The sequence below is a fragment of the Sphingobium anseongense genome, from assembly GCF_037725245.1.
In the GTDB taxonomy this organism is placed as follows: Bacteria; Pseudomonadota; Alphaproteobacteria; order Sphingomonadales; family Sphingomonadaceae; genus Sphingobium.
Genome location: NZ_JBBJUL010000013.1, coordinates 1 through 55551, shown reverse-complemented (window position 1 = coordinate 55551; position 55551 = coordinate 1). Strand labels below are relative to the sequence as shown.

Sequence of the window (55551 nt, the reverse complement as noted above, 5' to 3'; positions counted from 1 at the left end):
ATAACCGGTAATCTCACGATCGAAGCCGATGCGCTTTACAATAGCCGCACCGGCGCGTTCACCTATCCACTCAATGCGGCAGGCGATCTTGCGATCAGCCGAACGCGACAGACGTTCGATAGCTACACGCTGGCCCTGGCGAGCGCCGCGCGTCTGTCGCTCGGACCGTGGCAGCTCAGCCTGTCCGGCACCTTCGGCAAGGGTCGCACCTATTTCCAGGGTGACACGTTCAGGAACGACCAGTTCGCGAGCACGGCCTTCGGCCGCTATAACAACCAGACCGTCACGGGCGAAGTCGCCGGTGATGGTCCGCTGTTCCTGCTGCCGGGGGGCGAGGCGAAACTTGCGATCGGTGCCGGCATCCGGGCCAATGATTTCGAGATATTCCGTGGCGCGGGCAATATCAACAACGCCCGGCCATCGCAGGACAGCCGCTACGCTTTCGCCGAAATCAACCTCCCCGTCGTCGGTCCCGACCTCGACATTCCGCTCGTCCACAGGCTCAACCTGAGTGGGGCCCTGCGCTACGAACGCTATCGGCAGATCGGTGAGATCGTCACGCCCAAGCTGGGCCTGACCTATGCACCTGCCGACATCGTCGATATCAAGGCGAGCTGGGGACGGTCGTTCCGCGCGCCGAGCTTCATCCAGCTCCATTCGATCCAGCAGGCGCTGGTCTATCCGGTCACGACGTTCGGCGGCACTGGCTATCCCACGGGCGCGACGGCGCTGTACCTGACGGGTGGCAACAGCGATCTGAAGCCCGAGCGGGCGCGCAGCTGGTCGACCACCCTTGCGCTGCATCCGCCCGCCTGGCCGGGTGCGTCGCTGGAATTCAGCTATTTTTCGACGCGCTACGTCAACCGGATCGTAACGCCGATATCGATCGCGTCGCAGGCGCTGAGCGATCCGGCGAATGGCGGACAGATCACGCTTTCGCCCAATCTACGCAGCAGAATGTGTCACGCGCTGGCGATCAGATCACGTCCCGCAACCTGCAAATCCAACCGACCATCACGGTCCGACCCGGCGCAGCCGTTCGGCTGGTTGTGCACAAGGATATCATTCTTGCACCCTGGCGAGAGAAGGAGCGCTGAAATGACTGACCTCAAATTGCCCCAGCTTCCAGATCGTAATCCGGTCAAGCTCAGCATTGCTGTCATGCCGGACCTCCATCAGGCTTTGACGGATTATGCTGCGCTCTACGCAACGACCTATGGTCGTGACGAGCCGGTTGCCGAGCTGATTCCTGCCATGCTCACTGCCTTCCTCGAAAGTGACAGGAGCTTTGCGCGAAACAGGACGAAGCGGTGATCTATGATGCACAGTAGCAATCCCCAAGCAGGGGCCATCCTCATAGAGCCTTTAACGGTCCGCATCTCTACGGCGGTCCAGCTCACCGGTATCAGTCGCTCACGTCTTTACGAGCTGATCCAGTCTGGTGAGCTGGAAACCGTTAAGGTAGGGCGATCCACGCTGATCCCATATAAAAGCCTGAAAGCCCTGACCGGCGCCTAGCCTGGCGTGCCTCTGCCTTTACCAAAGTTCGGCCGCAGAATTCTGGCGCCGTCCCGCAGCTGGTCGAGATAGTCTGACCAGTGCTGCATCATGCGGACGCGTTCATCCCAATATTCACCACGAGTGTAAGCACGGCGCACCATCGAGGTGTCGAGGTGGGCGAGCTGCTTCTCAATGGCGTCCGGGTTCCAGATACCCATCTCGTTAAGAAGGGTCGCAGCCATCGCCCGAAAACCATGCGCCGTCATTTCTTCCTGGCTATAGCCCAGTCGACGCAATGCCGCGTTGATGGTGTTTTCCGACATGCACTGGCGTGGTGACCGGAACGACGGGAAAAGATACCTTCCCTCGCCCGTCAGCTGGCGGAGTTCTTCCAGTAGCGCCAGCGCCTGTTGCGACAGCGGTACACGGTGTGGACGGCGCATTTTCATCTTTTCCGCCGGGAGCGACCAGATGGCGTCGTGCATATCTATTTCCTCCCACTCTGCCTTGCGCAACTCGCCCGGCCGGACGAACAGGTGGGGTGACAGCCGCAAAGCGATCGCGGTGATTTCGTGACCTGTATAACCGTCGATTGCGCGCAGGAGCGCGCCGGCCTCCTTGGGCGTCGTGATCGCGGCGAGATGCCGGACCTTCGGAGTGATGAGTGCGCCGCGCAGATCGGCCGCGACATCGCGATCCGCCCGAGCGGTCGCGATCGCATAGCGAAAAACCCGACTGAGCACGCTGCGCATCCGGCGCGCACTTTCGTAGCGGCCGGTCGCCTCCACCTTGCGCAGGACGGCCAGGACTTCCTGCGGCGATATCTTTGAGACAGGGAAGCTGCCGATCATGGGATAGGCCATGCCGAGCAGCCAGCGAATCTTGTCGAGCGTGATCGGCGCGCGCCCCTCCAGCTCATTCTTCGCCACCCATTCTTCGGCGATCGTCTTGAACGTGTTGTCCGGGGCCACCTTGCGCGCAAGTGTGTCGCTCCTCTTCTCGGCGGCGGGGTCGAGCCCGGCGGCGATCTGCTCCCTTGCTGCGGCGCGCTGCTGGCGCGCCATAGCTATCCCTACCTCGGGCCAGGCGCCGAAATAGAGCGTCTTCTGTCGACCGAGATACCGGTAGTTCATGCGCCAGAGTTTCGTGCCGTTCGTCTGGACGGCGAGATACAGCCCATCGGCGTCGGCCAGTTTATAGGCCTTGTCCCGGGGTTTGGCGTTGGTGATCTGGATATGATTCAGTGCCATGATGGTGCCAGCTCCAAAGGGGCTCTCCGGCACCATCAAAAACACCATCATCCTGATGGTGCTGTCGATGGATTCGGGCGGATGAGCCCGGATTTCATTTGGCGATTTTCACTGAAAAAATGCTGTAAAACCAGCTGCTTGCTGGACCTTCCCGGACGTCGCCGGAAAGGTCTCTGGTGCCCAGAAGAGGACTCGAACCTCCACGACCTTGCGATCGCCAGCACCTGAAGCTGGTGCGTCTACCAATTCCGCCATCTGGGCACGGGGTAGGTCGGCGCGATTAGCCGGTGGGTGGCGGGCTGTCAATCAGGTGGAGGGCTTTAATTTGGGTTCACCGCCCAGATCTTCCACAACCCAGTCCAGTCCTCCCTTGCGCTTGGAGCCGGCACACCGTCTATAAGGCCGCAGCGACGCCAATTGCCCAGGACCTCATGACCCACACGCCTCCGCTCGAACATCATCCCCGCCCCGATGGTCTGCGCCTTGCTTACCGACATCGCCGGGGTAGCGGGCCTACGATGATTTTCCTGCCGGGCTACCGATCGGACATGGAGGGCGGCAAGGCGCTGGCGCTCGACGCCTGGGCCGCGCGTAGCGGGCGGGCGATGCTGCGGTTCGATTATGGCGGGCATGGCGCAAGCGATGGCCGGTTCGAGGATGGGACGCTGGCGAGTTGGCGCGACGATGCGTTGCTGATGATAGATGCGGTAACCCAGGGACCGATCCTGCTGGTCGGGTCGTCGATGGGGGGATGGCTGGCGCTGCTGATCGCGCTGGCCCGCCCCGACCGGGTGGTCGGCCTGGTCGGCATCGCCGCGGCGGCGGACTTTACCCAATGGGGTTTCACGCCTGCGGAAAAGACGCGGATCCTGGAGGAGGGCAGGCTGCTGCAACCATCCGATTACAGCGAAGAGCCCGATCTCACCACGCGCGCCTTCTGGCAGTCGGGGCAGTCGCTCCTGCTGCTGGAACAGGAAATCGCGATCGATTGCCCGGTTCGCCTGCTGCACGGGCAGGCCGACGTTGTCGTGCCATGGTCGGTGGCTTTGCGCATCGGCGAGCAACTGCGTTCATCCGACGTGCAGATGCTGTTGGTCAAGGATGGCGATCATCGCCTCTCGCGAGAGTCCGACCTTTCCCTGCTGGTCGCCACCCTCTCCACGCTTTTGGACAGCCTGTCATGACCTTCCTGCTGTTGCCTGCCCTGCTGCTCGCGCCGCAGGCCTATGACCCTGAAACCGAAGCGGTGATGAACCGCCGGGCGCGCCCGCAGAGCGTCGCCCCGGCACGGCCCGCCCTGCCCATTCCGCCACAGGTCGCCGCCCCGTTCCAGGCGTGTCTGGACGCGGCGGTGGAAGCGCCCGAAGCCGGGGTCGCCGCCGCCAACCGATGGCGGATGGAAGGTGGCGGCTATTATGCCCGTCAATGTCTGGGCTTTGCCTATGCGCGCGCCGAGCGATGGGGGCCAGCGACGATCAGTTTCGAACAGGCGGCCGAAGAAGCCGAACGCGCCGGCGCCTTCGTCCAGAGCGCCCGGCTGTGGGCGCAGGCGGGCAATGCCGCGCTGGCGGGCGGGGACCTGGCCAAGGCGCAGGCCCATTTCGACGCGGCGCTGGCGCGCGGCCTGCCCGACGGGCTGGAAAAGGGCGAGGTGCATCTCGATCGCGCGCGCGCCCTGGTGGCGCTGGGCGATGGCGTGGGTGCGCGCCAATCGCTCGACGTGGCCCTGGAGCAGGCGCCGCAGGACCCGCTCGCCTGGCTGCTGTCGGCAACGCTCGCGCGCCGGTCGGGTGAACTTTCGCTGGCGCAGGCGCATATCGCGCGAGCAGTGCAGATGTCTCCCGACGACGCATCGGTGGCGCTGGAAGAGGGCAATATCGCGATGCTGACCGATCATGCCGATGTCGCCGCCGCCGCATGGGCGCGCGCTATGCGGCTGGCCCCCGATGCACCGGCTGGCAAGGCGGCGGCGGACAATCTCACCCGGTTGTCGGCCAGGGCGAAGACGCCCTGATCAGTGCCGCTCCGCCTTAAAACATCGAGCGGAAAAGTGAGAACCGGCTTTCCGTCAAGAACGACACGAAAACAAAGCTATAGAGCGCGCGAATTGCGTCGGCTTAAACGAGTGCGCTCTAATCGAGGTAAAAATCGACCGTGGTGACGACGCGCACCTTTTTATAGGGGGTGTCGCTCGCACCATCTCCGCCTTCGCCATCGCGTGCGTCGATCGAGAAATAGCCCTGGGTCGCGCTCTTGATCCCGCCGACGCTGGTGCCGCTATCCTGGGCAAATTGTTCGGCGGCTGCGCGGGCATCCTTGGTGGCGGCCGCCACCATCGCCGGCTTGACGTCGTTCAGCTTGGTGAAGCTATAGCGCATGCCCGATCCTTCCTGCAGCGTAACCCCCCGCCGCACGAGATCGAACTGCTGCGCCACCGCACGCTGAGCCTTGGCGATGTCGGTGGTGCGCAACAGCATCCGCTGGGTGATGGTGATGTTGTTGACACCGTTATTATAATATTGGTTCACCCCCGCGCCGCTGGGAGTCAACTCGCCGTCCTTGAAACCCAGTCCGGCAAAATAGTTTTTGAGTTCGTGGGTATTGTTGTCGATTTCGGTCCGAACCGCGGGCAGGTCGAAACCGGTCGCCGAATAGCTGATCGACCAGGTGGCAAGGTCGGCGGTGACATCCTTTTCCGACAGGCCCCGCACCGTGACCGACCGGTCCGCCGCCTTGGCGCGCTTCAACCCGTCGCCGAGCAGATAGCCTCCGCTCACCAGGCCGACAGCAGCAATGGCCGCACAGCCCAGAAGCACCTTGTCATGCAATGCCAACGCCATATCCGCTATCCTCTTTCAAAGTCGTGATCATGTGCCTATCAGTAGACAGGTCCTTATCGCCCGCAAGATGAACCGTTGCTTGACTGCGACGAATGGAGCAGTCCTTGCCCAAATATCTCCATACCATGATCCGCGTGACCGATATCGACAAGACCGTTGCCTTTTTCAATCTGTTGGGGCTGGAGGAGCAGCAGCGGTTCGACAGCGAAAGCGGGCGGTTCACGCTGGTCTTCCTGGCTGCGCCGGGCGATGAAGAGGCGCAGGTCGAATTGACATATAACTGGCCGGCGAGCGACGGTAGCCCCGCCGAAATCTATGGGGGCGGGCGCAATTTCGGTCATCTGGCCTATCGGGTCGACAACATCTATGCGACCTGCCAGCGGTTGATGGATGCGGGCGTGACGATCAACCGTCCGCCCCGCGACGGTCACATGGCCTTCGTTCGCACGCCCGACAACATCTCGATCGAATTGTTGCAGGACGGTCGGCTGGAACCCGCCGAGCCCTGGGCATCGATGCCCAATGTCGGCGAATGGTAACTCACATGCTTGATGTCATCCGCATCCCCGCGCTCAGCGACAATTATATCTGGCTGATGCACGACGGCGCCAGCGGCGATACGGTCGTGATCGACCCGGCCGAGGCCGAACCTGTGCTGGCGGCGGCGGCGGCGCGCGGCTGGACCATCGGGCAGGTCTGGAACACCCATTGGCACCGCGATCATGTCGGCGGCAATGCGGCGATCAAGGCGGCCACGGGATGCACGATCACCGGTCCCGCCGCCGAGGCGGAGAAGATCGGCACGCTCGACAGGACCGTGGCCGAAGGCGATGTCGTCCGCATCGGCGCGCACGCGGCGCGGGTGATGGACGTGCCAGCGCATACCGCCGGACATATCGCTTATCATCTGGCCGACGATGCCATGATCTTCGTGGGTGATACGCTGTTCGCGATGGGCTGCGGCCGGCTGTTCGAGGGAACGGCTGCGCAGATGTTCGCCAATATGCAGCGGTTCAAGGCCCTGCCGGCGGAAACCATGGTCTATTGCGCGCATGAATATACCCAGAGCAACGGGCGCTTCGCATTGACCATCGAGCCGGACAACGACGCGCTTTCGGCGCGGATGGAACGGGTGGACGCCGCCCGTGCGCGGGGCGAGCCGACCGTGCCCACCAGCATCGCGCTGGAGCGCGACACGAACATCTTCATGCGGGCCGCGAACGTCGATGAACTGGCCGCGCGGCGCGCGGCGAAGGATGCAGCGTGACGGCATGGGAGTGGCCACGCCGTCAGTAGCGTAGGATCTTCGTAGGGAGAATGGCGATGCGTGCAGGATTATTGGCAGCGATCCTCCTGGTCACCGGATGCGCCGGCAGCTACCAGGCGCAACCCCTGACGCAAAAGCAGACCGTCAGGCTGGAAAAGGAATTGGCCGGCAAGGTCGCGGGCGAGCCGACTGCCTGCATCAACCGCTTGCCCCAAAGCGATCTGCGCGTGATCAGCGATTCGGTGCTGCTCTACCGCGTCAGCAGCCGGCTGATTTACCGCAACGACGTGATCGGACGCTGCACCGGGCTGCAACGGGGCGATACGCTGATCACGCAAAGCTACAGTTCGCAGATCTGCCGTGGCGATATCGCCCGCGTCGCCGATCTATCGGTCGGCACGGTGACGGGCAGCTGCGCGCTCGGCGATTTCATTCCCTATCGAACGCCTTCGAAATAGCCGTCCATATGGAAGCCTGTCGACAGGTTGCGGCGCGCTTTCAACTGGGGCGCACCATGCCGGATGCCATCGCGCTGAAGGCCGCTTCGATCCTGCTGGCAAGGTCGGCGTCGACATCGCATTCATTCAATGCGGCTGACATGGCGCGAACCCATTGATCGGCTGAACGCGCGCTTATCGGCAGCCCGGCATGGACCGACATCATGCATTTGTCGGGATTGGCCGCAAACCAGTCGCGCGGTCCGCCCACCCAGGCTGTCAGAAAGCTGCTCAGCGACAGGCGCATCGGGTCGAGATCGGCGGCATGCAGCGCGCGCAATTCTGCGAAAGCGGGATCGCGGTCCATCATGTCGTAGAAGCGATCGACGATGCGCCTGATCCCGTCATGGCTCCCCAACGCTTCGAACGGCGTCAGCATCCGTGCCGCAGAGGCGCTCAATCGCGCGGGCCCCGGATGGCGTCTTCGATGGAAAGCCCGCCCAGGACCAATATGAATGTCAGCATTGTGCCTAGGACCAGAATGGGAAAGTGGTCGCCGAAGAACTGAGCCATGATAATCTCCTTTCCCGCACTGGTAGAACAGGCTTGCGCTTCTGAATTTGACGAGCGTCAAAAAGTCGATTTCGGCGCGATAAAATTTCGGCAGATGGGCTGGCCGGCTGCTTCCTCGGCTATGTTTTCGCGGCTCGCCGCGATGCGCCCTTGGTCGCAGTCCGGTCATGCCTCTGTTCGGTTGCCAGATGGCAAGGCCGGGCTTGTTCATCGGGCGGCTTTCGTTTCTGCCAGGGTGGCGCCCAACCCGGTGGGACGCGCCCGCAAAATGCGCCGCCGGCGCCATCGGCCGGTTGTGCCGGATGAGCGCCGAGCGTCAGCAGGGCGGCCAGGCCGGCAATAGCGCCAAACCTAAACCGCATGGCTAAAGCGCGTTTCGGCGGGGCGCAGATAGCGGTCGAAGCAAGCGGCGATCGACCGGGCATAGGGTAGCGATCCGGGCAGCAGCCGGATCACCCCGTCCGCCGTTTCTACTAGGCCCATGTCCGCGAATCTGGCCAGTAGAGCGCGGTCGCCAATGCCGGGGTCCGGCGCAACGCCGTTGCAGAGCAGCTTTTCGATGGTCTCTCCGCGCATCCGGTCGTCCCGACTGCGCGAGATGCCGCGGATCGCGGGCAGGCGGCCCTGCGCGATGATCTCGCGATAGACGCCGGCATTTTTCTCGTTCTGGACGATAAGGTCGGGAAACTGGCTGATCGCGCTTGCGCCCAGGCCGATCAGCACATCGCCGTCATCTTCGGTAAATCCCTGGAAATTGCGCCGCAGCGTCCCGTTCGCGGCCGCGCCGGCCAGCGGGTCGCCGGGCAGGGCAAAATGATCAAAGCCGATCGCACGATAGCCTGCCGCCGTGAGCATGGCGTGGCCCCGTGTCGCCATCGCAAAGCGTTGCGCCATGTCGGGCAGGTCCGTCTGCGCGATCCGCCGCTGGCGGGGCAGCAGGTGCGGCATATGGGCATAGCCAAAAAGGGCGATGCGGGATGGCGCCAGACCGATGCCGGTTTCCAGCGTGGTGACGAGATCTTCTTCGCTCTGCCCCGGCAGGCCGTACATCAGGTCAAAGCCGACGTCGATTTTCGCGCGATGAAAGGCGTCGACCGCCGCTTCTACCATTTCGACAGGCTGGATTCGTCCGATGCTCCGCTGGACGTGAGGGGCGAATGTCTGCACGCCAAGATTGACGCGCGAAACGCCGATCTGGCGGATCGCGGCGATCCACGGCCGATCCAGCCGTCGGGGGTCCAGCTCCACCGAGATCGCAGCGGCGCTCGTGTCGAAACAGATGAGCAACTGGTGATTGAGCCTGACCCAATCGACCAGCGGCAGGGAATTGGGGCTGCCGCCGCCAAAGGCGATATGGGTGACATGGCCGCGCCCGCCCAGTCGCGCCGCGACAAGGGCAATTTCATGTTCCAGCGCATCGACATAGGCGGCCAGCCGCCGCGGGCGAGTGGCGGCGCCCGTGTTGCATCCGCAATACCAGCAAATATCGTGGCAATAGGGAATGTGGACATACAGCGATAGGCGCGCTTGCGAGGGCAGGGCGTCCAGGCGATCGCCCATGTCCCTGGCTCCCACGCTTTCGTTGAACTGCGCCGCCGTCGGATAGCTGGTGTAGCGCGGCACCGGCGCGCCGAGCAGTTCGGGATGATAGCGAAACATGGCAACGGGGCTGCCATGCTTTGCCGCCCGTCACATTGCGTCCGGTCAAAATTGGCTTTGCGCCGCGTCAAGGAATGGTGCGTGCGACCGGTGCAAGGACACGTCACTGATCGAACGAACAGGGACGGAGATCGAACATGCGGATCAAGACAATGGTGCTGGCGGCAACCTTGGGCGTGGCGTTTACGGCGGGGCCAGCGCAGGCGAAGCAGGGCGACGTCCTGTTGCGGGTGCGCGGCATCATGGTCGCGCCCAACGAAAAGAGCGGCAGCATCCTGCCGGCCTTTCCCGGCGAACATGTGTCGGTCGACAATTCGATCATGCCCGAAGTCGACATCACCTATATGGCGACCGATCATATCGGTTTCGAGCTGATCGCGGCCACGACCAAGCACAGTGCCAGCGGTCGGTCGGGCATGACCGGGACCATCGGCAAGCTGGCTTCGACCTGGGTGCTGCCGCCGACGCTGACGATCCAATATCATCCGATCGTCGATGGGCCGATCCGCCCCTATGCGGGGGCCGGGGTGAATTACACGCTGTTTTATGCCGAAAATGCGTCGGGCGGGCTGGAAGCGGCGGTCGGCAAGACCAGGGTGCATATGTCGGACAGCTTCGGCTGGGCGGGCCAGTTGGGCGTCGACATCGACCTGAACGACAGAATATTCCTGAATGTCGACGTCAAATATATCGACATCGACACCACCGCGCGGCTGGCGACGACGGCGGCGGGAACGCAGCGGGTCAAGCTGGAGCTGGACCCCATCGTCGTTGGCGTCGGCGTCGGCATGCGTTTTTGAACGGTTGCGGCGCGATGCGGACAGGCGGGCGGCCGGGGGCGCCATCCCGGCATGGGCGGCGGGCGACATAAGGACATTTGCGGATGGAGACCCCCGGCCCGATTCCATAGTCAGGGCGGACACGATCAACGCCAGTCGGCCGCCGGGAACCTGACCCCATGAAGACCATCCTCCTGCACATTCACGACGACAGCGGCCAGGAAAGCCGGATGCAGGCCGCGCTCGACATTGCGCGCGCGACCGGGGCGCATATCATGTGTCACCAGATAACCGCGCTGCCCGATTTTGTTGCGGCCGACATATATGGCGGCAGCTATATGCTGCCAGTGGACATCGCGGCCATCCGCGCGGACGAGGACAAGGCGAGGGCCGTGATCGAGGAGCGCCTGCAGCGGGAAGGCGTTTTCTGGGACTGGCGGCACAGCGACGGCGGGGTCGTGCAATGCCTGCTGTCGTCATCCCGCCTCGCCGACGCCATTTTGGTGACCCTGCCCGACCCGGGCCGACGGTTCGAGGCCGATCCCCTGCCGATTGTCGCCGACCTCGCGGTCAATAGCCGGTCGCCGGTGATCGCGGTGCCGGTCGGTGCGGGTGGCTTCAACTGCAAGGGACGGGCGATGGTCGCCTGGGACGGGTCGCACGAAGCTTCCGCCGCGCTGTGCGCTGCAAAGTCGCTGCTGGCGGTCGCCGAAGAGGTGCATGTCGTGACCGTGGAGGAAAAGGCCAAGCGCGATTTCCCGCCGCTGGAAGCGAGCGAATATCTGTCGCGTCACGGGATCCGTTCCGAAATTCATGAATGGCCACGCAAGGAACGCACGATCGAGGAGGCGCTGGTGGCAGCGGCCGCCGAGTTGAGGGTCGACTGGATCGCGATGGGCGCCTTTGGCCACAGCCGCCTGCGCGAAACGATATTCGGCGGTGTGACACGCTTCCTTCTTCGCGAGGGCCGGGTTCCGCTCTTGCTGGCGCACTGATTTCGGCTCACTATGTTCAGCGATGGCGACCGGAGAAGGTGATCTGCAAGAGGCCGCGCACACTCTTGAGCAGGCGTTGCTCGGCTCTATCCTTGCGACTGTGCCCGACGCGCTGATCGTCATCGACGTGCGCGGATCGATCAAGTCCTTCAGTCCGGCGGCCCAGCGCATGTTCCAATATGCCGAAAGCGATGTGCTGGGGGAGAATATCGCCATGCTGATGCCGTCGCCCGACCGGGAACGGCATGACGGCTATCTGGCGCATTACCGCGATACCGGGGAAAAGCGGATCATCGGCATCGGCCGCCTGACCACGGCGCGGCGTCGCGACGGATCGACCTTTCCGATCGAGCTGGCGGTGGGTGAGGTGCGCGATCAGGGCGAACGGCTGTTTACCGGCTTCATTCGCGACCTCACGGATCGGCAACAGACGGAGCGGCGCGTGCAGGATTTGCAGGCGGAACTGAGCCATGCCGCGCGCGTGACGGCGATGGGTACGCTCGCGGCCGCGCTGGCGCATGAACTCAATCAGCCGCTGACCGCCATCGCCAATTATATGGAGGCCGGACGCGACCTGCTGGCACAGGACGGTCCGCTTGATCGCGAAATGCTGGGCCAGGCGATGGATGAGGCGGCGGCCCAGGCGCTGCGAGCCGGCGAGATAATCCGGTCTTTGCGCGAATTCATCCGGCGCGGTGAAGCCGATCGTCAGCCCGAACCTGTGTCCACGCTTCTGTCGGAAGGCGTGGCGCTGGCCTTTATCGGCATCGACAGTCGCGGCATCGACATGGACATCGCCGTCGATCCGGCGGCGGGCAAGGTCATGGCCAATCGCGTGCAGTTGCAACAGGTCATCATCAATCTGGTCCGCAATGCGGTGGAAGCGATGGATGGGCGTCCGGCCCGCATCCTGCGCCTGTCGGCGACGCCCGATGACGAAGGCCGGGTCGAAATGGTCATTGCCGACAGCGGCCCCGGCCTCGACCCGGTCGTGGCGCGATCGCTCTTCACGCCGTTCAGCACCACCAAGCCCAGGGGCATGGGCGTGGGCCTGTCGATCAGCCGCACCATTGTCGAGGGGCATGGCGGGCGCATCTGGGCCACCGCCTCGCGCTGGGGCGGGGTTGCCTTTCACTTCATCCTGGACCGTGCGGACTGACTTCATGACAACGCAGCCCATCTATATCGTCGATGACGATGATGCGATCCGCCGTTCGCTCAGCTTCATGCTCAAGACCGGCGGACACGCGGTTCGCAGCTTTTCGGGCGGCGCCGATTTTCTAAAGGACGTCGCCGGGCTGGAGCCGGGCTGCGTCCTGCTTGACGTGCGTATGCCCGATATCGACGGGCTGGAGGTGCAGCGCGAATTGCGCGCGCGCGGCATTTTGTTGCCCGTCATCATCATGACCGGCCATGGCGATGTCGGGATGGCGGTGGCGGCGATGAAGGCGGGCGCGACGGATTTCATCGAAAAGCCGTTTGAAAAAGCCGCTCTGCTGGAAGCGATCGACGCGGCGGTCGCGCAGATCGCCGCGCACAAGGATGGAGCGACGCGGGGCCGGGAAGCGCGGGCGCGGCTCAACGTGCTGACCGATCGCGAACGCGACGTGCTCAAGGGGCTGGTCGACGGCCTGCCCAATAAATCCATTGCCTATGATCTGGGGATCAGCCCGCGAACCGTGGAGATTCATCGCGCCAACCTGATGCAGAAGCTCAGCGTGCGCAGCCTGTCGGAAGCGTTGCGGATCGCCTTTCAGTCGGGCCTGGAATAGCCGTTCCTGTGGGATATCAGGACATTTACGGATAGGCGTCGCGGGCGCGCGGCGCCAATCAGTCGGCATGACACTGCATTTTGATCTCGCGCAAACATTGCCCGATGCCATCCCCGTGCCCTCCCGCCAGGATGCCAACTGCTGCGGGCGATGCGATGTGCGTACCCGCGCGATTTGCGCGACGCTGGAAGAAGACGAGCGCGCCGCGCTCAACCGGTTGGGACGCCGGGTGTCGATCAGCGCCGGGCAGACGGTGATGTGGGAAGGCGATGACGCCACCATCGTCGCGAACGTCATCGAGGGGACGTTGAAATTATCCGCGTCGACCGGAGACGGGCGCGAGCAGATCGTCGGCGTCGTCTATCCGTCCGACTTTATCGGTCGCCCGTTCGGCCGCAATACGCCCCATAGCGTCACGGCGCTTACCGATGCGCGTTTGTGCCTGTTCACCCGTTCGGCCTTTGACGGGTTCGCCCGCGCCCATCCCGAACTTGGCCATCGCCTGCTTCAACGGACGCTGGATGATCTGGATCGGGCGCGCACCTGGATGCTGCTGCTTGGTCGCAAGACCGCGCGCGAGAAAATCGCGACCTTCCTGCTCGATATGTCTCGCCGCCTGGCGAGCGAGGGCGCCGCTCCGCTCGACAGCTTCGCGCTTCCGCTGTCGCGCCAGCAGATCGGCGACGTATTGGGCCTGACCATCGAAACGGTCAGTCGCCAGATGACCGACATGAAGCGTGCGGGCATCGTCGCGCTGCCCAACCGGCGCACGGTCGACATTCTGGATCGTGATCGCCTGGCCTGCTGCGCCGAAGCGGCCTGATCGGCCTGTTCCAGCGTCGGCTACAGCGCGATGATTTTGGGTTCCACGATATCCGTCCGTGCTGAGTGGAGACTGAGCTTGTCGCAGGCTCCTATCGAAGCATCGCGCCCAAGGGGGCGCCATCACACGCTAGGGATATTCCCGTACAGACCCTGACCTTCCCTTTTGACAGAGGTCAACGACAGCCGATGTCCGCCCATGCAGGCGGGACGGCAAGGATATCTCCTGGGGGATAGGCATGGAACAACTGGTCATCAAGGCGGGCGGATGGTTCGCGCTCGCCTTGGTCGCGACGGCGGCGGCGGCGCTGGCGGTCGATAGCGGCTTTGCCGCGCACATGACGATCATAGCCGCCACGGGCCTGCTTCTGGCCTGGCTTACCGTCAGCCGCGCCGATTATGGTGCGATCCTGCGGGGGGCGCTCAAAATGCCCGACCAGGGGCGTTATGATGACGACATGATCCGCTGGGGCGTCATCGCCACCCTTTTCTGGGGGCTGGCCGGCTTTCTTGCGGGCCTTTATATCGCGCTCCAGCTGGCTTTCCCGGCCCTGAACCTGGGCATCGAATATACCAGCTTCGGGCGATTGCGGCCGCTGCATACATCGGCGGTGATCTTCGCCTTTGGCGGCAACGCGCTGATCGCGACCAGCTTCTATGTCGTGCAGCGCACCTGCCGCGCGCGGCTCGCCTTTCCGACGATGGCCCGGTTCGTGTTCTGGGGATACCAGATGTTCATCGTGCTGGCCGCGACCGGCTATCTGCTCGGCATTACCGAGGGCAAGGAATATGCCGAGCCGGAATGGTATGTCGACCTGTGGCTGACGGTCGTGTGGGTCTGCTACCTGCTGGTGTTCGGCGGGACCATCCTGAAGCGGTCCGAACCGCATATCTACGTCGCCAACTGGTTCTATCTGGCCTTCATCATCACCGTGGCCATGCTGCACATCGTCAACAATCTGTCGATGCCGGTCAGCCTGTTGGGCTCCAAAAGCTATAGCGCCTTTGCGGGGGTGCAGGATGCGCTGACCCAATGGTGGTATGGCCATAATGCGGTCGGCTTCTTCCTGACCGCCGGTTTCCTGGCGATGATGTATTATTTCGTGCCGAAGCAGGCGGAACGGCCGGTCTACAGCTATCGCCTGTCGATCATCCACTTCTGGTCGCTGATCTTCCTCTATATCTGGACGGGTCCGCGCTCGAACGGCTGGCGGAGGTCGATCGGGTGATTTTCGACAAGACCGGTACGCTGACGCTGGGGCGCCCGGAACCGATCAATGTCGCGCAGCTGACACGGCAGGAAAGGTCCATCATCCTGGCGCTGGCCCGCGCCAGTCGCCATCCGCTCAGCATCGCCCTGGCCGCAACGCTCCAGCGTCAGGGGGTTGTTGCGGCGGTCGTCGATGATCTGGTCGAACGGCCAGGAGTGGGGGTGCGCGGCACTTGCGATGGATGTCCCGTCGCATTGGAGCGGCCATCGGGCGCGACCGCATGGGCCGGGCTGGCGAGCGAGTTCATCTCTGGATCGCGCCGAACGCTCCTGACCTTTGCCGATGCGATGCGCCCCGATGCCGTTGCGACCACGGCCCAGTTGCGCACCATGGGGCTGGAACCCATCATCGCCAGCGGCGACCGTCCCCAAGCGCTTTACGACATCGCCATCGCCACCGACATGCTGGCGACCGGCCGGATGACGCCGCAGGCCAAGCTCGCCATGATCGAACGGCTCAAGGCCCAGGGCCATCGCGTCCTGATGGTCGGCGACGGACTGAATGATGGTCCGGCGCTGGCCGCCGGGCACGTCAGCCTGGCCCCGTCGTCGGCCAGCGATGCGAGCCAGCTGGCTGCCGATGCCGTGTTCCTGGGCGACAGCCTGGCCCCCGTCGCCATCGCCCTGCGGACCGCGCGGAGGACGCTGGCGGTGGTGCGGCAGAATTTCGCGCTGGCGGTCGGCTATAATGTGCTGGCGGTGCCGCTCGCGATTGCGGGCATGGTCACGCCGCTGGTCGCAGCGCTTGCCATGTCGGGATCGTCGATAATCGTGGTCGCCAATGCGCTGCGCTTGCGGAGTGCCGCGACGTGATCGGCCTCACGGTCCTCATCCCCATAGCCCTGCTGTTGGGCCTGATCGGACTTGCCGCCTTTTTCTGGGCGTTGAGCGCGGGCCAGTTCGACGATCCCGATGGCGCGGCGCTACGTATTCTCAATGATGAGGATTAGGCGGGGCGTCCGGCCGGCTGATCTGTTCGCGCGGATCGGCCGGTCACGCACATGCCCCCCGATCGGCTCTTGGGAAACCGACCGGGGGGGGCAGGCAGCAACCAGGGGGGGCTACAGCGCGGCATTCAGACATGTGTCGACTTCCTTGAGATAGTGCCTGATCCGGCATTCGGACTCGCCCAGCCGGTTTCCGTCATAGCTTCTGGAGCGAATCCCCCGCTGCACCATCGGCAACCGTTCGACATCCTGGGCGAGCACGGTGCCCCACTCTTCCAGCTTCGTCGGATAGACACGGGCCGGGCGGCTGGTCCCGGTCCATCCCTTTTCCGCCGACACGGCAAAGGATGCGGGATCCATGACATGCTGTTCGGGATCGCTGACCGGCAGGACAAGGCTCAGCGCCCGATAAACGCATTTTTCAGGGTCGGTCGCGTGCGGCACCCAGCTCTGGATGAGCAGGCTGTGCGAAAATACATTGAGCGTGACATTGGGGAACAGGTGATAATTCCAGTCGTCGGTCACCTGCCCGTCGGTAAGACGATCGAACAGGTCCGAATGGCCATTCCGCTGCGCCCATTTGCGCAGGGTGTCGGCAAAGGCGACGCGATAATCCCCGCCGCCGATCGTGCGGTAATCGTCATTATTTCCTCCGAAGAATGCGATAAAGCCTTTCAGCGCATCGGTAACGATGCTGGGGTCGGCAGCGCGGTCGCCCGAATATCCTGTCGGTATGATCATCCGGCTGACGCCATGATCGTACAGATCATATTGCGTTTTCAGCGTCGATGTAATGGGGATCACCTGTGGATGGGTGTCGTCGGAATGATAGAATTCGATGAACGCTTCCAGAGCGGTCTTCCAGTTGGCGTCGATCGTGCCCTGGACATCGCTATATATCCGCATTTTCGAAAAATCGTAATTTTCAAGATGCGGTACGACCACTCCCAGATGCTCCTTCAACGGGCGCGCATTCGCATCCATATTGATGAAGACGAGGTCGCTCCAGATTTCGCAGCGCACCTCTTTCAGGGATTCCGCACCACATAGGGTTTCCGCATGGAAGGTGTGACGATCCTTGATCGCCCGGAGGCTTCCGTCGAGATTGAATCGCCACCCGTGAAACTTGCAGTATAGCGAAGCGCCATCGCCGATATTGCCGAAATCGTCGGTTACGAGGTAATTGCCCCGGTGCGGGCAGATATTGTAGAATGCCTGGATGCGATCCGGAGCCGATTTGACGATTACGAAGGACTCGCGGCCGATGTCGAAACGCACAAAGTCCCCGACCTTGGCCAGATCCTGAGTCGCCGCCGCCCAGCACCAGGTCCTGGTCCACAGCTTGTCCCATTCACGCTCCGCCTCCTGCCGGTCGAAATAGCGCTGCGGCGCAATGATCCCCGACCCCACATCGCGGTACGGCGCCTTTGCCGACGGGTCGTCTCCGGTAGCCTCGGGATAGATCACATAGCCCTGTTCAAACGTATATTCCCCGTCCATCACACCCTCCAAAGATCATATCCGCGGTTGCTGGCATCAACCTGCTCATGTCGCAGGAGACAGCCCAACGGCTCGAAGGTCTTTGATCGGGGTCAAATGCTCTCGAGATTTTTCGGCCCGCGCATCAGGAGGGGGGTGAAGCGGCGATCGTCGATTGCTTCCCGCACCCGCGAATTCGGCCGGATGGGAACGAGCGGCTACCCCCTGTTGGGGTTTTATCGATGCTCGATACCGGCCGCCTCCGATTCCTGTTCGCTTGCCGGAGCGGCAAGCATGGTTGCATGCCAGCGGACATGTTCGGGCATGAACGTCGATATGAAATAATAGCTGTGGTCGTATCCTGGCTGCATCCGGATCGTGGCGGGCTGGCCGGCCCTGTTGCACGTCTCGGCGAGGAGGTGGGTCTTGAGCTGCTCTGCCAGAAAATCGTCGGCATCGCCCTGATCGACCAGCAGAGCAGGTAGTCGCCCGCCGTCCTCGATCAGCGCGCAGGCGTCATACGCGCGCCAGGCGTTGCGGTCGGGACCCAGATAACCGCCCAGCGCCTTTTCGCCCCAGGGACAGTTCAGCGGGCTGACGATCGGGGCGAAGGCGCTGACCGATCGGAAGCGGCCGGGATTGCGCAGCGCGATGGTCAGCGCGCCATGCCCTCCCATGGAATGACCGGTGATCCCTTGCCGGGACATATCCACGGGAAACTGTGCCGCCACCAGGACGGGCAATTCCTCCTCGATATAGTGTCGCATCCTATAGTGGGTCGCCCACGGCTTTTCGGTTGCGTCGACGTAGAACCCCGCGCCCTGCCCGAAATCATAATCATTGTCATCGGCGACCCCGTCGCCGCGCGGTGACGTGTCCGGCGCGACGAAGACGACCCCCCGTTCGGCACAGGCGGCGCGGAATTCCCCTTTTTCGGTGACGTTCGCATGAGTGCAGGTCAGCCCCGACAAATACCACAGGACCGGCAGCCTCTCACCGGGCGCGTGGTCGGGAACGAAGACGGAAAAGGTCATCGTCGTGCCGGTAGCGGCGCTCTTGTGGCTATAGACCCCCTGGGTGCCGCCGTGGCTGTGGTGGGTGCTGACCTGCTCCATGTCCGTCCTGTCGATCAATCCAATCCGTACGCGCCAATTCTGTTGCCCGTCACATCGCGAAACGATCTGGAGGCCCAAAGGTCGCTCGCGCCGGTGCGGCTAAGCGATCGCACGGCGTTACCGGGCATTATCGCGATGGTTCTTCCCCTCGATGCAATGGCTGTCAGAACACCACCACCGATCGAATGCTTTCGCCGGCATGCATCAGGTCAAAGCCCTTGTTGATCTCGTCGAGCGTCAGGACATGGGTGATCATCGGGTCGATCTCGATCTTGCCGTTCATGTACCAGTCGACGATCTTGGGCACGTCGGTACGCCCCCTGGCGCCGCCGAAGGCCGAACCTTGCCAGACCCGGCCCGTCACCAGCTGGAACGGCCGCGTCGAAATCTCCTTGCCCGCTTCGGCCACGCCGATCACGGTGGAGACGCCCCAGCCGCGATGGCAGGCTTCGAGCGCCTGGCGCATAACCTCGGTATTGCCGGTGCAATCGAACGTATAGTCCGCCCCGCCGTCGGTCATCGCGACCAGGTCGGCGACGACTTCGGCGGTGCTCTTGCCGCTGGGGTTATAGAAATGGGTCATGCCGAACCGCCGGCCCCATTCGGCCTTGCCTTCGTTAAGGTCGACGCCGATGATCTTGTCCGCGCCGACCAGCCTGGCGCCCTGCAACACGTTGAGGCCGATACCGCCAAGGCCGAAGACCACGACGTTGCTGCCCGGCGTCACCTTGGCGGTGTTGATCACCGCGCCGACCCCCGTCGTCACGCCGCACCCGACATAGCAACTCTTGTCGAACGGCGCGTCCTCGCGGATCCTGGCGACCGCGATGTCAGGGAGCACGGTGAAGTTCGAAAAGGTCGAACAGCCCATATAGTGGAAGATCGTTTCCCCCTTGTAGGAGAAGCGCGACGTGCCATCAGGCATCAGTCCCTGCCCCTGCGTGGCACGGATCGCGGTGCACAGGTTGGTCTTGCCCGAAAGGCAGCTTTTGCACTGCCGGCATTCGGGCGTGTAGAGCGGAATCACATGGTCGCCGGGCTTCACGCTGGATACCCCGGCACCCACGTCGCGGACGATGCCCGCGCCCTCGTGGCCCAGGATCGAGGGGAAGAGGCCTTCGCTGTCCAATCCGTCGAGCGTGTAGGCATCGGTGTGGCAGATGCCTGTCGCCATGATTTCGACCAGCACTTCGCCGGCTTTGGGGCCGTCCAGATCCAGTTCGACGATCTCCAATGGTCTCTTGGGCGCAAAGGCGACGGCGGCGCGGGTCTTCATGGCTTTCTCCGTGGAATTTCTGGCTTGGCGATTGCCTTTGGCCGGGGCTGGCTCGAATTACGAACATTATCGACATTCCCGATCGGTTTGCGCAACCGCAAAACAGCCGGGCCGCGCGCCGCGGCCTGTCAACTCGTCGCCAGCAGGGTTCGAGATCAGCTTTCCGAAACGAACTTCACGTTGAGATAGGCTTCCAACCCCTCGCTGCCGCCTTCCCGTCCGTGACCGCTTTCCTTTATGCCGCCAAAAGGCGTTTCGGTGGTGGACACTGAAAAGCCGTTGATCCCGACCATGCTCGCCTCGATCCCCTCCATCAGCGCGGCGATCTCGGCGCGATCCTGGCTGAAGCCATAGGCGGCAAGGCCCGCCTCGACGCTGTTGGCGCGGGCGATCGCGTCGTCCAGGTCGGCAAAGGGCGTGACCGGAGCGATCGGGCCGAATGTCTCGCGGACATGGAGCAGGGCATCGGTGGGAACCCCGCTGATGACAGTCGGGGCAAAGAAATATCCGCGATTGCCGATGCGGTGCCCGCCGCATTCGACCGTTGCCCCGCGGGCGCGCGCGTCGGCCACGGCGTCCTCCATCGCGGCGACCCGGCGCGCGTTTGCGAGCGGCCCCATGGCGACGCCTTCGTCCAGGCCGTCACCCACGGTCACCGCCGCCGCCGCTTCGGCGATGCCGCGCAGGAAACGGGGATACAGGCTTTCATGGACGAAGAAGCGCGATGGCGCGACGCATACCTGACCGGCGTTGCGGAACTTGGCCGCAGCCGATGCCCTGATCGCCGCGGCGAGATCGGCCTGTGCCGTCACGATGACCGGCGCATTTCCGCCCAGTTCCATCGTCGTGCGTTTCATGCCGTCCGCTGCCAGGTGCATGAGGTGCTTGCCGACCGGGGTCGACCCGGTGAAGCTGATCTGGCGCACCGCGCGCTGGGCGATCAGGTGACCGGAAATCTGGGCGGGGCGCAATTCCTTCAGACCCGACAAAGAATAAGGTCGGCGGCGTCCTGGGCGACGGCATCGCCACGCCGTCGCCGACAGCTGGCGGTCCGTCGACCATCCAGCATGACGGCTATATCGACATCGCGGGGAAGGCGATGCCAAAGACCTTGCCATGTCGCGCTCCGTGCACGGACCAGCGTCCAGCGATCGCCCGACGACGATGCCAGACAGGCTGCGGCGCGGGCCGAGCGGTCGCCCGCCGTCGAACCCTGGTTCAGCTCATGCCGATGCCGGTGATTTCCTCGGTCAGGGTCTGTCGCGAGCGGGCGCGATCGACGAAATTGGCTTCGTCATCGGTTACCCACCGCGTGAATTCGGGATCGGCGGCGATGCGCATCAATTCGGCCAGCGCCGCTTCGTCCCTGATCGTATAGACCGACACCGCGTCATAATCGACGCCGCCATCATGTGCGGGGGCCTGGTCGGCATCGGGCCGTCCGACATAGAAATTGATATGGTTCTGCGGATAATAGCGCCTGGACTGGGTGAACAGATGCCCCACCCATTTGGCGACCGTGGGGATGTGGACGGTTTCATAATGTGTCCGGAACTCTTCGAACGATACGTCATCCTTGCGCTTCATGAACATCATCAGTTTCTGCATCGGGTGCCTCCTCATCGCGCCGGGCTGGAGCGCCGGCCAATTATTGCCATCGGCCCGGTCCGCCCCATCATTGCGGGTACGGAACGATCCTCGGCCCATTCGTCGGGGCTACAGGCCAATATATGCGGCTCGTCACGGTCCATGAATGGACGCCGCGTGCCCTCGCTCGCCTAGATATAGTCCTTGAACGCGGTCGTGTAGCCCGAGAAGGTCTGGGCGATCTCGGCATCGGTGCTGCCGACATCCTCGGCTGAATATCTGGCTTCGCCATGCTTGCCTTTGGGATTGTCCGCTTCCCAACCCCGGATCGCCGACAGCGCGTTCGGCGACAGGTCGATGCCGGCGAATTCGTAAACGGTGCGCGCGACGGCCTGACCGTCCCGGACGACATCGCGAAACGCCAGGTCCAGCACCTGGATATGGGGATTGCGCGCCCGCCACGCCATGTGCCGGTCCATCGCGGACGACAGATGACCGAGCATCTTCGAAGCGAACATATGCCTGTTGTCCAGGTCGGAAAAAATGCCCCGCGACGCCATCACCGTGCTGGTCACCGAAGGAACGCACTTCACCGGGTCCCGATGCGTGACGATGAACCGGGGATTTTCGTACGCCGCGGTCAGGAAATCTTCCTGGCCCAGATGGTTGGGATCCTTGAACAGCCATGGCTTGGGCGGCGACCCGTTCTGCCATTGCAGATATTTGATGATGGAAACGAGATAATCATAGGCTGGCTGGAGATCGGCCTGTGCGATCCACGCGGCAAAGCTTGGCGCGTCATACATGCCGAAGATGGCCGGATGGCGATATGTCGCCTCCATCAGATAGCATTCCTCCTCCGGCTCTTGCGCATGCAACGGGTGGCCGACGAGCATGTCAGGCGATTGCCGATACATCCATGCCTCATAGTCCCTGACGTCCTGGATGCGCTGGCCGACGCCGCCGTCGCTGGCTCCGGGCACGCGGGCGAACTTCATCGTCTGCCAGAATTTCAGCGTCTGGAAGTCGCCCGTCGCTCCGAGCATGCGATGAAGCTTGGTACTGCCGGTGCGCGGAAGCGACAGAATGATCAGCGGCGATACTATCTGTTCTCGGGCGATTTCGGGATGGGCCGCCAGATCCGCCGCGAACCACAAACGCTGTACCAGCAGGTCGACGAATTTTTCCTGCAATTTCGACCGGCAACCGTCGCGAATGGCGGCCTCGCGGTCGATCGCGTCGACCAACAGGCAAAATCCCTCGCGAAAATCGTCAGGCCCAAAATCGGTCAGGCCGGTCCGCGCGGACGCCACGCGCAATAATTCGGACGCATCCATGGCATCTCTCCCATATTGTGCCGCATGCCGGTTCGCCGCACGCTCTAGTTGACTGCTACTAGGTACTAAAGCACCCAACGCCGTCAAGCTAATCCTGTCAGGATGTCGGTGCGAATGTGCGCGCGCTACGCTTTACGAGCAATAACAACCGGTTGTGCATTTATACAACAGTCGATCCGCATTTGTGCTGGCGTCGCCTGCTACGCCTTGCGGCGGCACGATCGGGCCAATAGGAGAGTAGCGACTTCATCCTAGACGCTGGCCCGACCGCCGTGCCGACGGATGACAAGTGTTCGACCAATGCCGGCATCGATGCCGGCAATAATTCAAGGGAGAAAGCCATGAGGAAAATAGGCCCATTGTCAGTTGCGTTGAGTGCGCTGCTTGCATCGACCAGCTATGCACAGACGCCTGAGGGCAGCGCGGTCACGACGGCCAGCGACGTTGCTCAGGAGTCCGGCGACATCATCGTCACCGCGCAGCGCAAGTCGGAAAGCCTTCAGAATACCCCGATCGCCGTAACCGCGGTGAACGCCGAGACCGTCCAGACCCTGGGCTTGACCCGCGCCGTCGACGTCGCCTCGATCACGCCTGGCGCCAGCTTCACGACTACCCAGGGCTTTTTCGCACCGCATATTCGCGGCATCGGTTCCGATTTCGTGTCGGTCGGCATCGAAACCCCCGTCGCCATTTACGAAGATGGCGCATATCTGACGCGCACCTTGACCGTGAACGAAATCATCGACAATTTCGACATCGGCAGCATCCAGGTGCTGCGTGGTCCGCAGGGCACGCTTTATGGCCGCAACGCGACCGGCGGCGTCATCATCATCAACAGCGCCGATCCCACGGACCAGTTCGAAGCCCGCGTGCGCGGCGAGCTGGGCAATCTGGAGCATCGCTCATTGGCCGGCATGCTGAACATGCCGCTCGGCGAGGACCTCGCCCTGCGCGTTACCGGCGGCTATAAGCATGATGGCGGTTTCGTTCGCAATCTCAACACCGGCGACAAGAATGCCGGCGGATCGCGCACCTACAATATCCGCGGCAAGCTGCGCTGGCAGCCGGGCAATGCCGATATCATCCTGGGCGGTCAGTTCTACGACACCAAGGCGTATCTGGGTCCGCTCGCGGCTCTGGAACGCCGGGACGATACCTGCTTTGCCTGTAATATCAATCCTGCGGTGCTCAAGCCCAATGTCGGCTATTATGACACCGAAGGCTTTACGATCATCCAGCCGGTTCGCACCAAATATTACGGCGCCAATCTGAACATGACCTTCGACATGGGCAGCTTCACCCTGTCGAGTGTCACGACCTTCCGCCAGCAGAAAACGGTCGACAGCTCTTCCGATCAGGATCTTACGCCGCTGCCCTTGTTCGAATTCTCGGTGCCCCGGTCCGGCGGCAAATCCTACACGCAGGATCTTCAGGTTTCTTCAAAGCTGGACGGCAGGTTCAATTATCTGTTCGGCCTGAGCTATCTGTACGACAAGGGCTATTTCAATCCCGCGTTCCTTGGGGAGTTTTTCGGTGGCAGCACAGATCCTGACACCGCTGCCGGCTTCAAGAATACCGCCATCACGGAATCCTACGCCGCGTTTCTCGAAGGCTATTACGAGTTGACTGACCAGTTGAAGGTGACTGTTGGCGGCCGTTATACCTATGAAGAACGTAAGGCGATCGGCGACAATTCCGCTTTGATCGGCGTGCCTGGTTCGACGTTCAGATTGAGCAACAGCCAACGCGCTTTTACGCCGCGCTTCGTCCTCGCGTGGGATAATGGCCCGACCAATATCTACTACAGCTTCACGCGCGGTTTCAAGGCGGGCGGCTTTCCTGGGCCTTATGCGTTCCCCGTCAACCCCGTTCAGCCGGAAAAGATCTTTAGCCACGAAGTCGGCGTCAAGCAGTCGATGGCTAACAACCGCATTCGCCTGAACGCTGCGGTCTTCTACGCCAAGAACAAGAACCAGCAGGTTCAGACGCTTGACCTGAACTCGGGCGGCACGCTCACGGGCAATGCCGGCGCGATGGAAAATTACGGTGTCGAGGTCGAGGCCCAGTTCACCCCGGTCGACGGGTTCAACCTGGGTCTGAGCGGCGCGTGGCAGCACGCCCGTTACGAATCCTTCCCCAACGCCTCGCTCGTCTGCTATGATCCCACCCGGACCAACCCTGCTCTTGTACCGGGAGCCACCTTGTATCCGTGCCCGATCGATCTGTCGGGAACAAAGCCGCCGTTCGCGCCGACCTGGTCCGGCTCCGCCAATGCCAGCTATAATTTCGCGATCGGATCGTGGACCGCGCAGCTTGCTGGCCTGGCGACCTATCGTTCGGCGATCGACTTCCTGCCTGGCGCCGGCGGCCAGCTGGGCGCAGACCGCGACAACAAGCTGATCGTCGTCAACGCCTCGGGCTATATCAGCCCTCCGGGTGACAATCTGCGCGTCGGCTTTTACGCGAACAACCTGTTCGACAAGAAATATCCGTCCTACATCCAGACGGGCCAGCCCTATGGCGTGTACAAGAACGTAGCGCGGCCTCGCACCTACGGCCTGCGCGTCGAATATATGTTCTAGGAACTGGCCCCGTTGACGGGACCAATTCAACGAAAGGGAAACTCACGGCACTTTATCGTGCCGTGAGTTTTTTCTTGTCCGACATTGGCCGACACTGATCGTCGGCGCCTGCTCAAGCGGGCGTCGTTGCCTTTTCCGACATCGTCATCCGGTTTTTCACGCTTGGCCGTTCCTGCATTTTGGCGTGCCATGCCACCAGCGCATCGCATTCCGCCGGCACGGGCACGTGCAGCAGGCCGGCGAAGATCATGCCGGCGATGACGGTGATGTCCGCCATCGAGAAGCTGTCGCCGGCGACAAAGGGTTGACCTCTCAATATGCCGTCGAAATAGCGCATGCCCCGCAGCGCCTTGTCGCGCTGATACATGCCCCATTCCGCATTCTGATATAGTTCGACATGGGGGCCAAGCCCCGGCGTCGCGTGGTGGAAATAGATGCTGATCGCGTCGAGCAACTCCAGTTCGGCGCGCTTGTTCATCATGTGGATCAGACCCTGTTCCAGCGGCGTTTTACCGGTGAGCACGGGCGCGCTGTCGAGCGTGTCGAGATATTGGGTGATGGCCGTGCACTCCGCGATCAGCGTCCCGTCGTCCAGTTCGAGGACCGGCAACGTCCCGGAATAATTTTTGGCAAGGAATTCGGGCGTCTTGTGTTCGCCCTTTTGCAGGTCGATCGGCACGAATTCGACGCGCGATTGCATGGTCTTTTCGGCCAGGGCGATGCGCACGCGGGCAGGGTAGGGACCGATCGCTGCGTCGTAGATCTTCATGACAACTCCTATCTATCTGCCAGTTGATAGAATTATCTAGGACCGGCATGATTGCAGCGTCAACAGCTATCTGCCATTTGGCAGGCAACGGGTTCAGCGAGGCTGTCGGAAATGAATGCGAACACCAAGGAGCTTATCCTGGCGGCGGCACGGCGCACCGCGCAGGCACGAGGCTATGGCGGATTGAATTTCCGTGATCTTGCGGCGGACGTCGGGATCAAGGCGGCGAGCATCCACTATTATTTCCCGAGCAAGGCTGACCTTGGCGCAGCGGTGGCCAGGCGATATCGCGAGGACAGCGAAACGGCTCTGGAAGCGTTGTCGGTCGAGATGCACGATCCCGTCGCGAGCCTGCGCCTCTATCCCGACATGTTCCGCCAGGCTCTCGAAAACGAAAATCGCATGTGCCTCGTCGGCTTCATGTCAGCCGAATATGACGCTCTGCCGGACGCCGTGAAGAAGGAGGTTCAGGCCTTTACCGATGTCAATGTGGCGTGGATCGGCCGGCAATTGTCGGCAGCATCGCTGGCCACCGCCGAAGAAAGCGTAGCGAGGGCGCGCGCCATCTTCTCCGCCATCGCCGGAGCGCAGCTCATGGCCAGAAGTCGGTCGGACATCGCGTTCTACGACGGCGTGATCGACAGCTATCGCAAGTCGGGCCTCTTGCCTTCCAAATCCGCTGCCGCCCCATCCTGAACACAGGCTCGTGCCGGGCGGATAATGGCAGGCGCGCGGCAGGCGATGGCTGTCATCGTCGGCTGGCCCATGCAAAACGCCCCGCTCATTTGCCCGCGAAGCGGGGCCGGCGCTTTTCCGTCACGGCCTGCACGGCTTCGCCGAAATCGGACGTCGACAGCGTCACGCCTTCATAAGCGACGCCGGCTTCGAAGACCGAACTGAACAGCTGGCGCAGCGCAATGTTGGTCACCGACTTGGTGTAGCGAATGGCCGATTTGTCCAACAGCTTGTAATGGCCGAAATTCATGCGCTTTCCCCCGCGGGCCGGCCCCGGCCTTGCGATATAGCCTATGGCGCGCCGCGCAAATGATCGAGCGCATGGATCGCGAGATGCGGAACGAACCGCCGCCCTGGATGATCGGGCGACGGACGGAGCGCGGGCAGCCGTTACAGCTTGGGGCGAATGGCGATGCGCCACATATGCGGCAGGGGTGAATGCGATCGCAACACCGTGTCGACGAAGTGAGGCACGCGCGCGGAATCCGCGCATGGCAATATCCACTCGCCATCGCCTTCTTCCGCCGCCTGCCAGGGCCCGCGATAATCAGGCCGAACACGTGCCGATCTTTATCGTGGCATCCAGGACATTGCGAGCGCCGCCTTTTTCGTTTTCTCCACCGCAAAGAGTGCGTTCAGAAGGGCGGTCAGCCGCGGATCAGTCCCGTACCAGTTGGGGTTGAGCATTCGATTAGGGGTATAGGAAACGCCCAGGCGGCGCGCCGGATCGGCGAATGCCGTGCTGCCCCCGAACCCGCAATGACCAAAGGAGTCCGGGTTGGATCCGAACCTGGTTTGATCGAGGCGAAATCCTGCCGCGTATCGGCCCAGCTCGCCATGTGTCTGATTCACGCCGGCGATGCGTGCGCGGATGGCCTGTTGCAGCGTCGCCTGGCTGATCAGAGGCGTAACGCCCGGCTGGTCGGCCCGAACGAGATGGGCGTACAGCCTGGCGAGGTTGCGGGCATTTGACGTGCCGCCCGCACCAGGAATCCCATGCCCACGACCTTTCGCCTGATCTGGCCCCCAGAGGCTTGAGCCTGTAATGGCCGACGCTGCCAATGCCGCCGGATTGGGAGAGTCAAAACCCAGACCGTTGGGATCCATCGCCGACACCATCGTGGCGGCGCGACGCTCTTCCTCGGCTGGAAGACCCATGAAGGCATCGATGCCAAGTTTGGACGCAATTTCCTCGGCGAAGAAACGGCTGACCGTTCGGCCATCGGTTCGCCGGACAAGCTCATCCGCAAGCGTTCCAAAGGTCAACGAATGATAGCCAAAGACGCCCGGTCGGAAAAACGGTTCCTGCGCGGCGAGCCTGGCGGCAAGCGCCTTGTGTTCATAGAAATCCTCAACCGTAGCCGGATCGCGGGGCCCCGTGAGTCCGGCCTGGTGAGACATGAGTTCCCCGACGGTGACTGCGCCCTTACCCGCCGCGGCGAATTCCGGCCAGTAGGTCGCCACGGGGGCTTCGTAGTCGAGCTTTCCCCTGTCCACCAACATCGCGATGCACATCGAGGTGAGGCCCTTCGTGGTCGACATGAGCGTGTAGAGCGTATTCTGGGCAATCGGAATCGTCCCGGCTTCGTCTGTGCTGCCGCCCCACAGGTCGACCAGGGGCACGCCGTCCCGATACACGGCGAAATGGGCGCCAAGCTCCTTGCCCGACGCGAAATTCTCCTCGAAAGCGGCGCGGACAGGCTCATATCCTGGCGCAACGGTGCCATGGACCGTGCTGCGCAGGCTCCGGTTGCCTGCGGCGCCTTCGGCCGGCTGAGCGGCCATGGCCGCACCGGCCAGCGGCAGCCCGGCTGCGCCGGCGATGATATCCCGGCGGGACAGAAAACCCGATCCCATATTCTTTCTCCTCAGTTTTGTTCTTCACATTTCAGGACCCACTGAAGTCACTTGGGGGGCGCCATCTTAGGGTCTGGCGTCATCCTATCGGCGAGGTTGCGATTGGGCCAGCGACAAGAATGGCAGCTACCATCCAACGGACCCACGCGACCCACCATGCTGTCCAATTCGGCATGGCGGCAGGCGCGTCACCCCTGCCTTCAGCCGACCGCATATCAGGCCTGTTCCTCTTTCCAATCATGCGCGTGATGCACGGGCGCACGACCGCCAGGCCCGTCCTGGGGCGAACGGATCGACATCCCGCACATTTGCGCCGGGGGCGGCCCGTTACGCGACCGTCGCCATGGCGGCCGCGACCTGGGCCGAATCGAAATAATCCCGCCAGTGGGTGATCAATCCGTCGCGCAGCTCGAATATGCCCATGACCGGGAATTCCAGCCATTTGCCCTTTATCAAGAAGCGGTCCAGTCTTTCGGTCATGACCGCGCCGTCGGCGCCTTGCGCCATATGATAGACGCGCCAGTCGATTTCCGCCGCGTCGCCGATGAATATCGCCAGGCCCTGCCGGATAGCGTCATGCCCGACGAGCGGGTCCCAGGGCATGTTGTGATAGACGCAATCGGGGGCCATGGCCGCCAGGATCGCTTCCAGATCGCGCGCGCTCCAGAGCGCGATGAAGTCACGGACGATCTCGATATTCTGTGCCATATGCTTTCGCTCTCCCATGTCCCGCTTCACCATCGCGCGCGCCGTTGCAACAATGCGCGCTTGCCTTCCACGGCGTCGTTCCTTGCATGATTGTGCGGGCAATTAAAGAATTGTCCATATGCAACTCAGGGGCGAATTCGGGTTGGTCGAAAGCGGCGCGGCCACATCGTCGTGCGCTCTGATCGCCACAGGCGCGCAGCCGGTTGCGGATCAGTCATGCGGGTAAAGGCCCCGTTGCATACTGTCCCAATCGATCGACTGGACCTCATCGGTATGCACGTCGAAACCGATGAGCGGCGCTGACCCGAACGCCGTGGTCAGCGCCGTATCGGTCGCATCGCGTCCCCGCGCCATCAGGATGCGGCCGATCCGCGGGCGATTATGGCGCGCGTCATATATGTACCAGCCGCCGTCGATATAAACGTCGAACCAGGCGCTGAAATCCATCGGCGCGTCGACCGCCGGCACGCCGATATCGCCGAGATAGCCGGTGCAATAGCGCGCAGGTATGTTCATGCAGCGGCACAGCGTGATCGCCAGATGGGCGAAATCGCGGCATACGCCCTGACGTTCCTGATAGCCGTTCCACGCGGTCTTGTCGGGTCGCGCATGATGATAGCCGAACTCGATATGCTGATGGGTGAAGTCGACGATCGCTTCCACCCGATCGCGCGCCGACATTATATGGCCGAACTGGCTCCATGCGACATCCATCAGCCGGTCGGTTTCGCAATAGCGGCTGCCCAGCAGATATTGCAGGATATCGTCGGGCAGCGCCTCGACCGGCATCTGGGGGCCATCGGGCGCCCGTGCGTCCGCTTCGCCATTATCCTCGATCACGAAATCACACGACAGCGTGACGCCGCCCGCAGGCGCCGTCAGCCTGGTGCAGATATTGCCGAAGCCATCCTCATAATTGTAGAGCGGGACATCCGGGGACGCCTCGATCCGCTGCGGCGTCTGCAAATCCTTGTGCCGCGAGGGATGAATGCTCAGCAACGCCAGCATCGGCGTCGGAATATTGGCATCGAAACGGATCGAATAGCCCGCGCGTATCAGCATCGATGAGACTTTCTGCTTGTGCCGGCAATGCGGCTGTTGACGGCCCCTTGATCGGGGAGGGGAAGCGGCCCGGTCGCGGCACTGACATCGACTTCGACCCGCATGCCCAGAAAGCTGCGGGGGAAGCCGGCCCAGGTGCCCGACAGGGGAATGGCCTGATAGGGATCGCGTGCGACGGCGACGCGGATGAGGCCGCGATTGCCGATAATGCCGTTGGTCGGATCGAATTCGACCCATCCCGATCCGGGCAGGAAAATCCTTACCCACGCATGGGTGTTGCCGCCGCCCAGATTGCCTGTCTCGCGCGAGGGGTTATAGACATAGCCCGAAATGAAGCGGGCGGCGAAGCCCAGCGCCCGCACCGCCTCGATCATCAGCACCGCGAAATCGCGACAGGTCCCCTGCCGCTTGTCCAGCGTCTCTATCGGCGTTTGCGTGCCCTTTTCGTGACGCGCGACATAGGTGAAGTCATGCTTGATCCGGGTCGCGATATCGGTGAGCAATCCGACCGTGTCGGTCGCGCCATCATCGCGCACGAAGGCGCGCGCCCAGTTGTCGACCACCCGGCCGGGATCGTGATGCTGGCGCTCGATCGACCGGAGCAGGTCGGGCATGTCCTCCGACGAATAGGTGAAGGGGAACAGCCGGGCATAATCCTCGACATCGACCTGCGCCTGCGCCAGCGGCGCGTGGTGCAGCACCACCTCGCTTTCCACCGTCAGCGCCGTCGCGCGCCTGTCGAACTGCGCGATCGCCACCGAATTGCCGAACACATCGTGCAACCAGCGCAATTCGCGCGGTTCGGGGACTACAGTCAGCCGTGCCTCGACAAGTCGCTGGTCGAAACTTTCGCGCGGACGCATCATGATGCGATGTTCACCGAAGGATACCGGCTGTCGATAGCTGTATTCGGTAAGATGGCGGACCCGAAGCAGGGGCATGAAGCGTTGATCCGATATGAAGATAGTGCAGCAGCATATGGGAACGGGCGAAAACATGCTCGGGACAGATGATCCCGATCCTGTCCTGCTGCATAACGCAGCGGGTCGGTCGGCGTTCCTGCTGACCGGGGATCATGCCGGAAATCATGTTCCCGCGCGCCTTGGCGATCTGGGGTTGCCGCGCACGGAGCGGGACCGGCATATCGGCTGGGACATCGGCATTGGGCCGCTGGGCCGGATGCTGGCCGACCGGCTCGATGCGCCCTTCGTGTCGCAGGCCTATTCGCGGCTGGTGATCGACTGCAATCGCGACCCGGCTTCGCCAGAGGCAGTGCCCGTGATTTCCGACGGCACGGTCATCCCCGGCAATGAAGGGATGGACCAGGAAGGCCTGGCCGATCGGGTCGCGGCGATCCATGCGCCCTATCATGATGCGATCGCTCGGATGGTCGCTGCCCGCGCGGCGGCGGCCAGGCCAGCCCTGTTCATCGCGCTGCACAGCTTTACGCCTGCTTTGGGGGGAGTCCGCCGCCCCTGGGACGTTGGCGTCCTCCACTGGACCGGGGACAGGCGCTTTGCCCTCGCGCTGCTTGCGCAATTGCGCGCGGTGCCGGGGCTGTGCGTCGGCGACAACCAGCCCTATCGCATGGATGCGACCGATTACAGCGTTCCCCGGCACGCGATCGCCGCGGGTCTGCCCTATGCGGAAATCGAATTGCGGCAGGACCTAATCAGCGACAGGGCAGGGCAGGTAAAATGGTCCGGTCAGTTGGCCATCGCTCTGCGAAATGCCCTGGATCGGCAGGATGTTTGACAGTTGGTCGAACAATTGTCTTGCGGCCGACTATGATATTCATCGCCGGTCATCCATTGTACCGTAAAGTGCCGATGCAAAGATCAAATGTATCGGCTGCCACACCATCGTCCTGGGCGAAACCCCAAAAGCTCACTTGCATAATGGCGTGTCCTGATAGAAGAAGAAGCGATATTGCTTGCGGCAATGCTGTCCCTTCTCTCCCTCCTTCAGTTTGAAAGTTCAAATCATGTCCGATGTCGTAAAGCCAGACCTGACCACCCTGACCGTCGATCTGCTCGCGGCCTATGTGACCAATAACAGCATTCCCAGCGAAGATTTGGCGAAGTTGATCGAAGCGACACATGCTGCCCTGGCCGCGACCTTGACGGGATCGTCGCCCACGCCCGAAGTACAGCAATATGTTCCGGCGGTCAGCGTCAAGAAAAGTTTGGCCAGCCGCGACTATCTTGTCAGCATGATAGACGGGAAGCCCTACAAGACGCTCAAGCGCCACATCACGTCGCATGGCCTTACAGAAGCCGAATATAAGGAACGGTATAAATTGCCGTCCAACTATCCCATGGTTGCGCCATCCTATTCGGACCTGCGCCGCGCCGCCGCCGCCCGTATCGGCCTTGGCCGCCGCCCCGCGCCGGTCGCTTCCAGCCCGGCGCCGGCCGTAAAGGAAAAGTCCGGCGGAAAAGCGCGCGGTGGCGGCGCTGCCAAGGCGGCCGCGCCCGGTTCAGGCGAAGCGCCGCAGAAGAAGGCGGCGCCGTCGCCGGCCGCAGCCAAGGCCGAACGGAAGGGGCAGCGCACGTCACGGTCGAAGGAGGCGGCCAGGCCATCGGCGCCATCGGTCGACAAGCCGCGCCGGGGGCGTCCCAAGCTGAAGATCGTCGCCCCTGACGTCTAGGACATTGTGCGAATAATCGGCATCTCCTGACTTCCGTTCGGGCTGAGCGAAGCGATCGGCCAAGGCCCAGCGGTCATGATTAAAGGCTCGATGCTAAGGCATGGAGTGTTTGACAGGTCGCGAAGCCGTGTCAGGATATACGGTGCGCCGGCACGGGACTTCAGGAGACACGATGTCCGAATTCATCAAGACGAATGTCGACAATGGCGTGCTGGAAATCATCCTGTCCCGGCCGGAGCGCAAAAATGCCATCACAGCCGAGATGTACGAGGCGCTGGCTGCGGCGTTCGAAGGCGCGGAACGCGACCCGGCCATAGGCGTGATCGTGATCCTGGGTGGCGACAGCGTCTTTACCGCCGGTAACGATCTGGTCGATTTCCAGACCAATCCGCCCACAGGCAGCGACAGTCCGCCATTCGTCTTCATGCGCGCGATGGTGCGGTCCACCAAGGTCGTCGTCGCCGGCGTCATCGGTTCGGCCGTGGGCATCGGCACGACCTTGCTGCTGCATTGCGACCTGGTCGTCGCCGGCAGCAGCGCCAGCTTCGTGGTCCCGTTCGTCAATCTCGGACTCGTGCCCGAATTCGCCAGTTCGCGGTTGCTGCCCGCCATGCTGGGCCGCCAGCGCGCCGCTCGCCATTTCCTTCTGGGGGATCCCTTCGATGCGGACACGGCACTGGCCTGCGGCATGGTGTCGCAAGTGGTCGATGACGAACAGGTGAACGCCCTCGCGCGGACATATGCCCGGCGGCTGATGGAAAAGCCGCCTCATGCGCTGGCCCGGACCAGAGCCATGATCATTCCCGATACTCAGGAGATCGAGGCGATCATCGGCCATGAAGGGGCGATTTTCGCCGAGGCGCTGAACGGATCGGAATTCGCCGAGGCGGCAACGGCATTTTTCGAGAAGCGCGCACCCCGCTTCATTCGACCCGCAAAGGGCTAGGTCGCACAGGAACGCCGATCCTTTCACTCTTTGACCGGCCTGATCCTCGGTCATCCCGTGCATAAGGCAAGCGGACCTGGACCGGCTTGCGACGCAGGCGGCCGCCTTTTTTTCAAGCCGGCCATGGCGGTCCTTCGCGACCATTTCGTTTCATAAGAAAACGCAGAAACATTTTCGACCGGGCGGGCCATCATGCGCCGGTTCCGTCGGCCGATGGAGGAGGGGGAGGCTTCTGCCTGAAGGGGGCAGGCGAGCTGTGCTGAAGCGCAAACATGACGCCATCCTCAAGGCCAGACAGGGAGTCCTTCATGCATCCGATTTCGTCCGCCGTCCGCCGCGGCTCTCGCGCCGCCCTGCTGCTGTCCTGCGGCATCGCCTCGATGTCCTGCGCCGTCCTTGCACAAGAGCCGGCGGTGGACGAGGAGATCAGCATCACCGTCACCGGTCGGCGCATATCCCAGTCGTCCGAAGCGATCGGCGAGGACAAGATCAGCAATGTCGTGGCCGTGACGCGTGAGGCGTTGCTTTCCGCACCGTCGGGCATTTCGGGCCTCAAGATGCTGGAACAATTGCCTGGCTTCAACGTCCAGACCGACGGCGCGCTTGGCCTTTACGAATTTGGCAACAGCGTTCAGGTGCGCGCCTTCAACCTGGACCAGATCGGGTTCCTGGTCGACGGCATTCCCACAGGCCGCAGCGATGCATTCGGCGGCAGCCCGGTGTTCCGCTATGTCGACAATGAAAATCTGGGCGTGGTGGAAGCCGCGGTCGGCGCAGGCGATGTCAGCCTGCCGAGCTACTCCACCCTTGGTCCGATGGTGCAGTATAACAGCATCGCACCGCAGGAGGAGATGGGCCTGTTCGTGGGGCAGAGCTTTGGCGAAAATGATTTGAAGCGCACGTTCATCCGCGCCAGCACCGGGCAGGTCGGCCCGTTCCGCGCCTTTGTCAGCCGGACCAAGCTGGACACCGATCTGTGGCGCGGCGCCGGTTCGGTCGATCGCGAACATTGGGAAGCCATGGTTCATGCCGATCTGGGCGGGGACAGCTGGGCGCGCTTCAAATTCGTGTCGAACAAATTTTTCGACTATGATTCACCCTCGCTGGGCCGCGCGCAATATTTGTCGTCCACGCCCGATGCGGGCGGAAAAACCGGGCGGAACCGCGGATATATCGCTGTCGTACCCAACAGCACGCCGGGTTTCGAGCCGGTCGCAGGGGCCCCGGCCTTTTCCAACACCAACTACACCTACACCTACAACCTCGCCCTCAACGTGCGCGATGACAAGCTGTATGGCGGCACGGTCCATGCCGGCATCGCCGATGGCGTGTGGGCGGAGGCCACGGCCTATTATGAGGACAAGGGCGGCTATGGCGTTTCGCCTGACAGCTACAGCAACAGCCTGCTGCAATATAACCGGCAAACCGCAGCCGGTCTCGCGCTGTTCGCGCCCAGGGGGACGCAATATGGGCTGTCGACCGTGGGCGGCGACCGTTATGGCCTGACGACGAAGCTGCACTGGGAAATAGGCGCCCATAGCCTGGAGGCTGGCGTCTGGGCCGAAACCGACAGCTACAGCCGCACCCAGGCGCGTTTCAACACCATCGACGGGTCGCCCGCCAGCGCGCCCGATCTGGACGAGCCGGTCTATCTGCGCCGCGCCTACAAATCGGAACGCAACACGACGCAGGCGTTCATAAAGGACCGCGTCTCGCTGATGGACGACAGCCTGATCGTCGACCTTGGGGTCAAGGCGCTGCATATCGACTATCGCCAGACCGGCTATCGCGACTTCAACGATTATTATCGCAACGCCGGAACCGCGCTTGCGCCCGTCTGGGTCGCCGGCTGGGGTCCCAAGACCAACAACGCCAGCTATGGCGACGGCTTCCTGCCGATGGCCGGAATACTCTACAAGTTCGACAATCAGACGCAGATGTTCGCATCCTATGCCGAAAACATGGCGCTCCCCAAGGGCATGGATGACATCTTCTCGGTCGCGCTGAACAGCAGCCCGGCGGTGGTCCCCGCGCCCGCGCCCGAACGGTCGCAGAATTTCGAGCTGGGCATCCGCACCGACCAGGGGCAATTCTATGCGTCGCTGGCCGGCTATTACACAAAGTTCAAGAACCGCATCCAGTCGATCAGCACGATCCTGCCCGGCACGACCAATGTGACCGAAACATTCTTTCGCAATGTGGGCCGGGTGTCGGCCTATGGCCTCGAATTCAGCGGCACGTTCCGGCCGTCGGCGCTGAACGGGCTGGCCTATTTCAACCTCAACGCCACCTATAATATCGCCAAGTTCAAGGACGACATCGTCACCAGCACGGTGACCTTCGCCACCGACGGCAAATTCATCCCCGACAGTGCCAAATGGATCATCAACGGCGGCGTGACCATCGAGCCGGCAAGCTGGCTGGTGGGCAATATCTCCGCCAAATATACCAGCAGCCGCTGGTCCACCTTCACCAACACGCCAGGGTCCAGCGTGCCGGGATTCACCCTGGTCAGCGCCTATGTCGATATCGGCGACGGGTTCAGCCTGGGGCCGGTCAAGAGCTTGAAGGCGCGGTTCAACGTCGACAACCTGTTTGACAAGGACACGCTATCCTTCATGTTCCCGTCGGTAACCGGCGACGGCTTCTTCCGGCCGCTGTCGCCGCGCACCTTCCAGTTCACGATTTCGGGTGAGATTTGATGCTAGGCAAGATGATGGCGGGCGCGGGGGCGGCTATGGTGGCGCTGCTCCCGCCGGTGGCGCAGGCGCAGGGCCAGGCCGTGCCCAGGGCGGTCCAGCGGCTGCACCAGAATTTGCTCACGCTCGACAGCCATCTCGACACGCCTGCCTCGCTCGACCTGCCGGGCTGGTCGATCGACGAAGAACATGGCGTGCATTTGGATTATACCCAGGTCGACCTGCCCCGCATGAAGAAGGGGGGGCTGGATGGCGGCTTCTGGGCGATTTACACGGCGCAGGGACCGCTGACGATCGACGGCTTTGCCAAGGCGCGCGACTTCGCGATCCTGCGCGGGCTGTCCATCCGCAACATGGTGGCGGCGGACCCCGCCAATTTCGCGCTCGCTCTCGAAGCCGCGGACGCCGCGCCCATCGCCGCGGCGGGCAAGCGCGTCGTCTACATGTCGATGGAAAACGCCTATCCGCTGGGTGAGGACATATCGCTGCTCCAGACGTTCCACGCCATGGGCGTGCGCGTCGTGGGCTTTGCCCATTTCGCGCACAACCAGTTCGCCGACAGTTCGACCGATCCGTCGAAAAAGCCGCGCTATGGCGGGCTCAGCCCGCTCGGCAAGGAACTGCTCAAGGAAATGAACCGGCTGGGCATCGTGCCCGATGCCTCGCACAGTTCCGATCAGGTGCTCGACGATCTGCTGGCGCTTTCCACCACGCCGGTGCTGCTGACCCATTCGGGATGCAAGGCGGTCTATGATCATCCCCGCAACATCGACGACCAGCATCTAAAGGCGCTGGCGGCGAAGGGCGGCGTCATCCAGATGAACGCTTATGGCGCCTATCTCAAGGCCGCCAAGCCCAACCCGGAACGGCAAAAGGCGATGACCGCGCTGTTCGGGGAGATGCGCGAAGGCGCGAAGCTGTCGGCCGAAAAGCGCGAGGCGCTGCTGGCCAGGCGGCGGGAGATCGACCGCCTCTATCCCGAAACCGACCGGGCGACATTCGATGACTTCATGGCGCATATGCTCCACGCGCTGAAGGTCGTTGGGCCGGATCATGTCGGCATCGGCGCCGACTGGGATGGCGGCGGCGGCGTTGCCGGGATGGAAGATGTGCTGGACCTGCCCCGGATCACCGACGCGCTGATCAAGGCGGGCTATAGCGAGGCGGACGTCGCGAAGATCTGGTCGGGCAACGTCCTGCGCGTGCTGGCGGCGGCGGAAGGCAGGAAGCAGAACTGAGCGGGCGCGAGAATATCGGAATATGCATGTCGAAACAGGACCCTCCGGCCGCCCGGCGACCGGTCGGCTGACCGCGTCTGCTGGGGAACGCCTTGCTGGCCGACCGGACGGACGGCGGTTGGTCGATCGCGGCTGGTAGTTACGGCGTCGCACCGGGCGACGATGCAGGAAAACTCCGCGACCCGGTCAGTTGCCGGCTGTTGGCGAAGCAATGTCAGAATTAATGACGGCCAGTAATATTATGACGGAATGAGCACTCGTTCTTGATATCCTTGTGCATTGTTGAAGACGAGCGAATGATTATTCGCCATTCACCGCCCATCGGGGCATAATAGTAGCGATTGACTCCCAAATCGGCATATGTGAACCCGACATCGGGAATTGGCGGGCAAATTGACACCGCCAAGCCCGACATTGAGAAGGGGATACACGCCATGGCGGAGATGGTGATTGACGAGGTGAATCAGATCGTCAGGGCGACGCACCTCGATAGTGCGATGCTGACGGTCGATGACGTCAAGCGCTTCAATGCCGATCTTGCCAGGCTGGTGTCAATTGCGGCTGCGCGCTTTGGCAGGGTGCGGGTGCTCGCGGATACGCACAGGCTGCCGATTCTGCCGCCCGATGTTTCACAGCTTTTCGATCCGCCCGACCGGGTGATGCGCGCGGCGGGGGATCGCTATGCGCTCGTGGTCGCTTCCAATCTTGCCAAGCTGGCAGCGCGCCGGGTTCTGGGAAGCGACGATCGTGTCGGCTTGTTCCTGTCGTCGGAGGCCGCCGAGCTGTGGCTGCTCGATGACGCGATCAGCCCCGAAGCGGCCGAGGCGGCCGCGCGCAAAGCCTAGCGCATCGCACTTTTGACGGGATGCATATCCTGCGGCGCCGAACACGGCCCGGCACAGGCTCCAGATCGTGGATGACCTGTCGCAATGGCCTAATTAATGCCGATGCAGCGGGCGCAGGCGATATCTGCCGTCGGCATAGCCGCCGAACATGCCGGCGATGGCCGGATGATCGACCGGCTCGTCACTGTCGTCGGCGATCAGGTTCTGCTGGCTGACATAGGCGACATAGCTCGATTCGCCGTTTTCGGCGAGCAGATGGTAAAAGGGCTGGCCCTTGTCGGGGCGGACGTCCTGCGGGATCGCCTCATACCACTCCTCGCTATTGGCGAAGACCGGGTCGATATCGAATATCACGCCGCGAAAACCGAACATCCGGTGCTGGACGACATCGCCGATGTTGAATCGGGCGTGGGCGATGGGCGGGGCAATGACGCCGGTGCCGATGGAGGAAAGCGCGTTGGTCATGCCTGTAATGTAGGATGGTTGCGGGCGCGCACAAGAAAAATACGCTGTCCCGCTTGGCAAGATTGCAGTCATGGGTTAAGGGCCGCCCCTCGACCGGGTCGGCTCCGGCTCGCACCCTCGCGGAGAGGTGGCAGAGTGGTCGAATGCACCGCACTCGAAATGCGGCGTGCCCGTGAGGGTACCCAGGGTTCGAATCCCTGCCTCTCCGCCACTTACCCGTTCACCGACATCGCCAATGGCCGCCCAAAGCCGCAGGATCAGCGCTGTATCGGGCGGTGAACGGTGGTCGTCATGCGCTTGAAATCGCTCTGTGGCTTGGGTGAAATGTGGCTGACCTGGCGGCGTTCCAGCGCCTGATGATATCCCGGTCGACACGGTGGACTCACCTTATATCATTGCAGTGCATCCCGGCTATGGATGGCAAAGCGCGAAAGCGGGCGGCGCGTGCATCGGCGGATGGAGTCCCTTGTCAACCATCCTGGTGATCGCCTCGGTCGATCGCCGCTGACAGGCGATCGGCCCGAACATGGTCTTACGCTTTATCAGGAGAACTGCCGGTGTCCCGCCTTCACCATCATCCCGAAAGCCACCTCGTCGCACGCATCGGCTGGCTTCGCGCGGCCGTTCTTGGGGCCAATGACGGCATCGTTTCGACGGCCAGCCTGATCGTCGGCGTCGCCGCGGCATCGGCGGCCACCTCCGACATCGCTGTTGCCGGGGTCGCCGGCCTCGTCGCGGGGGCGATGTCGATGGCGGCGGGCGAATATGTCTCGGTCAGTTCGCAGTCCGATGCGGAACAGGCGGACCTCGCCCGCGAGCGGGCCGAGCTTGCCAGTCAGCCCGAATTCGAAAAGGAGGAGCTGGCGCGCATCTATGTCGGTCGCGGCGTGGATGCCGAGCTTGCGCGGCGGGTCGCAGACCAGTTGATGGCAAAGGATGCGCTTGCGGCCCATGCGCGGGACGAACTGGGGATTTCGGATGTCACCGCCGCACGACCCATACAGGCGGCGCTGGCCTCTGCGGCATCATTCGGAGTGGGCGCGGCCATGCCGCTGGCGATGGTCCTGCTCATGCCGCGCGCGTATCTGGTGGCGGGCGTATCCATGGCTTCGCTGTTATTTCTGGCGTTGCTGGGTGGAGTGGGCGCGCATGCGGGTGGCGCAAATATCGTCCGGGCGACTGTGCGCGTGACATTTTGGGGAGCGCTCGCCATGGCGCTCACCGCGGGGATCGGCTCCGTCTTTGGAACGGTTATATGACAGGCCGGCGTCAGTCGTCGGCCTGGGCGCCCTCGTCCGCGTTGGCGGGCGGATTTTCGAACCAGGCTTCAACCGGGCCGTTCAGCTTGATCGTCAGCGGATTGCCGTGGCGGTCGCGGGTCTTGCCGGCGGCGACGCGGATCCAGCCTTCGGAAATCGAATATTCCTCGACATCGGTGCGCACCCGGTCCTTGAAGCGGATGCCGATGCCCCGTTGCAGCGTGTCCATGTCGAAATGGGGGCTGCTGGGGTTGGTCGAAAGGCGGTCGGGTGGCGTATCGCTCATGGCTGGCATCCTGTTGATCTGTGCAGCCGCCTAGCCCTTGCGGCGGCCAACCGTCAATCGTCCACGTCACAGAAGACGCGGCGGATCATCCCGTCGTCCACCCATCCGGCAAAGCGCCGCATCGCATCGGCCATGTCCGCGAACGGATAGGCGACGGCCCGTTCGTCCACCGCGCCGCTGGCCACGACCAGCCGGGTCATCGCCTCCGGGTCGGTGGTCAATATCCGCCCGCGCCGGTCGGTCGAGGCGCTGTTGATGCCGACCACATGCCCGCTTTCGGTAAAGGTCGGTCCGCCGCTGATACCGCTCAGCGGCCCGTCGCCGTCGGGGATCCGGGCGCGTTCGGCCCACGCCAGGACAGGCTGCGTCCTGCCGCCGCCGCCGCGCCGGGCATCGGCCGCGCCGATCAGTTCGGACGTCACCAGCGTCGGCTCGCCGGCGGGAAAGCCCATATGATAGCCGCGCGATCCCGATGGCGGCATGGCCGCCGACAGCGGCAGCCGCGCGCGAATCGCGATGCCGTCGCGGATCAGCGCGGCGTCGCTTTCGCGGCTTTCCAGCACCCGGCTGACGGGGCGGGCATAGCCATCGTCTTCCAGCCCCACGCGCGCGCAGCCATGAGTGACATGTTCGGCGGTCAGCCATGCGCCATCGCCATCGACGGCAAAGGCGGTGCCCATGCTGTCGGCGGGTCCGCCCGGCCGGTCCTCGATCACGAAGCTTTCATTGCCCCATTGCGGCAAGGGCCGCCGGGGCGATCGCGGGTCGAACTGTTCGACCTCCAGCGGTACGAGCGGCGATCGCCCGCCGCCGAACCAGACCGCCAGCACCAGTGCGCCGAGGATGAAGGGAAGGCAGCCGCACCCTTGCCTGGCCATGGCTATCCCGCGACGGCGGCGGCGGTCAGGCAGGCGATGGCGGCCTTCATCATCGCCAGGAAGATCGCGGCGGCGCTCTCATCCTCCTCGATCCGGCGGGACAGCGCGCCCAGCACATAATCGACCGCGCGAAAGGCGATCAGCTGGAGCACCAGCGTGACGCTGCCCCAGATGACGACGTCCCACACATTGACCGACGCGGCCAGGCAGAAGCCCAGCGGCACCGCCAGGCCGATGGCCGCGCCGCCCAGCGAAATGGCGGCGGCGCGATTGCCCGCGCGGATCAGCGCGAATTCATCATGCGGCGTGATCCACAGATAGAGCGTGAGCGCCGCCAGCCACACCAGCGTCGCGGTGGCCAGATGCAACAGCAGGATCGGAAGCCCGGCGAGCAGGCTGTGAATGACGGGCATCGGATCGGTCATGGCCCTTCCATGCCGCAGGACGCGATCGGGTTCAATCGGCGATGACGGGCCGCCCGGTCGGTCCGGGCGGCCCGTCATGCATCATCGGCACACGCGCACGCGGACGGTGTGGTCATAATAGGGCCGATACTGCAATTCGGTCCAGCACCGCTGCCGATAGACGTAGCGATTGGGGCGGGCATAGCCGCGATTCCAGTAGCGCCGGTCATGGCCGCGCCAATGGCGGCGATTGTCCCAGCGACGATTGTCGCGCCGCCAATCGCGCCCGTCGCGCCCGTCGCGATCGCCGCGCCACCCGTCGCGATCGCCATAATATTGCGCCTGCGCCGGCACCGTCGCCGCGCCCAGGCTGGCCGCGGCCAGCGTTACCGCCGCGATGCCCTTCCACAAGATGTTCATCACCGTCTCTCCTTATCAAACACCCGCCGCGCACGACGGGAGGAAAAGGACAATGCGCCAGTGCGACTGAACCGGTCAGGAATGGCGCGGTAATCTATCGTTAAGCCCGTTTACGCCCCGCGCAACGCGGCTTCGGCCTGGTGCATATAATCGCGGGTGATGGGCAGGGCATGGCGATTGCGGGAGAACTGGATCTGGTAATTGACCATGCCGCCGGTCTCGAACGCGGCCGTCGCCCCGGCCAGATAGAATGTCCACATCCGGTAGAAGCGGGGGTCGTACATCGCTTCGATCTCGGCGCGATGCGCCACCGTGCGCTTGTACCATTCGCGCAGCGTCAGCGCATAATGCAGGCGCAGCGTTTCCAGATCGGTGATCATCAGCTTGTTGGCTTCGCTTGACCGCACGATTTCGCTGAGCGCCGGGATATAGCCGCCGGGAAAGATATATTTGTCGGTAAAGGCGTCGGTGCGTCCCGGCGGTCCCATACGGCCGATCGTATGCAGCAACATCACGCCGTCGGGCGCCAGCAGATTGTGGCACAGGCGGAAAAACTCGGCATAATGCGGCGTGCCGACATGTTCGAACATGCCGACCGACACGATCCGGTCGAACGGCCCCGTCATGTCGCGATAATCGATCAGTTCGAACCGGACATGCTGCTGGACCCCGGCCTCGCGCGCCCGCGCCCGCGCGACCTTGAGCTGTTCCTCCGACAGGGTGATGCCGGTCACGTCGACGCCGCAGGTGCGGTGTAGGTACAGCGCCATGCCGCCCCAGCCGCAGCCGATGTCCAGCACCCGCTGTCCGGGCTTGAGCGCCAGCTTGGCGGCGATATGCGCCTTCTTGTCCTCCTGCGCCTGTTCCAGCGTGATGCCGCCGCCGCTCGCTTCGGGCCAGTAGGCGCAGCTATATTGGCGGTCCTTGTCCAGGAACAGGTCGTACAGCGCGCCCGACAGGTCGTAATGGTGCGCGACATTGGCCCGCGACCGGCGGCGATCATTGGCCTTGATCAGCCATCCGGTCAGCGACACGGTGCGCCGCGCCAGCGCATGCCTGCCCTTGTCCTTCCTGGGCCGGTCGCCGGTCCATTCCCATGGATGGTCGTGCCGCATGAAGGTGACGAAATCCATGATGTCGCCGCCCTCGATGGTGACGCGGCCATCCATATAGGCTTCGGCCAGGCCCAGCCGGGGATCGCGCACGATCGCCATCGGCACCCTGCGGTCGTGCAGCCTGATCGTCATATGCGGCCGGTCCGGCGTCGCCACGCCGAACTCGCGTATCTTGCCGTCATGATAGACCAGGGTCAGCCGTCCGGTGCGCACCATGCGGCGCAACGCTTTTTCAAATATCCACATGCGCGCCGGGCTGCTCCATCATAGTCAAATCCCTGCATACCAATCGTAACCGGCATGGTCTTCCCAAAAGCCGCCCTTGCCCTGGCCGATCCCGGCCAGCGTGTCGACGGCATGGATTTCCATCAGATATTTGGCATGTTTGTAACCCAGCTGCCGTTCGACTCGCAAGCGCAGCGGCGCGCCGTTGGCGACGCTGAGCGCCCTGTCGTTGAGCGCGAACGCCAGGATGGTCTGGGGGTGGAAAGCGTCGATCAGGTCGATGCTTTCATAATAGAAGCGCCCGCCGCCCATATCGTCGGCGCAGCGAAAGACGATGTAGCGCGCCCGGTCGCGCAGCCGCGCGGCGCGCAGGACCAGCGACAGCGGCACGCCCCGCCACTTGCCGATCGCGCTCCACCCCTCGACGCAGTCATGGCGGGTGATCTGCTCGCGGTGGGGCAGCGCGTGCAGTTGCGCCAGCGAGAGCGACAGCGGCCGCTCGACCAGCCCCCCGACCTTGAGCCGCCAGTCGGCAAAGCCGGTGCGCCAGATCGCCTTGTAGGCGTCGGTGTTGGGATTGGCGGTGCCATTGGCGCGAAAGATCGGCGAAAGCTGGTCGGGGCGGAACTCGCGTGCCAGCGCCTGCCGGTCGGACAGCGCGCGCTGCGACCAGCGATGGAAATTCTCCGCCGAAAACAGCGCCTCGCGAACATGCGCGTTGCGGGCGATCGCGTCGCATCCGGCAAGGGTCGCGCCCGCGCCCAGGATCAGCGCGCGGCGGGTCAGTTGCGCGGTCATGGCCGTTTCTCCGCCGGCACGCGATAGCGGCCGGTGATCATCGACCGCACTTCGTTGACCGGCCCCGCCAGCAGCACCATCGCCATATGGACGATGAAGAAGGCGGCAAGTGCGAACGCGGCAATGAAATGGATCGAGCGCGCCGACTGGCGCCCACCGAACAGGTCGACCAGCCATGGCCAGGCCGCGTTCATCCCCGGCGACATCGTCAGCCCCGACAGGATCAGCGCCGGGAGAGCCGCGAAGATCACCCCGACATAGCTCGCCTTTTGCAGCACATTATAGCGCAGCGCCGCGTCGCCGGTGGGAAAGCGCAGCCGTGCATGATCCCTGATATCCTGCCAGACATGGCGGGGCGTCAGGTCGCCTTGGCGAAATGCCAGGTCGCGCGCCAGATGCCCGGCGAACAGGCTCCAGCCCATATAGAACAGCAGCGCGAAGGCGAGGAGCGGCGCGGCGGCAAGGTGCCAGTGGCGCGACATCGCCAGGCTGTACTGCGCCGGCAGGGTCAGCCAGCCGGGAAACCGATCCAGTTCCAGCCAGGCCGCATCGAGATTCGCACCATGATGGCCCCAATAAAGGCGCGGGTGGGCGTTGAAGATTCCAAGGCCGCTGGTGAACAGCACATAGAGCAACAGCGCGTTGATCCAGTGCCACAGGCGGGTGGGCAACCGATGGCGCTTGACGATCCGGTCGGGCATCGCGTTTTCGCTCCTGGCAAGGCTGACACAGCCGATGACCGGGGGGGTGTAGCATGGTTGCATCACCCGTTCAAAAACCGGTTTTCATTCATTTGACAGACAGGATCGGTGCGCATAAGCAACCAGCCGCGCCACCCAAGGTGCGGATAGTCAAAAACCCTGGTCGCCTGGCGGCCGCGATGCGATTTATAGAATATAATGAAAATTCGTATCGTCAGCCCTTGATAATCGTAGGAAGAGTTCCGGCTGGATATTAGCCGGACGCCAAATATACCATGAGGAACTTATGAAAACTGTGATTTTCGCAGCGATTGCTGCTGCCGCCATTTCCGCTCCCGCCATCGCGCAGGACGCTGCGCCGTTCACCGGCCCCCGCGCCGGCGTGACCATGGGCTATGACAAGCTCTTTGGCGAAGATGGCTTCAGCTACGGCGTGACCGCCGGCTACGACATCGCCGTGACCCCCAACCTGACCTTCGGCCCCGAAGTCTCGTTCGGCGATTCTTCCATCGAAGACGCCGGCGTCGACGTCAGCCGCGATCTGGCCGCTTCCGTGCGCCTGGGCTATATCGTCAACCCCCGGTTCCTGGGCTTCGCCAAGGTCGGCTATGCCGATACCCGTTTCGAATTCGCCGGCACCAACCTCAACTTTGAAGGCGTGCGCTTTGGCGGCGGCGTGGAATTTGCCGTGACCGGCAACAGCTATGTTTCGGCTGAATATCAGCGCACCGAATATGAAGATGGCGTCGGCGGCCGCGATGCGGCTGTCGTTGGCGTCGGCTTCCGCTTCTGATCTTTCGGATCGACGGACATGGGAAAGGGCGGCCCGCGACGGCCGCCCTTTTTTGTCGGTCACGGCAGCGGCGCGATATCGGGTTCCACCCAGCTTCGCCGCGCTTCGACCGAATATAGCCGGGCGGGCGTCCAATAGGCCAGCGGCCAGTCCTTGTTCCCCAGCGGCGAGCGTATCAGCGCGGCAAAGGCGCCTGCGGGCGTCGCATCGGTGCCCAGTCCCGCCAGCAGGTCGCGGGTCATACGCAGCGAGGCGAGGGTGATCGTTTCATGATAGCCGCCATGATCGTCATTCACGCCGCCCACGCTCTCGTTATAGCGGCGGATCATGCCGGGCATGTCGCGCTCCGCCACCACTTCTGGCCGGTTCAGGATCAGCCACAGCGCCGTCGCGAAATGCGCGCCATGGGTCCATTCCTGCTTGGGCAGCGTGCAATCGCAAAAGCCTCTCGCCAGCCGCGCGATCTGGGCATCGGTCATGGTTGTCAGCCGAGCGCCGCCTGTTTTTCCGCCGCCAGCCGGTCCAGGTCGGCGCGGCTCTTCTTTTCGGACGCCGACTTGAGCTGTCCGCACGCCGCCATGATGTCGCGTCCGCGCGGGGTGCGGACCGGCGCGGAAATGCCGCCCTGGAACACGATGCTGCTGAACGCGCGGATGCGTTCGGGCGTCGAACATTCATAATCGGACCCCGGCCAGGGATTGAACGGGATCAGATTGACCTTGGCCGGCAACTTATACTGCTTGATCAGGCGCACCAGTTCGCGCGCATCGGCATCGCTGTCATTCTTGTCCCTGAGCATCACATATTCGAACGTGATGCGCCGCGCGTTGTTGGCCTTGGGATAGTCGGCGCAGGCCTGGAGCAGTTCCTCGATGCCATATTTGCGGTTGAGTGGCACCAGTTCGTCGCGCACCTCCTTGGTCACGGCATGGAGCGACACCGCCAGGTTGACGCCGATCTCCTCGGCCGCGCGCGCCATCATCGGCACGACGCCGCTGGTGGACAGCGTGATCCGCCGCTTGCTCAGCGCCAGGCCGTCGCCGTCCATCACCAGCTTCAACGCGTCGCGCACATGTTCGAAATTATAGAGCGGCTCACCCATGCCCATCATCACGATATTGGTCAGCATCCGGCCGTCGGGCGAATATTGAGGCGCGTCCTCGTCCTCGTCGGGATCGATGTCGTTGGCGGCGGCCATGTTGCCCTTGGGCCACTCGCCCAGCGCATCGCGCGCCAGCATGACCTGTCCGACGATCTCGCCCGGCGTCAGGTTGCGCACCAGCCGCATCGTGCCGGTGTGGCAGAACCGGCAGTTGAGCGTGCATCCCACCTGGCTGGAAACGCACAGCGTCCCCCGGTCGGCGTCGGGGATGAACACCATCTCATAATCCTGCCCGTCGTCCGACCGCAGCAGCCATTTGCGCGTGCCGTCCGTCGAAACCTGCGCTTCGACGACCTGCGGCCGGCCGACAACGAAGCGTTCGGCCATCCAGCCGCGCATCGGCTTGGCAAGGTCGGTCATCGCGCCAAAGTCGGTCTCGCCGCGATGATAGAGCCAGTGGAACACCTGCTTGGAGCGCAGCTTGGCCTGCTTGCCGTCCAGTCCCGCCTCTTCGAGCACCGTCTTCATCTGCGGGCGCGAAAGCCCCATCAGGTCCACGCGCCCATCGTCGCGCGGCGTCACGGCGCGCGGCACGGGCACCGGGTCGATATGTCCGGGAATCTGCATCGATTAAGCCTCTTTCTGCCCGGCAAACCGGCAATGACGGATGCCATCGACATGTAACAGAAGATCATGGGCAGCACTGCCGCCCATTGGATCTAGGACTATGTCGATGCCCTCCCGTCTCGCGAGTTTTACCGCCGGAACGAAATCGGCGTCAGCGGCGACGAGGATGATTTGCGTAACTTGTCGTTTGAAAGCCATGGAGGCGACATCCAAGCCAAGCCGCATGTCTACACCCTTCTGGACGACATCCAGTTCAAAATCTGCGTCTTCTGGTTCAAACTTTGCCGCATCCGCCAGCCATTTTTTCATGGCTTCCGGTTTCGGTCGCCAGATAAAATCATCGTTGAGGCGACCAAGTCGCAAAGCCACTTTCCGAACGGTTGTAAGATGCTCATGGACTGCGATTCGAAACAGGGCGGTCTCAGTTTTCGACAGATCAAGCGAACGTTTGGAAACCGGCCGATGGACCTTTTTGGTCAATGGAGCGCAATCATAGAAAAAAACACGGTAGAGTTGGTCAGTTTCTTCGGGATGAAAATCCTTAGGCTCCAGATGCTGGCCCGGTAATTCCGCTCCGCTCTTGAGAGCGATATGCCAGCCTGCCAAATATGTTAGACCCCAGGCGATATCCTTTGGATCATTGGAATCGAGATTAGGGAAGCAGGATCGAAAGCGCCTGATAAAGAAAGCGCCATCGACGACAATCGCGGTAGGCATATCGAGTTCGCTTAAAAAGTTGTCCCCGGGAGCGGCCTTGAGTTGATGTCTGCTCTCGCGAGCGCCTCAAGACGGCATGCCGGGGACGGGATTGCTTTTGGATACCGATTGTCTCGCCAAAAGTCAAGGTTCAAGGCCCCGCGCGCATCCCAGCGCCGCCGCGTCGATCGCCGTTGCCGCGCCGCGCAGCGTATAGCTGTCGGCAAAGGCGCGCCCCGCGCGGTCGATGGTTTGCACGCTCATGCTGGTGCCCGACCGGATCGCCGCGACGATCGCCGCATCGGCGCGCGCGTCGGCGGCCCAGGCGTCGGTTGCGCCCGCGACCAGGGTGAAGCGGCGGTCGCCGACATTGAGCGTGACGGCCGCGTCCGCCGCGCGCGCCCGGCTCAGGCGGAAATGCACCTGGCCACGGATGCGCTGGCGCGGCCAGTGGGCGATGGTGGCGAAGCCGCGCGCGCCCGAACGCGACACCGGCTGGGCGATGGCGTAGCAGCGCGGCCCGCCGGCATCGCGAAACGCGCCCCAGCGCTCGAACACGCCAAGCGAATCGCGCGCCTGCGCCGGGGTGGCGGCGAGCAGGAGCAGCAGGGCGAAACCTTTCATATCTCCCGGCAAAAGCCGATATGGGCCGCATTTGCAAGCGCCCCCATGACCAATGCTTGCCCAAGGCGTCACAGCGGCTATGTAGAACAACCATCACTATCGCCCGGATTCGGCCGTTCGCGCCATTCGGGGCAGCAGAATAGAAACGGACGATCAGGGACATGAAGGCCACCATCGAACGCGCGACGCTCCTCAAGTGCCTGAGCCACGTCCAGTCGGTGGTCGAGCGGCGCAATACCATCCCCATCCTGTCCAACGTGCTGATCGAGGCGTCGTCCGACGGTGCGCTCAAACTGATGGCGACCGACCTTGACCTCCAGATCGTCGAAAGCGTGTCGGCGCAGGTCGAACAGCCCGGCGCGACCACCATGTCGGCGCACACCCTGTTCGACATCGCGCGCAAGCTGCCCGAAGGCAGCCAGGTGTCGCTGCAGGCGGCCGAGGGCAAGATGCTGATCCAGGCGGGCCGCGCACGCTTCAACCTGTCGACCCTGCCGCGCGACGATTTCCCGGTGATCGCCGAGGGCGATCTGCCCACCAGTTTCGAACTGCCCGCCGAAACGCTCAAGCAGATCATCGACAAGACCCGCTTTGCGATCTCGACCGAAGAGACCCGCTATTATCTCAACGGCATCTATTTCCATGTGTCCGACGATGGCGCTCCGGTGCTCAAGGCAGCGGCGACCGACGGCCATCGGCTCGCCCGCGTCACCGTGCCGCGCCCCGATGGCGCCGACGGCATGCCGGGCATCATCGTGCCGCGCAAATGCATCGCCGAACTGCGCAAGCTGTTGGACGAGGTCGACGGATCGGTGGGTATCACCCTGTCGGCGAGCAAGATCCGGTTCGGCCTTGGCAGCGCGATCCTGACCAGCAAGCTGATCGACGGCACCTTTCCCGATTACAGCCGCGTGATCCCGACCGGGAACGACAAGCTGCTCAGGATCGATCCGCGCAGCTTCGAGGAGGGGGTCGACCGCGTCGCCACCATCGCCACCGAAAAGACCCGCGCGGTCAAGATGGGGCTGGATCGCGACAAGATCACGCTGTCGGTGACCAGCCCCGAAAACGGCACCGCTGCCGAAGAAGTGCCTGGCGATTTCACCGGCGAAGGCTTCGATATCGGCTTCAACGCGCGCTACCTGCTCGACATATTGGGGCAGATCGACGGCGATCTGGTGGAACTGCATCTGGCCGACGCCGCCGCGCCGACGCTGATCCGGGAAAATGACCGCAGCTCGGCCCTCTATGTCCTGATGCCGATGCGCGTCTAGTCCGAGCCGGCGTCACGCATCCCGGTCCGAAATGGACCGAAATCGGGCGTTTGGGCAAGGCTGTTCGTAATCATATTTCAACGCTTGTCGCGCAATTTGCGCCCATGTCGTCGATCAGAACAAATTTGCGGGTGAAGGATCCTCGGCCCGCCGGCGTCGCTGGGTGCCTGGGATTGGTTGACAGCGGCACGGAGGCCATCGCCAACTGGATCGCCGCCGGTTTCCGGACCATCGGCGCGCTCTGGCCGCTGGTGCTGCTCGCCAAGATCTGCGTCAGCCTGCTCGTCGCTATGCCGCTCCTGGTGTCGAGCGGCGGCCGAATCGCGCTCGCGCTCGCACTGATTACAGTCGACATCGCCATCATCCTGCTGCCTCGCCGCGCCATCTTTCGGGGGCTCAAGGCGCATGTTCAGACATGGGCGATGTTGCCGCTGCTGCTTGCTTCCGGCGCGCTGTTCAGCCTGTGGATGCGCGGCCCGCGCATCCTTTCCGGTGGCGAAACGCTGCTGGCGCTCGCGCCTGAAGTGGCCGTGGCGCTGCTGGCGGTATGCATTTTCGGCGACCGTCGCCTGCCAGGCCTGGTCTATTGCCTCGGCGCGCTGCTGGTCGCCACCATCGAGCGTCCCGGCTTGACCCAGGCCGGGCTGTTCCTCTGCTGCATGCTGGTGATGGCCATCGCGACGCTGCGCCAGGCGACGATCGACCGCGACCGCGCGATCAAACAGCATGAGGAAGATCTGCGCAGCCAGCGTGCCGACCGGCTATTGTACGAATATGAACAGTCCGGGCGCGGATGGTTCTGGGAAACCGACCGCAATGGCTGCCTCGTCTATATTTCCGATACGCTGATCGGATCGCTGGGGGCAAAGGCGGACAAGTTGACCGGCCGTCCGATCACCGACCTCATCTGCCCCGGCGACCGCCAGCAGGGGGACGGCGAGCGCACGCTCGGCTTTCACCTGTCGGCCCGCACCGGCTTTTCGGACATTCCCGTGCGCGCGGCGATGTCGAAAGAGGAACGATGGTGGTCGATTTCGGGCCAGCCGGTATTCAACGACTATGGACAATTTTACGGCTTTCGCGGCAGCGGCACCGACCTGACGGAAATGCGCCGCAGCCAGGCCGAAGTCACCCGCCTTGCCCAATATGATTCGCTTACCGGCCTTGCCAATCGCGTGCAGATGCTCCGCTCGCTGGAACAGGCGGTCGCCGGCACGCGCGGGCAACCGGGCGAATGCACGCTGATGATGCTGGATCTCGACCGGTTCAAGACGGTCAACGATACGCTGGGCCACCCCGCGGGCGATGCGCTGTTGCGACAGGTCAGCCAGCGGCTTCAGCGGGTGGTCGGCGAACTTGGCCTCGTGGGCCGTCAGGGCGGCGACGAATTCAAGGTGATTCTGCCCGGCCGCGTGGACAAGGGCCTGATCGGGCAACTGGCGCAAACGATCATCGCCACCCTGTCGCAACCCTATTCCATCGAGGGCAGCCCGGTGGTGATCGGCGTGTCGGTCGGCATTTCAGCCTGCCCGCACGATGGCGTGACCGCCGACGCGCTGATCCGCAACGCCGATCTCGCCCTGTACGCAGCCAAGGGTGACGGACGCGGCGTCCATCGCTTCTATTCCGCCGAAATGCATGCCGACGCCGAAGATCGCCGTCAGCTTGAGGAGGATCTGCGCCGCGCGCTGGTCGCCGGCGGACTGCACCTGTGCTATCAGCCTGTGGTCAGTTCCAGGACCGAGATGATCACCGGCTATGAAGCGCTGCTGCGCTGGACCCACCCCAAGCGTGGGCCGATCTCGCCGACGCTGTTCATTCCGATTGCCGAGGAAAGCGGCCTCATCGCCCAGATCGGCGAATGGGTGATGCGCACGGCCTGCCGCGACGCCGCGCAATGGCATGAAGATGTGCGCGTCGCGGTCAACGTCTCGCCGATACAGTTCGCCAATCCCGCCTTCCCGGCGACGGTGATGAGCGCGCTCGCCGGCGCACAGCTCGCCGCCGGCCGGCTGGAACTGGAAATCACCGAAAGCGTGTTCCTCAACGACGATGACGGCACCGACGCCATGTTCGCGCGCCTCAAGGCGCTGGGCGTGCGGCTGGCGCTCGACGATTTCGGCACCGGCTATTCCTCGCTCGGCTATCTGAAAAAGGCGCCGTTCGACAAGATCAAGATCGACCAGAGCTTCGTGCGCGGCGCCGCGATCAAGGGCAGCCGCAACAGCGCGATCATCAAGGCGATCGTCAGCCTGGCCGAAGCGCTGGGCATGGACACCACCGCCGAGGGCGCGGAAACGCATGACGAACTGAACCTCATTCGCCAGCTTGGGTGCAGCCATATCCAGGGCTATGTCTATGGCCGGCCGATGCCCGCCGACGAGGTGATGATCGCCCAGCGCAGCCACGGCATCGCCGCCAAGCCGCAGGGCTTTCAATCCAGCCGCCCCGAACGCAAGACGATGCTGCGCACCATCACGGTGCATCATGACGGGCACGCCTATACCGGCCGGGTCCGCAATATCTCGGCCACCGGCGCGCTGATCGAAGGCTTGTGGAACGTGCCGCCCGACACATTGTTCGCAATCGAATTTGCCGACAACCTGACCGTCAACGCCACCGCGCGCTGGTCGCATGAGGACCGCATGGGCATCGAATTCGCCACCGCCGTCGACCTCGCCCAACTGCGCGGCGTGACCATGCCAAAGGCGATTGCGTCCTGACGACAGGCGGCGGACCAGGGACGGCGCGCGAGGACCGCTCTGCCAACGAATGCCGACACGACAAAAGGGCGGTTGGCGGGCGGTCTGCCGACCAACCAAACCTCGTCATCCCCGCGCAATCGGCAATCCACCTATCGCCACGCCGCCGCCTGCGGGTCGACGCAAGGGGGTGGGTGGCGGAAGGGCGGTTTTTAGGGAAATGACCTGCAATAGCTGACGCGGCGCGATATAAATTATTTCCCCTTATCCCCTTGACGCATGTAGATGTTCCGGCCGTTGATCCATTGACGGGGACGCCCTATTCTCAGGAGCGAAGGGGAATAGGGATGGGGTGGACTTATTTCTGGCGCGCACTCGGTATTGTCGCGCTTATTTTTATGACGGTCACGACGGTCATGTTTTGGACAGCGTGGCGTTCTAGCGCCTTCACCCCGACAGCGGACGGAAGCGAAATAAAGAGCGGAATCGACGTCATTGCAATTCAGCTAGACATCCTAAGTCTAGTTGTCGCGATGGTTAGCTTTGGTCTCGCTTTTGCTGGTTTTGTAGGCTACCAAGCAATTAAAGACGCCGCGATGCGAAAGGCAGATGAGGTTGCAACTGCGGCCTTCGCCCTCCATATGTCCAAGAAGGACAAAGAGGGAACAGATGGAGTGACGCAAGCTCCGGTAGAACCTTTGGCTGTCACTGAGCTTACCGAGGAAGAGAAAGGAGAATGACATGGGCGGCATAGTCGAAGCAGACCGTATCATCTCCGCTCACCAAAAGAGCGCGCCGGTCCAGACAATAGACATTGCAGAGGCGCTTGGCATCAAGGTCTACAAAGTCGGCAACTGGCCGGACAATATCTCCGCGATGATCCGCAAAGATGAAGAACGCGGCGGCTCTAGTGGTTACGCGATCTACGTGAACGATAAGCACCCTCGCGTGCGTCGGCGCTTTAGCATCGCCCATGAGATCGCTCATTTCGCTCTCCACCGCAGCCTAATTGGCGACGGGATCACCGACGATGCGATGTATCGAAGCAACATGAGTAACGCTGTTGAGGCGCAAGCAAACCGCATGGCTGCCGACATTTTAATGCCTTGGCACCTTATTCGGGAAGCTACGGACAGCGGACTCAATACGGTAGAGGCGCTGGCGAGGCATTTCGACGTGTCTAAAAGCACTATGTCGATCCAGCTCGGCGTTCCGTACGAGACGAAACAGCCTGCCTAATAGCCTCGCATGTGGTGCCTCCCTTCTCGGAATAACGAGAGGGGACAGCCATGAAGCTACCGAAACGCCTACCCTGTGACCTAGTCATCATCGCGGGGCTGCGTTTTGGCAGTTGCGGCTAGAACACCATCTAAATCAGTGGCAGGTTTCAGGAATGCCGATGATCTAACGGAGTGACCAACAAATAGTCGCTTCAGGTCAGTTCGCTTGAAGGAGGCTCGTGGCTACTTCGCTCATCGGCAAAGCCTTCGCGCGCTGCCTGTGCATCGCATCGACGCCCTCGCACAATGGGCTGTCCTACATCGGCCCGCCCATGCGACAAGGCGGATCAATCCGCTCTTTCGCATCGTCGGCTCTTCACTGTACCGTTCCGATAGGATCAGGACAGCGACATAAAATATCACATCGAGCGTAAGCGGAGCTTGAGCCCCACCTTGCGGCCGTGATCTGGAGCGCGGAGTCTTGCCGTCCTTGGTCGGGCGGAGGTCGCTGGTGCTATGACGATGTCATGTGATGATGCTGGCACTAGCGTTGTTCAGCGGTTCGAGGTTTTCACCGGCGCAGGCAAGCGCCGTGATTGGCCGCCAGAGGTGAAGGTCTCGATCGTAGCTGAGAGCTATTCGGGCCAGGAGACCATCAGCGCCGTTGCTCGCCGGCATGGGATCTGTCCCTCGCAGTTGTTCACCTGGCGCCGGGAGTTGCGCAAGGAGATGGAGGCCCGGGGGGTGACGCTGCCGGTTTCATCGGCCCCGGCGCCTCTCTTCGTTCCCGCGGTGATTGAACAACGGCCTTCGCCCGAAGCAACGCCGGTCGCCAAGCGGCCACGCCGGCGGCGGGGATCGTCTCCGAGCGCGGTAGAACTGGAGATCGACGGCGTGGCAGTGAGGATCGCACGCGGTGCGGATATCCGAGCGGCTCGACGTCGTGCCGACCACATTCCGCGTGCT

General features: G+C 63.0%; 59 protein-coding genes, 2 tRNA genes and 2 pseudogenes (1 of these 63 only partly in view). 34 read left to right on the top strand and 29 right to left on the bottom strand.

The features are described 5' to 3' along the window. From WG908_RS15175 to WG908_RS15160, 4 genes and pseudogenes are all read left to right on the top strand, one after another. A pseudogene (locus tag WG908_RS15175) lies at positions 1-870 on the top strand (TonB-dependent receptor domain-containing protein); its annotated part reaches 1008 nt to the left of the window's first position; the annotation flags it as partial. After that, positions 780-1097: a TrbI/VirB10 family protein gene (locus WG908_RS15170; RefSeq protein WP_340187355.1), complete on the top strand. Its 318-nt coding sequence runs from the start codon at positions 780-782 to the stop codon at positions 1095-1097. The pseudogene WG908_RS15175 and the gene WG908_RS15170, both read left to right, overlap by 91 nt. 1 nt (position 1098) lies before the next feature. After that, positions 1099-1314 carry a DUF2274 domain-containing protein gene (locus WG908_RS15165; protein ID WP_340187354.1) on the top strand — a complete coding sequence of 72 codons (216 nt, stop codon included), beginning with the start codon at positions 1099-1101 and terminating at the stop codon, positions 1312-1314. Positions 1315-1317: 3 nt separating this feature from the next. After that, the gene (locus WG908_RS15160; RefSeq protein WP_246428351.1) at positions 1318-1518 is read left to right on the top strand and encodes an excisionase family DNA-binding protein; all 201 of its coding nucleotides are present in this window, start codon (positions 1318-1320) and stop codon (positions 1516-1518) included. On the opposite strand, the gene WG908_RS15155 is transcribed toward WG908_RS15160, so the two are convergent. Both WG908_RS15155 and WG908_RS15150 read right to left on the bottom strand, forming a co-directional pair. Next, entirely contained in the window at positions 1515-2750 is a 1236-nt protein-coding gene (locus WG908_RS15155; protein ID WP_340187353.1) for a tyrosine-type recombinase/integrase, read from the bottom strand. The genes WG908_RS15160 and WG908_RS15155 overlap by 4 nt on opposite strands. 174 nt (positions 2751-2924) lie before the next feature. Beyond that, positions 2925-3011, bottom strand: a tRNA-Leu gene (locus WG908_RS15150). Between the two features lie 170 nt (positions 3012-3181). Between WG908_RS15150 and WG908_RS15145 the strand changes: the two genes are divergently transcribed. Further along, positions 3182-3934 carry an alpha/beta fold hydrolase gene (locus tag WG908_RS15145; RefSeq protein WP_340187348.1) on the top strand — a complete coding sequence of 251 codons (753 nt, stop codon included), beginning with the start codon at positions 3182-3184 and terminating at the stop codon, positions 3932-3934. Then, positions 3931-4764 (top strand): tetratricopeptide repeat protein, encoded by an 834-nt coding sequence (locus tag WG908_RS15140; protein WP_340187347.1) that lies wholly within the window; start codon positions 3931-3933, stop codon positions 4762-4764. Before WG908_RS15145 ends, WG908_RS15140 begins: the two co-directional genes overlap by 4 nt. 118 nt (positions 4765-4882) lie before the next feature. Here the strand turns inward: WG908_RS15140 and WG908_RS15135 are convergent, their stop codons facing one another. After that, positions 4883-5590, bottom strand: a complete 708-nt coding sequence (locus WG908_RS15135; protein WP_340187346.1) for an SIMPL domain-containing protein — start codon at positions 5588-5590, stop codon at positions 4883-4885. A 104-nt stretch (positions 5591-5694) separates the two neighbouring features. Between WG908_RS15135 and WG908_RS15130 the strand changes: the two genes are divergently transcribed. The 3 genes from WG908_RS15130 to WG908_RS15120 are packed head-to-tail and all read left to right on the top strand — an operon-like array spanning position 5695 to position 7315. After that, positions 5695-6129, top strand: coding sequence for a VOC family protein (locus WG908_RS15130; protein ID WP_340187345.1), 435 nt, complete (start codon positions 5695-5697; stop codon positions 6127-6129). A 5-nt stretch (positions 6130-6134) separates the two neighbouring features. Further along, a complete protein-coding gene (gene gloB / locus WG908_RS15125) occupies positions 6135-6857 on the top strand; it encodes a hydroxyacylglutathione hydrolase (protein ID WP_340187344.1) in 723 nt (240 codons plus the stop codon). Positions 6858-6913: 56 nt separating this feature from the next. After that, a complete protein-coding gene (locus WG908_RS15120; protein WP_340187343.1) occupies positions 6914-7315 on the top strand; it encodes a hypothetical protein in 402 nt (133 codons plus the stop codon). 40 nt (positions 7316-7355) lie between these two features. Here the strand turns inward: WG908_RS15120 and WG908_RS15115 are convergent, their stop codons facing one another. Together WG908_RS15115 and WG908_RS15110 are read right to left on the bottom strand one after the other, a co-directional pair. After that, positions 7356-7754 (bottom strand): group II truncated hemoglobin, encoded by a 399-nt coding sequence (locus WG908_RS15115; protein WP_340187342.1) that lies wholly within the window; start codon positions 7752-7754, stop codon positions 7356-7358. Between the two features lie 464 nt (positions 7755-8218). Then, a complete protein-coding gene (locus WG908_RS15110; RefSeq protein ID WP_340187341.1) occupies positions 8219-9526 on the bottom strand; it encodes a radical SAM protein in 1308 nt (435 codons plus the stop codon). Positions 9527-9663: 137 nt separating this feature from the next. On the opposite strand from WG908_RS15110, the gene WG908_RS15105 reads away from it, so the two are divergent. The 8 genes and pseudogenes from WG908_RS15105 (at position 9664) to ccoS (ending at position 16114) form a co-directional block, all read left to right on the top strand. Further along, positions 9664-10326 (top strand): OmpW/AlkL family protein, encoded by a 663-nt coding sequence (locus WG908_RS15105; protein WP_340187340.1) that lies wholly within the window; start codon positions 9664-9666, stop codon positions 10324-10326. A gap of 158 nt (positions 10327-10484) precedes the next feature. Further along, positions 10485-11300, top strand: coding sequence for a universal stress protein (locus tag WG908_RS15100; protein ID WP_340187339.1), 816 nt, complete (start codon positions 10485-10487; stop codon positions 11298-11300). Between the two features lie 22 nt (positions 11301-11322). Further along, positions 11323-12459, top strand: a complete 1137-nt coding sequence (locus WG908_RS15095; protein ID WP_340187338.1) for a sensor histidine kinase — start codon at positions 11323-11325, stop codon at positions 12457-12459. A 4-nt stretch (positions 12460-12463) separates the two neighbouring features. Further along, positions 12464-13072, top strand: coding sequence for a response regulator FixJ (gene fixJ, locus WG908_RS15090; RefSeq protein ID WP_340187337.1), 609 nt, complete (start codon positions 12464-12466; stop codon positions 13070-13072). A gap of 67 nt (positions 13073-13139) precedes the next feature. Then, on the top strand, positions 13140-13895 hold the full coding sequence (locus tag WG908_RS15085) for a Crp/Fnr family transcriptional regulator (RefSeq protein ID WP_340187336.1): 756 nt from the start codon (positions 13140-13142) through the stop codon (positions 13893-13895). A 238-nt stretch (positions 13896-14133) separates the two neighbouring features. Next, positions 14134-15090, top strand: a pseudogene (locus tag WG908_RS15080) (cbb3-type cytochrome c oxidase subunit I); the annotation flags it as partial. Between the two features lie 29 nt (positions 15091-15119). Beyond that, positions 15120-15977, top strand: a complete 858-nt coding sequence (locus WG908_RS15075; protein ID WP_445326731.1) for an HAD-IC family P-type ATPase — start codon at positions 15120-15122, stop codon at positions 15975-15977. Beyond that, complete coding sequence (ccoS, locus tag WG908_RS15070; RefSeq protein ID WP_340187335.1) at positions 15974-16114, top strand: cbb3-type cytochrome oxidase assembly protein CcoS; 141 nt, start codon at positions 15974-15976, stop codon at positions 16112-16114. Before WG908_RS15075 ends, ccoS begins: the two co-directional genes overlap by 4 nt. A gap of 111 nt (positions 16115-16225) precedes the next feature. Here ccoS and WG908_RS15065 read toward each other — a convergent pair whose 3' ends face one another. The 6 genes from WG908_RS15065 to WG908_RS15040 all read right to left on the bottom strand — a co-directional run bounded on the left by WG908_RS15065 (position 16226) and on the right by WG908_RS15040 (position 22905). After that, positions 16226-17611 (bottom strand): aromatic ring-hydroxylating oxygenase subunit alpha, encoded by a 1386-nt coding sequence (locus WG908_RS15065; protein WP_340187334.1) that lies wholly within the window; start codon positions 17609-17611, stop codon positions 16226-16228. A 215-nt stretch (positions 17612-17826) separates the two neighbouring features. Next, entirely contained in the window at positions 17827-18705 is an 879-nt protein-coding gene (gene fghA / locus WG908_RS15060) for an S-formylglutathione hydrolase (RefSeq protein WP_340187352.1), read from the bottom strand. Positions 18706-18868: 163 nt separating this feature from the next. Further along, positions 18869-19981, bottom strand: coding sequence for an S-(hydroxymethyl)glutathione dehydrogenase/class III alcohol dehydrogenase (locus WG908_RS15055; RefSeq protein WP_340187333.1), 1113 nt, complete (start codon positions 19979-19981; stop codon positions 18869-18871). A 155-nt stretch (positions 19982-20136) separates the two neighbouring features. Continuing rightward, on the bottom strand, positions 20137-20970 hold the full coding sequence (locus tag WG908_RS15050) for an aldehyde dehydrogenase family protein (RefSeq protein WP_340187332.1): 834 nt from the start codon (positions 20968-20970) through the stop codon (positions 20137-20139). Between the two features lie 229 nt (positions 20971-21199). After that, on the bottom strand, positions 21200-21589 hold the full coding sequence (locus WG908_RS15045) for an EthD domain-containing protein (RefSeq protein WP_340187331.1): 390 nt from the start codon (positions 21587-21589) through the stop codon (positions 21200-21202). A 170-nt stretch (positions 21590-21759) separates the two neighbouring features. Continuing rightward, complete coding sequence (locus tag WG908_RS15040) at positions 21760-22905, bottom strand: sulfotransferase family protein (RefSeq protein WP_340187330.1); 1146 nt, start codon at positions 22903-22905, stop codon at positions 21760-21762. A 341-nt stretch (positions 22906-23246) separates the two neighbouring features. On the opposite strand from WG908_RS15040, the gene WG908_RS15035 reads away from it, so the two are divergent. Next, on the top strand, positions 23247-25487 hold the full coding sequence (locus tag WG908_RS15035) for a TonB-dependent receptor (RefSeq protein WP_340187329.1): 2241 nt from the start codon (positions 23247-23249) through the stop codon (positions 25485-25487). A 112-nt stretch (positions 25488-25599) separates the two neighbouring features. Here the strand turns inward: WG908_RS15035 and WG908_RS15030 are convergent, their stop codons facing one another. Next, entirely contained in the window at positions 25600-26256 is a 657-nt protein-coding gene (locus WG908_RS15030; RefSeq protein WP_340187328.1) for a glutathione S-transferase, read from the bottom strand. A 111-nt stretch (positions 26257-26367) separates the two neighbouring features. Between WG908_RS15030 and WG908_RS15025 the strand changes: the two genes are divergently transcribed. Further along, positions 26368-26952: a TetR/AcrR family transcriptional regulator gene (locus WG908_RS15025; RefSeq protein ID WP_340187327.1), complete on the top strand. Its 585-nt coding sequence runs from the start codon at positions 26368-26370 to the stop codon at positions 26950-26952. Positions 26953-27037: 85 nt separating this feature from the next. Here WG908_RS15025 and WG908_RS15020 read toward each other — a convergent pair whose 3' ends face one another. Both WG908_RS15020 and WG908_RS15015 read right to left on the bottom strand, forming a co-directional pair. Beyond that, positions 27038-27241: a Clp protease/crotonase-like domain-containing protein gene (locus tag WG908_RS15020; protein WP_340187326.1), complete on the bottom strand. Its 204-nt coding sequence runs from the start codon at positions 27239-27241 to the stop codon at positions 27038-27040. 320 nt (positions 27242-27561) lie between these two features. Next, positions 27562-28629 carry a serine hydrolase domain-containing protein gene (locus WG908_RS15015; protein ID WP_340187325.1) on the bottom strand — a complete coding sequence of 356 codons (1068 nt, stop codon included), beginning with the start codon at positions 28627-28629 and terminating at the stop codon, positions 27562-27564. Between the two features lie 6 nt (positions 28630-28635). Between WG908_RS15015 and WG908_RS15010 the strand changes: the two genes are divergently transcribed. Beyond that, a complete protein-coding gene (locus WG908_RS15010) occupies positions 28636-28893 on the top strand; it encodes a hypothetical protein (protein ID WP_340187324.1) in 258 nt (85 codons plus the stop codon). Positions 28894-29175: 282 nt separating this feature from the next. Here WG908_RS15010 and WG908_RS15005 read toward each other — a convergent pair whose 3' ends face one another. The 3 genes from WG908_RS15005 to WG908_RS14995 all read right to left on the bottom strand — a co-directional run bounded on the left by WG908_RS15005 (position 29176) and on the right by WG908_RS14995 (position 31559). Then, positions 29176-29556 carry a limonene-1,2-epoxide hydrolase family protein gene (locus WG908_RS15005; protein WP_340187323.1) on the bottom strand — a complete coding sequence of 127 codons (381 nt, stop codon included), beginning with the start codon at positions 29554-29556 and terminating at the stop codon, positions 29176-29178. 210 nt (positions 29557-29766) lie between these two features. After that, positions 29767-30618, bottom strand: a complete 852-nt coding sequence (locus WG908_RS15000) for a transglutaminase-like domain-containing protein (protein WP_340187322.1) — start codon at positions 30616-30618, stop codon at positions 29767-29769. Then, positions 30612-31559 carry a transglutaminase family protein gene (locus WG908_RS14995; RefSeq protein ID WP_340187321.1) on the bottom strand — a complete coding sequence of 316 codons (948 nt, stop codon included), beginning with the start codon at positions 31557-31559 and terminating at the stop codon, positions 30612-30614. Before WG908_RS14995 ends, WG908_RS15000 begins: the two co-directional genes overlap by 7 nt. 16 nt (positions 31560-31575) lie before the next feature. On the opposite strand from WG908_RS14995, the gene WG908_RS14990 reads away from it, so the two are divergent. The 6 genes from WG908_RS14990 (at position 31576) to WG908_RS14965 (ending at position 38996) form a co-directional block, all read left to right on the top strand. After that, positions 31576-32373 carry an N-formylglutamate amidohydrolase gene (locus tag WG908_RS14990; RefSeq protein WP_340187320.1) on the top strand — a complete coding sequence of 266 codons (798 nt, stop codon included), beginning with the start codon at positions 31576-31578 and terminating at the stop codon, positions 32371-32373. Between the two features lie 229 nt (positions 32374-32602). After that, positions 32603-33268 (top strand): Ros/MucR family transcriptional regulator, encoded by a 666-nt coding sequence (locus WG908_RS14985; RefSeq protein WP_340187319.1) that lies wholly within the window; start codon positions 32603-32605, stop codon positions 33266-33268. Positions 33269-33440: 172 nt separating this feature from the next. Further along, the gene (locus WG908_RS14980) at positions 33441-34214 is read left to right on the top strand and encodes an enoyl-CoA hydratase (protein WP_340187318.1); all 774 of its coding nucleotides are present in this window, start codon (positions 33441-33443) and stop codon (positions 34212-34214) included. 308 nt (positions 34215-34522) lie between these two features. Beyond that, positions 34523-36916, top strand: a complete 2394-nt coding sequence (locus WG908_RS14975) for a TonB-dependent receptor (protein WP_340187317.1) — start codon at positions 34523-34525, stop codon at positions 36914-36916. Continuing rightward, positions 36916-38151, top strand: a complete 1236-nt coding sequence (locus WG908_RS14970; RefSeq protein WP_340187316.1) for a dipeptidase — start codon at positions 36916-36918, stop codon at positions 38149-38151. The genes WG908_RS14975 and WG908_RS14970 overlap by 1 nt, the downstream gene beginning before the upstream one ends. Before the next feature lie 434 nt (positions 38152-38585). Continuing rightward, entirely contained in the window at positions 38586-38996 is a 411-nt protein-coding gene (locus tag WG908_RS14965) for a hypothetical protein (protein ID WP_340187315.1), read from the top strand. Positions 38997-39089: 93 nt separating this feature from the next. On the opposite strand, the gene hspQ is transcribed toward WG908_RS14965, so the two are convergent. Beyond that, complete coding sequence (gene hspQ / locus WG908_RS14960; protein WP_340187314.1) at positions 39090-39461, bottom strand: heat shock protein HspQ; 372 nt, start codon at positions 39459-39461, stop codon at positions 39090-39092. 121 nt (positions 39462-39582) lie between these two features. Between hspQ and WG908_RS14955 the strand changes: the two genes are divergently transcribed. After that, positions 39583-39672: transfer RNA gene (locus tag WG908_RS14955), tRNA-Ser, on the top strand. Positions 39673-40018: 346 nt separating this feature from the next. Continuing rightward, the gene (locus tag WG908_RS14950; RefSeq protein ID WP_340187313.1) at positions 40019-40720 is read left to right on the top strand and encodes a VIT1/CCC1 transporter family protein; all 702 of its coding nucleotides are present in this window, start codon (positions 40019-40021) and stop codon (positions 40718-40720) included. A gap of 10 nt (positions 40721-40730) precedes the next feature. On the opposite strand, the gene WG908_RS14945 is transcribed toward WG908_RS14950, so the two are convergent. The 7 genes from WG908_RS14945 to WG908_RS14915 form a co-directional block, all read right to left on the bottom strand. After that, positions 40731-41006 (bottom strand): DUF3297 family protein, encoded by a 276-nt coding sequence (locus WG908_RS14945; protein WP_340187312.1) that lies wholly within the window; start codon positions 41004-41006, stop codon positions 40731-40733. A gap of 53 nt (positions 41007-41059) precedes the next feature. Next, positions 41060-41884: a S1 family peptidase gene (locus tag WG908_RS14940; RefSeq protein WP_340187311.1), complete on the bottom strand. Its 825-nt coding sequence runs from the start codon at positions 41882-41884 to the stop codon at positions 41060-41062. A 2-nt stretch (positions 41885-41886) separates the two neighbouring features. Continuing rightward, positions 41887-42309, bottom strand: coding sequence for a DUF350 domain-containing protein (locus WG908_RS14935; RefSeq protein WP_340187310.1), 423 nt, complete (start codon positions 42307-42309; stop codon positions 41887-41889). Positions 42310-42390: 81 nt separating this feature from the next. Further along, the gene (locus tag WG908_RS14930) at positions 42391-42708 is read right to left on the bottom strand and encodes a hypothetical protein (protein ID WP_340187309.1); all 318 of its coding nucleotides are present in this window, start codon (positions 42706-42708) and stop codon (positions 42391-42393) included. 110 nt (positions 42709-42818) lie between these two features. Next, on the bottom strand, positions 42819-44069 hold the full coding sequence (locus WG908_RS14925) for a class I SAM-dependent methyltransferase (RefSeq protein WP_340187308.1): 1251 nt from the start codon (positions 44067-44069) through the stop codon (positions 42819-42821). A 24-nt stretch (positions 44070-44093) separates the two neighbouring features. Further along, a complete protein-coding gene (locus tag WG908_RS14920; RefSeq protein WP_340187307.1) occupies positions 44094-44846 on the bottom strand; it encodes a molybdopterin-dependent oxidoreductase in 753 nt (250 codons plus the stop codon). Beyond that, on the bottom strand, positions 44843-45547 hold the full coding sequence (locus WG908_RS14915) for a cytochrome b/b6 domain-containing protein (RefSeq protein WP_340187306.1): 705 nt from the start codon (positions 45545-45547) through the stop codon (positions 44843-44845). The genes WG908_RS14920 and WG908_RS14915 overlap by 4 nt, the downstream gene beginning before the upstream one ends. A gap of 286 nt (positions 45548-45833) precedes the next feature. On the opposite strand from WG908_RS14915, the gene WG908_RS14910 reads away from it, so the two are divergent. Further along, positions 45834-46340 carry an outer membrane protein gene (locus tag WG908_RS14910; RefSeq protein ID WP_340187305.1) on the top strand — a complete coding sequence of 169 codons (507 nt, stop codon included), beginning with the start codon at positions 45834-45836 and terminating at the stop codon, positions 46338-46340. A 59-nt stretch (positions 46341-46399) separates the two neighbouring features. Here the strand turns inward: WG908_RS14910 and WG908_RS14905 are convergent, their stop codons facing one another. The 4 genes from WG908_RS14905 to WG908_RS14890 form a co-directional block, all read right to left on the bottom strand. Further along, positions 46400-46819, bottom strand: coding sequence for a hypothetical protein (locus tag WG908_RS14905; protein ID WP_340187304.1), 420 nt, complete (start codon positions 46817-46819; stop codon positions 46400-46402). A 5-nt stretch (positions 46820-46824) separates the two neighbouring features. Further along, positions 46825-48069 (bottom strand): dual-specificity RNA methyltransferase RlmN, encoded by a 1245-nt coding sequence (gene rlmN / locus WG908_RS14900; RefSeq protein WP_340187303.1) that lies wholly within the window; start codon positions 48067-48069, stop codon positions 46825-46827. Positions 48070-48072: 3 nt separating this feature from the next. After that, positions 48073-48786, bottom strand: coding sequence for an NYN domain-containing protein (locus WG908_RS14895; protein ID WP_340187302.1), 714 nt, complete (start codon positions 48784-48786; stop codon positions 48073-48075). A 123-nt stretch (positions 48787-48909) separates the two neighbouring features. Next, the gene (locus tag WG908_RS14890; RefSeq protein WP_340187301.1) at positions 48910-49389 is read right to left on the bottom strand and encodes a hypothetical protein; all 480 of its coding nucleotides are present in this window, start codon (positions 49387-49389) and stop codon (positions 48910-48912) included. 161 nt (positions 49390-49550) lie between these two features. On the opposite strand from WG908_RS14890, the gene dnaN reads away from it, so the two are divergent. From dnaN to tnpA, 5 genes are all read left to right on the top strand, one after another. Then, positions 49551-50663: a DNA polymerase III subunit beta gene (dnaN, locus tag WG908_RS14885; RefSeq protein ID WP_340187300.1), complete on the top strand. Its 1113-nt coding sequence runs from the start codon at positions 49551-49553 to the stop codon at positions 50661-50663. A 104-nt stretch (positions 50664-50767) separates the two neighbouring features. Further along, positions 50768-53386, top strand: a complete 2619-nt coding sequence (locus WG908_RS14880) for an EAL domain-containing protein (protein WP_340187299.1) — start codon at positions 50768-50770, stop codon at positions 53384-53386. A 326-nt stretch (positions 53387-53712) separates the two neighbouring features. After that, the gene (locus tag WG908_RS14875) at positions 53713-54105 is read left to right on the top strand and encodes a hypothetical protein (protein ID WP_340187298.1); all 393 of its coding nucleotides are present in this window, start codon (positions 53713-53715) and stop codon (positions 54103-54105) included. 1 nt (position 54106) lies between these two features. After that, complete coding sequence (locus WG908_RS14870; protein WP_340187297.1) at positions 54107-54604, top strand: ImmA/IrrE family metallo-endopeptidase; 498 nt, start codon at positions 54107-54109, stop codon at positions 54602-54604. A gap of 497 nt (positions 54605-55101) precedes the next feature. Then, a partial coding sequence (tnpA, locus tag WG908_RS14865; RefSeq protein WP_340187296.1) for an IS66-like element accessory protein TnpA occupies positions 55102-55551 on the top strand: 450 nt, incomplete at its 3' end.

Excerpts from the sequence above, each read along its gene's own strand:
- WG908_RS15165 (WP_340187354.1), top strand. The coding sequence starts at position 1,099 with ATGACTGACCTCAAATTGCCCCAGCTTCCAGATCGTAATCCGGTCAAG.
- WG908_RS15160 (WP_246428351.1), top strand. The coding sequence starts at position 1,318 with ATGATGCACAGTAGCAATCCCCAAGCAGGGGCCATCCTCATAGAGCCT.
- WG908_RS15155 (WP_340187353.1), bottom strand. The coding sequence starts at position 2,750 with ATGGCACTGAATCATATCCAGATCACCAACGCCAAACCCCGGGACAAG.
- WG908_RS15145 (WP_340187348.1), top strand. The coding sequence starts at position 3,182 with ATGACCCACACGCCTCCGCTCGAACATCATCCCCGCCCCGATGGTCTG.
- WG908_RS15140 (WP_340187347.1), top strand. The coding sequence starts at position 3,931 with ATGACCTTCCTGCTGTTGCCTGCCCTGCTGCTCGCGCCGCAGGCCTAT.
- WG908_RS15135 (WP_340187346.1), bottom strand. The coding sequence starts at position 5,590 with ATGGCGTTGGCATTGCATGACAAGGTGCTTCTGGGCTGTGCGGCCATT.
- gloB (WP_340187344.1), top strand. The coding sequence starts at position 6,135 with ATGCTTGATGTCATCCGCATCCCCGCGCTCAGCGACAATTATATCTGG.
- WG908_RS15120 (WP_340187343.1), top strand. The coding sequence starts at position 6,914 with ATGCGTGCAGGATTATTGGCAGCGATCCTCCTGGTCACCGGATGCGCC.
- WG908_RS15110 (WP_340187341.1), bottom strand. The coding sequence starts at position 9,526 with ATGTTTCGCTATCATCCCGAACTGCTCGGCGCGCCGGTGCCGCGCTAC.
- WG908_RS15105 (WP_340187340.1), top strand. The coding sequence starts at position 9,664 with ATGCGGATCAAGACAATGGTGCTGGCGGCAACCTTGGGCGTGGCGTTT.
- WG908_RS15100 (WP_340187339.1), top strand. The coding sequence starts at position 10,485 with ATGAAGACCATCCTCCTGCACATTCACGACGACAGCGGCCAGGAAAGC.
- WG908_RS15095 (WP_340187338.1), top strand. The coding sequence starts at position 11,323 with ATGGCGACCGGAGAAGGTGATCTGCAAGAGGCCGCGCACACTCTTGAG.
- fixJ (WP_340187337.1), top strand. The coding sequence starts at position 12,464 with ATGACAACGCAGCCCATCTATATCGTCGATGACGATGATGCGATCCGC.
- WG908_RS15085 (WP_340187336.1), top strand. The coding sequence starts at position 13,140 with ATGACACTGCATTTTGATCTCGCGCAAACATTGCCCGATGCCATCCCC.
- WG908_RS15065 (WP_340187334.1), bottom strand. The coding sequence starts at position 17,611 with ATGGACGGGGAATATACGTTTGAACAGGGCTATGTGATCTATCCCGAG.
- fghA (WP_340187352.1), bottom strand. The coding sequence starts at position 18,705 with ATGGAGCAGGTCAGCACCCACCACAGCCACGGCGGCACCCAGGGGGTC.
- WG908_RS15055 (WP_340187333.1), bottom strand. The coding sequence starts at position 19,981 with ATGAAGACCCGCGCCGCCGTCGCCTTTGCGCCCAAGAGACCATTGGAG.
- WG908_RS15045 (WP_340187331.1), bottom strand. The coding sequence starts at position 21,589 with ATGCAGAAACTGATGATGTTCATGAAGCGCAAGGATGACGTATCGTTC.
- WG908_RS15040 (WP_340187330.1), bottom strand. The coding sequence starts at position 22,905 with ATGGATGCGTCCGAATTATTGCGCGTGGCGTCCGCGCGGACCGGCCTG.
- WG908_RS15035 (WP_340187329.1), top strand. The coding sequence starts at position 23,247 with ATGAGGAAAATAGGCCCATTGTCAGTTGCGTTGAGTGCGCTGCTTGCA.
- WG908_RS15030 (WP_340187328.1), bottom strand. The coding sequence starts at position 26,256 with ATGAAGATCTACGACGCAGCGATCGGTCCCTACCCTGCCCGCGTGCGC.
- WG908_RS15025 (WP_340187327.1), top strand. The coding sequence starts at position 26,368 with ATGAATGCGAACACCAAGGAGCTTATCCTGGCGGCGGCACGGCGCACC.
- WG908_RS15020 (WP_340187326.1), bottom strand. The coding sequence starts at position 27,241 with ATGAATTTCGGCCATTACAAGCTGTTGGACAAATCGGCCATTCGCTAC.
- WG908_RS15010 (WP_340187324.1), top strand. The coding sequence starts at position 28,636 with ATGGGCGCCAAGCTCCTTGCCCGACGCGAAATTCTCCTCGAAAGCGGC.
- WG908_RS15005 (WP_340187323.1), bottom strand. The coding sequence starts at position 29,556 with ATGGCACAGAATATCGAGATCGTCCGTGACTTCATCGCGCTCTGGAGC.
- WG908_RS15000 (WP_340187322.1), bottom strand. The coding sequence starts at position 30,618 with ATGCTGATACGCGCGGGCTATTCGATCCGTTTCGATGCCAATATTCCG.
- WG908_RS14995 (WP_340187321.1), bottom strand. The coding sequence starts at position 31,559 with ATGCCCCTGCTTCGGGTCCGCCATCTTACCGAATACAGCTATCGACAG.
- WG908_RS14990 (WP_340187320.1), top strand. The coding sequence starts at position 31,576 with ATGAAGATAGTGCAGCAGCATATGGGAACGGGCGAAAACATGCTCGGG.
- WG908_RS14985 (WP_340187319.1), top strand. The coding sequence starts at position 32,603 with ATGTCCGATGTCGTAAAGCCAGACCTGACCACCCTGACCGTCGATCTG.
- WG908_RS14980 (WP_340187318.1), top strand. The coding sequence starts at position 33,441 with ATGTCCGAATTCATCAAGACGAATGTCGACAATGGCGTGCTGGAAATC.
- WG908_RS14975 (WP_340187317.1), top strand. The coding sequence starts at position 34,523 with ATGCATCCGATTTCGTCCGCCGTCCGCCGCGGCTCTCGCGCCGCCCTG.
- WG908_RS14970 (WP_340187316.1), top strand. The coding sequence starts at position 36,916 with ATGCTAGGCAAGATGATGGCGGGCGCGGGGGCGGCTATGGTGGCGCTG.
- WG908_RS14965 (WP_340187315.1), top strand. The coding sequence starts at position 38,586 with ATGGCGGAGATGGTGATTGACGAGGTGAATCAGATCGTCAGGGCGACG.
- hspQ (WP_340187314.1), bottom strand. The coding sequence starts at position 39,461 with ATGACCAACGCGCTTTCCTCCATCGGCACCGGCGTCATTGCCCCGCCC.
- WG908_RS14945 (WP_340187312.1), bottom strand. The coding sequence starts at position 41,006 with ATGAGCGATACGCCACCCGACCGCCTTTCGACCAACCCCAGCAGCCCC.
- WG908_RS14940 (WP_340187311.1), bottom strand. The coding sequence starts at position 41,884 with ATGGCCAGGCAAGGGTGCGGCTGCCTTCCCTTCATCCTCGGCGCACTG.
- WG908_RS14935 (WP_340187310.1), bottom strand. The coding sequence starts at position 42,309 with ATGACCGATCCGATGCCCGTCATTCACAGCCTGCTCGCCGGGCTTCCG.
- WG908_RS14930 (WP_340187309.1), bottom strand. The coding sequence starts at position 42,708 with ATGAACATCTTGTGGAAGGGCATCGCGGCGGTAACGCTGGCCGCGGCC.
- WG908_RS14925 (WP_340187308.1), bottom strand. The coding sequence starts at position 44,069 with ATGTGGATATTTGAAAAAGCGTTGCGCCGCATGGTGCGCACCGGACGG.
- WG908_RS14920 (WP_340187307.1), bottom strand. The coding sequence starts at position 44,846 with ATGACCGCGCAACTGACCCGCCGCGCGCTGATCCTGGGCGCGGGCGCG.
- WG908_RS14915 (WP_340187306.1), bottom strand. The coding sequence starts at position 45,547 with ATGCCCGACCGGATCGTCAAGCGCCATCGGTTGCCCACCCGCCTGTGG.
- WG908_RS14910 (WP_340187305.1), top strand. The coding sequence starts at position 45,834 with ATGAAAACTGTGATTTTCGCAGCGATTGCTGCTGCCGCCATTTCCGCT.
- WG908_RS14905 (WP_340187304.1), bottom strand. The coding sequence starts at position 46,819 with ATGACCGATGCCCAGATCGCGCGGCTGGCGAGAGGCTTTTGCGATTGC.
- rlmN (WP_340187303.1), bottom strand. The coding sequence starts at position 48,069 with ATGCAGATTCCCGGACATATCGACCCGGTGCCCGTGCCGCGCGCCGTG.
- WG908_RS14895 (WP_340187302.1), bottom strand. The coding sequence starts at position 48,786 with ATGCCTACCGCGATTGTCGTCGATGGCGCTTTCTTTATCAGGCGCTTT.
- WG908_RS14890 (WP_340187301.1), bottom strand. The coding sequence starts at position 49,389 with ATGAAAGGTTTCGCCCTGCTGCTCCTGCTCGCCGCCACCCCGGCGCAG.
- dnaN (WP_340187300.1), top strand. The coding sequence starts at position 49,551 with ATGAAGGCCACCATCGAACGCGCGACGCTCCTCAAGTGCCTGAGCCAC.
- WG908_RS14880 (WP_340187299.1), top strand. The coding sequence starts at position 50,768 with ATGTCGTCGATCAGAACAAATTTGCGGGTGAAGGATCCTCGGCCCGCC.
- WG908_RS14875 (WP_340187298.1), top strand. The coding sequence starts at position 53,713 with ATGGGGTGGACTTATTTCTGGCGCGCACTCGGTATTGTCGCGCTTATT.
- WG908_RS14870 (WP_340187297.1), top strand. The coding sequence starts at position 54,107 with ATGGGCGGCATAGTCGAAGCAGACCGTATCATCTCCGCTCACCAAAAG.